This is a genomic window from Rossellomorea oryzaecorticis, from assembly GCF_038405515.1.
GTDB classification, from domain to species: domain Bacteria; phylum Bacillota; class Bacilli; order Bacillales; family Bacillaceae_B; genus Rossellomorea; species Rossellomorea oryzaecorticis_A.
The window spans coordinates 1-57,671 of the sequence record NZ_JBBYAF010000027.1 but is presented as its reverse complement, the minus strand read 5'-3'; the positions used below and the strand labels follow the sequence as shown (position 1 = coordinate 57,671).

Genomic DNA, 57,671 nt, shown 5'->3' with positions numbered 1-57,671 from the left:
CACTATTCATTTTTAATGAGTTATTCTAGAAATAAGGGGAGGGATTACATTGACAGTGTCAAACCATTACGAAACGGTCAAGTTACATAAAGAAGGAAGGGTCGCCAGGCTTCAATTGAACCGGCCAAAGTCTCTGAACGCTTTGGATGCAGGACTTATGAAGGATCTCCTTGGCGCCTTAAAGGAAGTCAAAGCAGATCCTGAGATTGCCCTTTTAGTATTGACTGGAGAAGGAAAGGGGTTTTCCTCAGGCGGCGATATTAAATCAATGCTAACGCTGAGCGGGGAAGAACAATTCTCTGGGATCATGGATACAATCAGTGAACTTGTCATGACGCTGTATACCATGCCAAAAGTGGTGATCACCGGTATTCATGGGGCTGCCGCCGGTCTTGGCTTCAGCCTTGCACTCGCATCAGATTATATTTTATGTGAAGAAGACAGTAAACTTGCCATGAACTTTATCGGAATCGGATTGATTCCGGACGGAGGCAGTCATTTTCTTCTGCAAGAAAGACTCGGTACTCATAAAGCGAAGAGGCTGATCTGGAATGGGAAAGTATTCGAAGGTCAGGAAGCGTTAATGAAAGGGCTTGTGGATGAAGCTCTTCCTTCAGGCAAGTTGAAGGATGGGATTCAACGATATATCGATCAATGTTTAGCAGCACCTGTCAAAGCCATGCTCAAGACAAAGGAAATCTATGTTTCCCTTAATAAAGAAAGATTGCAGCATGCCTTGGAGCTTGAGAAGGAAGGCCAGTGGCTGATGAGACAAACGGGTGATCATCAAGAGGGAATCCGGGCTTTCGCAGAGAAAAGAAAACCGGAATTTAAAGGAATTTAAATTGACTGTAATAGACGAAAGCCCGTCCCGCATTTAAAGTACTGCGGCACGGGCTTTTCAGATGGTTTAGGGATGAAATAGAATCATTTTCCCAAGCGGTGATGTACAGCGGTGTGTATGGTCCAGATACCCCTTTTCTTCCAGTAAGGCTTCACCGGTTTCCTTAGCTTCATTGTCTGAAGATGCTTCGAAAGTGTCATCGAGAATTTTCTTTCCGTCTTTTTCGAATACTGTTAACTTATACGTTTTCATCGTTTATACCCCTTTGTCTATTAAACTTTCATTCTTTATTATTTTTCCATAATTTTTAAAAAATTTAAAGTCTTAATAGAAATAAAAATTAAAGCAGGAAAATGAAACCTTTCTTCGTTAGAATCGTAGAGTACTTTATGAGTAGGAAAAGGATGAGAGGGGAAACTTCAAATGAGCTTATCAATTCACCAGGTGACCAAGAAGTTCGGCAGCTTCACCGCGGTTGACAGATTGTCTCTTACAATAAATCCTGGAGAGATGTTCGGTTTCCTTGGAGCAAATGGAGCGGGGAAGACCACCACATTCAGGATGGTGTTGGGATTGTTGGATCCAACAGCGGGAGAGATCAAGTGGAATGGCAGCAGCATCGACTATGCCGCAAGCGGGGAAATCGGATATCTTCCTGAAGAACGCGGACTTTATCCCAAGATGAAGGTCAAGGATCAGATCGTTTATCTGGCACGCCTCCGAGGGATGGATAAAAATGACGTATTAAAGGAACTTTCCTATTGGCTGGAAAGGTTTAATATACCGCAATATTTAGATAAAAAAGTAGAAGAGCTCTCAAAAGGGAATCAGCAAAAGATACAATTCATCTCTTCTGTCATTCATAAACCGAAGCTGCTGATCCTTGACGAGCCATTCAGCGGACTTGACCCTGTAAATGTTGAATTGCTAAAAGATGCTGTCAGGGAAATAAAAAAGAAAGGCACGACCATTGTGTTTTCAAGTCATCGGATGGAGCATGTGGAAGAATTATGTGAAAGTCTATGTATCATGCATCATGGGCATCCGGTCGTACATGGTTCACTAAAAGACATAAAGCGTTCCTTTGGCAAAAAGAATGTCGTTATTTATGCAGATTTTGATTTAACCTATTTACAGAATTTTAATGGTGTTGCCAAGTTCAGAGAAATAACGGAAGGCGTCCTGCTGCAAGTAGACTCGGAAGAAACGGCAGAAAAAGTTTTTCGGGATGCAGCTCAAAAAGGGTTCCTTCGTAAATTCGAGTTGGAAGATCCATCATTGAATGACATTTTCATAGAAAAGGTGGGGACTTCCTATGAATAAGTTTTTAATAATGCTCACCCATTCTTATTTCTCGAAACTAAAAGCCAAATCGTTTATCATTTCTACCATTATCATTGCAGGTGCGTTGGTATTATTGACGAATTTCGATCAAATCCTGTCCAATTTCGATGGTGGCGATGAAGAGAAGGTTGTGGTACAGGATGAAACCGGATATCTTTATTCAATGCTTAAAGCTCAGGTAACTGTTTTGAATAATGATATTAAGTTGACAGACTCAACTGATCCGCTTGCAGAAATCGAGAAGAAAATAGAAGAGGAAGAGATCAAAGGGCTGCTTGTATTAACGGAGGGGGAAGAAGGTCTTCCCGAAGCCCATTATAAATCAGCCTCGTTATCTGATTCGGCTTTGACGGCTGATTTACAGCTAGCCCTGCAGAATATTAAATCTTCACTGGCCGCAAATAAACTTGAACTTTCAAGTGAAGAGCTGGCAGCATTAAGCGGTCCCGTTACATTTGAAAAAGAAGCCTTGTCTGAGGGTGCTAAATCAGAAGAGGAGCTGAGTCAGGCGAGAGGTATTGTGTATGTTCTATTGTTCTTCATCTACTTCTCCGTAATCGCTTATGCCAATATGACGGCCATGGAAGTTGCGACCGAGAAGAGTTCAAGGGTAATGGAAATATTGATTTCGAGTGTCTCTCCAGTACAGCAAATGTTTGCTAAGATCATTGGGATCGGTCTCGTCGGGTTAACTCAATTAGCGATCATCCTGGCGGTAGGTTATTTTACATTAATCAACCGCAAAGATGAGCTTGCAGGAAGTTTTTTTGAATCGTTTGGATTTGAATCCCTGTCGGTAAGTGTCATTCTGTATGCAGTCGTATATTTCTTGCTGGGATACTTCCTGTATGCGACTCTTGCAGCTCTGCTTGGTTCTCTTGTCAGCAGGATTGAAGATGTACAGCAGATGATCATGCCGATGACGTTCGTCATCATGATTGGCTTCTTTATCTCCATGTTCGGTCTTGGCAATCCCGAATCAAGCTTTATCACGATCACATCCTATATTCCGTTTTTCACTCCAATGGTTATGTTCCTTAGAGTAGGGATGCTGAATCTGCCCGTTTATGAACCGATTATCGGAATCGTCGTATTGCTTGTCACCATTATTCTTCTTGGTGTGTTTGGAGCACGGGTCTACCGTGGAGGTGTCCTGCTTTACGGGAAGTCAAATTCCTATAAGGATATCAAGAAAGCGATGGATCTTACGAATAATAAATAGTTTCCAGGCTGTCTCCGTAATAAGGAGGCAGCTTTTTATATGGTTTCCTTATACTTTTCCTGATAATAGCTGAAATAATAGGCTATTTTAGGATATAATGAGAATACAGAACGTACATTCGTAACGGAGAGGGGATTACATGGAGAAGATACGATTTATTCATTGTGCCGATTTGCACCTGGACAGTCCGTTTGTCGGTTTGAAGCACGTTCCTCCCGAACTATTCGACCGCATCCAGAACAGCACGTTTGCAGCTTTTGAAAACCTTGTAAAGGAAGCGATACAGAAAAAGATAGACTTTATGATCATAAGCGGGGATCTGTTTGATGAGGAGGACAGGAGTATCAGGGCTCAGGCGCGGCTATTGAATCAGTTCAACCTTTTAAATGACTTTGGGATTCCTGTATATGTCATCCACGGAAATCATGACCATCTAGGAAGTTTCCGATTAGAGCTCGATATGCCAAGGAATGTCCATGTTTTTAATAAAGAAACCGAAGTGAAGGAGCTCGTGACGAAAAGCGGCTCAGTGGTTAAACTAGCTGGTTTCAGCTACGGCACCAGGCATATTCGCGAGCGAAGGATTTCAGACTATCCAAAGCAGCTTGAGGCAGATTATGTCATTGGATTGCTGCATGGAAGTGAAGGGAGCGTACATTCCTCCCACGAAAGTTATGCACCTTTTACCATCAATGAACTGAAAGAGAAAAACTATCATTATTGGGCACTCGGACACATCCATCAACGACAGGTCCTCCATCATGAGCCCCCGATTGTCTATCCGGGCAATATTCAAGGCCGCCACCGCAAAGAGACAGGGGAAAAGGGCTGTTATCTTGTAGAACTATTGGATCACGATGCGGTTCTTGAATTCATATCGACCCAGGATCTACTGTGGGAAAAAATAGAGGTGTCACTTGAAGGAGTCGAGCGGTTCGGCGAAATCTTTCAGCGAATCAGCAGGACTGCAGAGGAATATGAAGGAATAGATGATTGTTTGCTTCAGGTGGTGCTGGAGGATTATCAAAGTTTATCCCCGGAAATGATAGAGGCAATTGAAGGCGGGGATCTTCTTCAGGCTCTGCAAACAGATTTGCAGACAGGTGAACGAATTAAATGGATTCATTCTATTAAATTGAGCCGGATTGAAAATGTTGATATAGATGTAAAGGATCCTTTTATCAGTGATGTAATAGCTGCACTGACAGACATTGACGTTGAAGAAGGGGTAAAGGCATTAGCGGAAATATATGAACACCCTTCGCTCTACCGATATATTGACCCTTTAAGCGAAGAAGAATTATCTCATTTGGTAGAGGAAGCGGTAGATCTAATTCTCCATCCAGCACGTAATCAGTGAGAAAAGAGGTGAACACGATGAGAATCATTCAAATGCACATATATGGATATGGGAAATTGATTAATAAAGTATATGCCCTTGAAGACCTTCAATTATTCTATGGTGAGAATGAGGCGGGGAAATCCACCATCATGTCATTCATACATAGTATTTTATTCGGGTTTCCGACCAGACAGCAAAATCAGCTTCGCTATGAACCGAAAAGCTCCTCTGAGTATGGAGGGAAACTCATTTGTGAAGTGAATGAACTTGGCAGAGTCAGCATCGAACGTGTAAAAGGGAAAGCTGCAGGCGATGTGACAGTTCAGTTCCCTGATGGAAGAACAGGCGGGGAAGAAGCACTGCAGGAATTGATGGGGAAAATGGATAAGTCAACCTATCAGAACATCTTTTCTTTTAACCTGGAAGGCCTGCAAGACATACATAAATTGAAAAAAGACGAGTTAAATCGTTATTTATTCAGCGCAGGCTCTACGGGGACTGACCTCCTTTTGCAAATGGAGCAGCAGTGGCAGAAGGAAAGAGAACAGCTATTTAAGAAGTCTGGCAGAAAGCCGGTCATAAACACCAAACTGAATGAACTTAAGGCTCTGGAAAAGAAGGTTAATGAAGCGAAGGAACAAAACAAGCAATATGGGCCTCTGCTTGAGGAGAAGCAAACATTAGAAACTGCCATCGGTTCCCTGGAAGAAGAAAAAAAATCCCTCGCACAAGAAAGGGATGGCCTGCACGTAATCGAAGAGCATTGGGATATTCTTGCTGAATATGTATCCACTTCGGTAAAACTGTCAGAACTCGAGGAAATCTCTTATCCTGCTAAAGGGGCAGAGCGGCTCAATGAATTGAAAACGGAATGGAGACAAGCATCCTCCTATCTGGAAACACTGGATTCAAAAGAAAAAAATCTGGAAGAAAAGCTTGAAGCTATAGAGCTGCCGCCTCAATTTTTAGAGGAGATCCCCCAAGTTGAGTCCTTAGTATCCCAACAATCTATTTTTATGAAGTGGATGGATAATTTAGGTGAAATCAGCCGGGAAACAAAGATTGTAAAAACCAGAGTTAATGAAACGATGAGAGAACTTGATCTGGACGTAGCTGAAAACAATATACCTTCCATTAACACAAGCATGTTATTAAATGAACGAATAGAAGATGCTCTTCAGGAAACAAATAAGCTGCAAAATGAACAAGAAAATATAAAAAAACAATTAGAAGCTGAATCTGAAGCGATGAAAACAATTGAGGGGAAATGTGAAGAGCTTGAAGAACTTCTCTTGAAAGAAGAAGAGTATCAAGCATTGCAAAGAAAAGTTAAACAGCAATCTTCAAATCAGGCATCACTTCAACAGAAAATGTGGGTTAAAAACCAACTGGATGAAATGGAAAAAGAAGTCCAGGCAAGGCGTAAATCCTTTTCTAAACAAACTCTTTACAGTGGAATGGCATCTTTCATTTTTGCTGGCTTCAGCATATGGACATTGTTAAATGATAATATCATGGGAACTTTTCTCGGCTTCCTCATCATTGCCCTTCTGGTCTTTAATAGATGGAAGTCCAGACAAGATCTGAATGGGAAAATAAATCATCTTTATAATCTAAGAGAAAAAGCCCGGGAAATGTCTGAAGGAATCAATGATTTAATAGATGGATCCACTTCATCCGATACTTTAGAGCGGCAATTAAGGGAGCAGATGGAGTATAGGAGTGAATGGAAACAGCGGATCCTCCAGCTGGAGGAACAAGAAGCCAAATTAGAAAGGCTGAGAAAACAACAGGAAGTTGTCCTCTCCAAACTGAACGTGGAGCATCATAAGCTTGAAGCCATAAAAGAGGAGTTATATCTGCCGGCTGAATTCCCTTTAAAGTGGTTGAAGGATGCATTCGCAAAAATGAAGGAGCTAGTGCTGGCGTATGAAAAATTACAGCAGTTAATGGAAGATGAAAAATTCCTGCAAGAAAAGATCGATGCGTTCTCAAACGAGTGTAAAGAGTGGTTTATCCGCCATTCATTTGCGTATACAACCATGCAGGAAGCATTCATTAAAATAAAAAGCATCTTGCATGATGTAGAGAAAAAGAAACTCGCCTTCGAACAGATTCAATCAGATTTAGAGCCTTTGCGCTTAGAAAAAGAACAATCGGTTCTTCACTTGAAAAAAATAAACAATGAGATTCATTCCTTGATTGGAGAGGCAGGTTGCAAGGACGAAGAAGAATTCCGTGAGCTTGCCGTGAGGGTGGAAGAGCGAAATGAGCTTCTGGCAAGGTATGAGGGAATGAAAACTAGAGTAAACCAAACGACTTTGTCCTTATTCTCTTCATTCGATTTCAAAGAAGAGGTAACCAAAAGGCTGAAAGTGATTGTATTACGGATAAATGAACTGAATCAAGACATATCCGATCATCAAAAGAGGCTTGCTTCCGTTGAATATAAAATCAGGCTATTAGAGGAAGGCACGAGCTACTCACAGCTGCTTCAACAATTTCAGGAAAAAAAGGCCGAACTTCAGGAAATCATCAAGAAGTGGTCTAAATATACTCTTGCACAGGAAAGTCTCAATAAAACGATTCATCATTATCAGCAAACCAAAATGCCGAATGTAATAAAACTGGCAGCTGAGAATTTTACTGTTTTGACCAAAGGTATTTATCATTCCCTCTATGTGACAGAAAATGAAATGATGGAAGTTGAACGGAAAGACGGGGTGCGTTTCCAGGCAGTCGAGCTGAGCCAGGGTACGAAGGAACAGTTATATATTGCCATAAGATTCGCACTCGTCCAATCCTTTAAAGATATTTATAATCTTCCTCTATTAGTCGATGATGGAGCAGTGAACTTTGATTGGGAAAGAACAGGAGCTTTTGTAGAATTGCTGAGAAAGATGGGAAGAGACCATCAAATCATCTTATTTACGTGTCATCCTCATATAAAAAATTATTTTGATGAGAAAGAAACGATTCTATTAGAAAAAGCGGTGCTTGTATAACGATTTTGTAAAGAAAGGGATAGAAGGCATAGGGGTTGCGTTTCCTTGCAGATGAATCGAGACCGTCTGTTTGGCAGTCGGTTTCGAGTTCGTTAGTTCGGAGGCTGCAACCTATTAAGGGGCTTCTAAATCAAAGAATCTATTAAAATATGTTATACTGAGACTAATTAAAATGAGGACGGAGGATTATGATGACTGGAATCATGACATTTAACGTAGGGGAAACGGTTGATTTGCATCTTCTCATCAAACAGATGACAAAAGGAACGACGAATACCGGAAAACCCTTTCTAACTCTTATTCTGCAGGATAAAAGCGGAGAGATGGAAGCGAAGCTTTGGGATGCGTCTGAACAAGATGAAAAAGCATACCAGCCGGAAACCATTGTGAAAGTGACAGGGGATGTACATAGCTATCGAGGAAAAAACCAGCTGAAGATCAAGCAGATCCGTCCCGCATCACCTGCAGATGGGCACACGATTTCAGATTTTTTACAAACGGCACCACTGTCTATCGACGAAATGACAAGCAAGATCACTCAATATATCTTTGAAATGAGAAATCCGAATATCCAACGCATCACAAGGCACCTGATCAAGAAATATCAGAAGCCGTTTCTCGAGTATCCCGCTGCTACGAAAAATCATCATGAATTCGTATCCGGGCTGGCATATCATGTCGTATCGATGCTGGACCTTTCGAAAGCAATCGCGAGCCTGTATCCGTCTCTTGACACAGATCTTTTGTATGCAGGTGTGATACTCCACGACTTAGGGAAGGTAATTGAGTTATCAGGACCAACATCAACGACTTATACTATTGAAGGTAACCTTATCGGCCATATCTCCATCATGGTGAATGAGATTGGAAAAACAGCCGAGGAACTGGGAATCGAAGGGGAAGAGGTCATGATTCTCCAGCACCTGGTATTAAGCCATCACGGTAAAGCTGAATGGGGAAGTCCAAAACCACCTATGATCCGTGAAGCTGAAATCCTTCACTATATCGATAATGTCGATGCAAAAATGAATATGCTCGACCGTGCACTCGAACGCGTAAAACCGGGTGAATACACCGAAAGGATCTTTCCACTCGATAATCGCACATTCTACAAACCGACATTTCATAAATAATATGATTGAATAATACAATCAATCAGTTCAGTTGGGAGACGTCTGAATCCAAAGCTGAACTGCTTTTATTGGAATTGCCCCTAGTGTAATAGACTTAATTAGTTTTGAGAGGTTCTAGCTTTTGATTGGAGTGCAAGACGAAGACTCCTATCAGAAAAGCGGAAGGGCTTTGAAGAGAGGCTTATGACATGTGCCTCTAAGCCCTGCAGCTGGACAGATAACTCTCCTTACGAAGCCGAGGAGGCTCACGGGTCACCCGCGGAAAGCGAAGTCTTGCACGGAAATCAACAGCGGTGTTTAAGAGCATCTTCTATTAGATAGTAAAAGCTACCAGCATTTTATTATAAAACTCCATTAATAGGTTATGTTTCCTCTTAAGAACTCATATAGTGTCAATAAGAGAGGACAAACTATAAGGAGATGAAGTAAATGACTCTACCAATTTGGATGTACTTCGTTGTGGCAGGAATCTTTGCCAGCGCCTTTATGACCATTAAATCGGCTAAAGAAGAAAAACAAGTGGAAGATGAATGGATCGAGAAAGAAGGAGCGGTCTATATTTCTCGTATGGAAGAAGAAAAGGAACGGAGACGTCAATTCTCCTAGGTGAATAATATACGTATAATAAAAGGAAGCCTGAAGATGAACTCAATCTTCAGGCTTCCTTTTCCTTTTTTTACTATTACTCTTATTCTTCAGCAGCTGGTGTTTGTTCGCTCTCAGGAGCCGGTGTTTCTCCATTTTCCGGAGCAGCCGGCGGATTCAATACTTGGTCAAACGATTTTTTCAGATCTTTATCTTTAATATTCAAGTCAGCCTTTTCAATCTCACGCTTCATGGCTTCCTGTATTTTTTGCGGATCTACTTTTGTAAGCTTTAATTCTTTTTCAAGTTCCTTTTTCATTTCATCAAATGACTTCTTTTCTTTCTTGTCAGTGACTTCGATGATATGAAATCCGTATTCGGTTTTGATCGGTTCGCTGATCTTTCCTTTTTCTAATGTGTCAAGAGCTTTAGAGAATTCAGGTACAAAATTTTGGCGGCCGGCATAATCGACCCACCCAAGGCTTCCGCCATTTTCCGCAGAACCTGGATCTTTCGAGTATTCTTTAGCAAGCTCTTCGAATTTACCGCCATCAGCTAATTTTTGTTTAACCTCTTTAGCTGTTTTCTCGTCATCAACAAGGATGTGACGGACTTGAATGTCAGGCTTCCATTTTTCGTAATACTCTTTAAGTTCTTTATCAGTTACTTTTACATCTGAAATCGCTGCTTTTTCCTGAAGCAATTGCAGCTTCAGATATTCTTTAAATGATTTTTCATCAAGGTTGTACTGCTGTAAGAACATTTCGAATTGTGGTCCCAATTGGTCTTTCGCTTCATTTAATTTTTGATCCACTTCTTTATCGCTGACTTCATATTTATCAGAAAGAACTTTTGTGTAAACAAGTTCTTGAAGAGCTTGTTCCATTTGAGGAGTAAACTTCTGTTTCATTGACTTATAAAGTTCTTCTTTTGTAACATCCCCTGCTTTAGTGGTTGCTACGACTTCACTGTTTTCTTCCCCGTCTCCGCTGCAGCCGGCAAGTCCTAACATTCCGGTGGCAAGTGTCACTGATATAATCCATTTTTTCATGCTGAACATCTCCTAAAAATATATATTCGTTTAATGGCTTGTCAAATTTCTACAATCCATACTATATCACACTTTTTCCATGAAAAAAAATATTTTCCAAGTTTAACTTGAGAAAAATAGGCATTTTACACACCCATTTCCCAGGTTCCTTCATATGATAAAAGCGAATAGAAAAAAGGAGGTAATAAATATGAGCTGTGGATACAATTCTGGATTCGCGTTAATCGTAGTGCTGTTCATCTTATTAATCATCGTTGGTGCCGCGTATCTTTACTAAAAAAAATTAGAAATATGACAAATGCCTAAACAAAAGGCGACTTACTTGAATAAGATACATTAGCGCTTCAAAGGAGGTGGAAAGTTATGGGTAACGCATACGGCGGAGGTTTCGCGTTAATTGTTGTACTGTTCATCTTGTTAATCATTGTAGGTGCAGCTTGGCTATAATTTAGCCTCAGGATAGTGTAGTGTTTCACCGGATAAGGACTAAAAGAGGGGGCGATACCTTTAGAAAGGCAGCCCCTTTTGCCTATTCTTATTCCGGTGGCTTTTCATAAATGAAAGGAGGAGCACATTATGTCTGGTGCTTACGGCGGAGGATTTGCGTTAATCGTTGTGTTATTTATTTTGTTAATTATCATCGGTGCAGCGTACGTTTGCTAATTGATGTAGATTAAAAAACCAGTCCCGATTTGAATCGGGACTGGTTTTTTATTGGATTAGGTAAACAATATTTCTATGTACGAAGATACCAAAAGAATTGTGATTAGAATGTTGATGGTTCTAAATACCTTCGGTTGGCGTTCTTCAGGTATTTCTTTTTGTAAGCATAGTGCGTTAGTCATTTTGTTTATATAAAATAAAATAAATACTGCAAATACTAAAAACATGGAGATCATTCTAACCCCTCCCCGTTATCTCCTATAAGCTATACGATACCAAAATATGAAAGAGAATGGTAGAGCCAGTATTGCCGAAATATTGGTAATAAATCAGAAGGATGATAGTAAGCCACAGCTTTTATGGAGCCTATGGATTTTATCATCCTTACTGATAAATGAGGATTTCATATCCTTCTTCATTCTCTTCGATTAATGCATTCTTAGGTGAATTCATCAACTGTTTTGCATAAATGAAATCAATTGCACAAATTCCTGAGTGGAACGCTAATAATATAGCGAAATAATGAGAGTAATGCGGGAACAGTATGCATCCGTAAAGTAAAATGCTGTTGATGACCAGGAAAGGTGCCAATAGGGCAATCATATACAGATACTTTGAAATCGGACGATCGACCCTCAGTGAAACGATAGGAAGGATCAAGAGCTTCCTGTCCCATCTCCATCTCATCTTCTTCACATAAGGAAAGATCGGTAACAAATGAATAAGCTTATGCAAAGGATAGATACTTAGCAGTCCAAAAACGAACCCGAGTGAGTGATTGTCGTAGAACGAATTGGAATACACTAAATTTATTGGTACGTATATAAAAGAGAATACCATCATCATGATAATAGATGAAAGTAAAAAGACTCGATAAAAACCAAATTGTCTTTCAAGATTGATTGTTTTCCAACAGTGCATAAAAAAATCGCCTCCATAGACGATAGTGTGTTAAATGAGCGCTTTACATACTTTATTACGATTGAAGGAAAAAATCAATACATAATTTAAGATTTTTTTCAGGTAAATTAGAACAACCGAAGTGAGGGGAGAGGATAATCCTTTGTGATATGATGCACAAGGAAGGAGGAAAGCAAAAAAAGCGGAAAAGTTTCTATATGTACTCCGCTTTTTAAAGATGGATTATTCTCTGTGATGAATGCTGCTTAGGCAGTGATTGATAGCTGCATGGTCCAAAACGTCTTTTGGTGACTGATTATCGTAGGTGACTTGCAGGCTCAACTGATCCCGATACGGTAAACGGAATCAGGCGAGTTCTTCTTCGTTTTCAAATAATTCATTGAGCTTTGAATTGTCTTCAGCAAATTCACTATCGATGTTATGGAAGGATTTCTCGAAGATCTCCATGAAGTCATTACCATAAATATTCCGAACGACTGACATCATTTCAATCATTTCAGGGAATTTTCCATATAGCTCTTTTAATGGGGCAACACCTTGAAAGATTGAATGTGTTTCCGGTTTATAATTTTTCATCAGCTCAAGCAGAATCTTCTCACCTTTATCAGTAAGCTGGATATACGTATTCCTTTTGTCATTATCGCGTTTTGAGAACTCCAGTAATTCCCGCTCTTCAAGCTTTTTTGAAAAGTTGAATGCTGTTGAAACGTGCATGACCCCGAACTTTGCGACATCAGAGATTGATGCTCCTTTAAGATGATAAGCAATCCAAAGGATATGATGTTCGTTGATATTTAAATCATAAGGCTTGATCCATTGCTGCCAGTCTTTTTCGATGGCCTTCCACAACGCTTTACTCAGCTGAGCCATACGTTGACTGAAGATGATCGCCTCTTTCAATGAATATTCTCTTTCTTCCATCCCTTACACCCACTTTGTTAGAAAATCTTTTCTTGCTATGCGCCTGTCCAGTATTCTCACTTAAACAGCTATCGATAAAAAGAAAGCGCTTTTATATTATTATGCCAATAAAATAAAAATTAATAAAGGATAAATTGACAAAATTTTTTGAAGTATGTGTTTTTATTTGTTTTCGTTTCTCTATGCCGCTTTTGATTTCCGTGCAAGACTTCGCTTTCCGCGGGTAGCCCGTGAGCCTCCTCGGCTTCGCCTGCGGGGTCTCACATAAGCTACTTTTCCCGCAGGAGTCTTCGTCTTGCACTCCAATCAAATGCTTGATCCGATAAAACGTAAGCACTTTTAAGAGTTAATGTTTCAGTTGCCAATTTAAACTTTAAATTTTTTTGTAATGAGAAAGAAGACCCGGTCTGCATTGTTTTAATAATGCAATGTAGGTCCTCTTTTCTCTGATTGGCAGATTGTGATTAATTTGCTTGATTATTGTGGTTCAATGAGCTTTCGAGTTCTTCGATTTTGGATTGGATCAATTGGATTTCCTGTTGAAGTTTCTGGTTGTTTGGTTCGGTTGATGCCTGCCATTGTTTTACGGATGCCTGGAGATCCTTTGAAATTTGCTGGACGGTTTCTTTTCCTTCTTGTGAAAGGGTGCTGATTGAATCCTTCAGTTCTCCCAGGTGCACTTTCATTTCTTCAAAGGTCTGGCTCCAATCTTCTTTCTTACTCTTGATTTGGTTTCTGAGTTCTTTTCCGGATGATGGGGTTGAAAGAAGTGAACTGATACTTCCGATCACACCGCCAATAATTAATCCGTAAGTAAGAGATTTTGCTTTCATATAAATCACCTCGTTATTCTATAATACTTACTTCTACAAAAAACATGTATATTCCTTTTTCCCTATTGAGAGGGAATGGAAACAAGTAAGTTCATATCAGCATTACTTTCCGCATAAAAATAAACGTAAGAGGCGGGGCAGAGGAGGGAAAAGAAGATGGACGGGATTATTTTCGGTTTTTTTGCTCTGAGCGGTGTGCTGTTTTTGTGTATGGTTTATAATTTCATCAGTATTAGAAGGCCCGGTATGTATCCTCCTAAAAATTTATTGAAAAGAAGAGCGTCGATTCTGGGATCAGGCGGGGTGATCACTTTCTTGATAGGGTTTTTATTCTGGATTGCTGCCTGAAGAAAAGAGCTTACAAAAAGGACTGTATTGCACCTGCAATACAGTCCTTAAATGATTAAGAAAGTTGTTCAGTTGTTACTATCTCTTTCATGCTTGAACGTTTTAAAATGGAGTGAACGATTGGATAAACGACGAACATTGCTCCGGCATTAACAATTGTTGCAGGCAGTACGACTGCCGCAAATAGTGCAAAGAATGCTCCTGGCAGTCCGACGATTAAGTATGCGGAAAGCAGGAATATGCTTCCTGATACAAGAGTACCTGCCGCTGTAAGTACGGAAGCCCCTATGACCGTACGCGTCACCTTTTGTGCAGTCAGGAATAATCCGTAAAACACAAAGGCTGTAATTGGTTTGTCAATTAAGTTGGGTAAAAAACCGCCTGGGAATTGTGTCGTTAAACCAGAAATGACTCCAGTCAGTACGCCAAGTAGCAAAACGTTCTTCTTGGCTGGAAACAGGATAATGCCCAAGAACATCATCGTAAGCATCATATCAGGTTTCATTCCTAAAAAGAATCCCGGAATCACCGTATGCAGAACGGCTCCGATCCCTACTAATAATGATAGGGATACAAGTGTTTTTGTATTCATTTCTCATCTCTCCTCAACTATTCTAACTTTTGTCCCCTCCTGATGTGCACTCGTTGCCATCAGCGAAAAGATAGGTACATTATAACACAGGGAAAAACAGTGTCAAAGATTTAATTTTCAAAAAAATACATCCGCCAACTGAATGTGACGGATGTGGTCTGCTTTATGAAATATGCTTAGAGATGGCGTTTGCGATTTCTTTCAGATCATCTCCGCTGTAGTCGTCGTTGTGTGTCTTCCAGACTGCTCCAAAGCCGTCTCCAGAGCCGTAGCGGGGGATGAAGTGCATGTGGAAGTGGAAGACAGACTGCCCGGCTTCTTCACCAGTATTGTTCAATAAATTGAATCCGATCGGCTCGAATTCAGATTTAAGTGCATTCGCGATTTTTGGGGCGACAGAGAATAGGTGACTTGCTGTTTCAGGCGTGAGTTCGTAGATGTTTTCTTTATGTACTTTCGGGATCAGCAAGGTATGTCCCTTTGTTACTTGGCTGATATCCAAAAATGCTAATACATGCTCGTCTTCGTATACCTTCATAGACGGAATATCGCCATTGATGATTTTACAAAAAATACAATCGCTCACATTGTTTCCACCTTTCAGTAATGGGGTTATGCCGTATATTTTACCACGAATAGAAATAGAAAGAAAAGGAAAGAAGAGACAGGAACGGTTTTCCTGCCTCTCTTTGAAGGGGTATTCATAAAGGTTTATCCGCCAAGTTTTCTTTCTTTGATAAACACCTCATTTGCTTTGTAGCTTAATCAGAGATCCCATTCTTGAATAGAATGAATACTTTGCAATGCGACCATCCCCTTATCTTTTAGCTGTATGCTTTAAGACAATAGAAACTATATGTGGTCTGCGACAAACACCTCATTTGGCTATAAGCATGATTTGTGTAATCTTGGAAAATGAATGACTTTGTTCAAAGTGACCATCCCCTTATCTTTTAAAGCTGTGAAGCTGTATAAGATAACTGATTCAGTCAAAATGTTCTTTAACAAACACCTCATTTATCAAATTTGTGATGAATGAATCGGTGAGTGTGTCATTCACTATGAAAGACGACTATCCTTTAAGCCGTAAACAATAGTGAAATCGGTTAACTGGTCTTTAACAACCACCCCGTTTTCTTATTGCTGGCCCCTTCAACAATAGAATGTGCAGATTTACGAGGGTTATGAATACTAATAATTGGAATGTGATTTGATTGTACGATGCCTTTAGTGAGAAATTTTGCTAGAATAGAGTAAACCGTAGAAGAGAAAGGACGTTGCTGCCCATGGCATTATTAGAGATCAATCACCTTGTAGGAGGCTATACACGTAAGCCTGTTTTAAAGGATATCAGCTTTTCAATCAATTCGAAGGAAATCGTCGGTTTGATTGGTTTGAATGGAGCAGGGAAAAGCACGACGATTAAACATATCATCGGCTTGATGGAACCGAAACAGGGCGAGGTTTCAATCAACGGGCATACATTGAAGAACCGCCCAGATCACTATCGCAAGCAATTCTCTTACATACCTGAAACACCTATTCTTTATGATGAATTGACTCTTGAAGAGCACTTGAAGCTCACAGCTATGGCTTATGGGTTGACTGAAGCTGAGTACAAAGGAAGAGTTGGGAAGCTTTTGAAGGCATTTCGGATGGAAAAGAAGCTTGGGTGGTTTCCGGCTCACTTTTCCAAAGGAATGAAGCAGAAGGTGATGATTATGTGCGCCTTTTTAATTCAACCAAGCCTGTATATTATCGATGAACCATTTGTCGGCTTGGACCCTCTTGGCATCCAGTCATTATTGGACTGGATGGAAGAAATGAAGGAGAGTGGGGCCGGTATCCTGATGTCCACCCATATCCTTGCGACAGCAGAGAGATATTGTGATTCCTTCATCATTCTTCATGAGGGGAAAATCAGGGCGAAAGGAACCTTGAAGGAGCTGCGATCGGAGTTTGCCATGCCCGATGCAACCCTTGACGACATCTATATTCAACTTACAAAGGAAGAGTCCGATAATGAATAATGTTGATAACATTTGGAAGAAACGGATTATAGACTACAATCAGGAACTGCAGAAGTATCTTAAATATATGTTCAATGATCATCTTCTTTTTGTTCTGATTTTTGCAGTGGGTGGTGCTGCTTTTACATACAATCAATGGGTTAAGACGCTTGAACCATCTTTTCCGGCAGCGTATATAATGGCATTCATATTGGGGCTGATTCTAGCATGGAGTCCAGTATATACGTTTCTTAAAGAAGCCGACGCTGTCTTTCTGCTTCCTCTTGAAAATAGGCTATCCGGGTATTTCAGGAAAAGTATCTGGATCAGCTTCATGTTCCAGTCTTATATCCAGCTTATTGTGTTGGCGGCACTGATGCCAATGTATGTGGCTGTGTCAGGTGATGGATTTAACAGCTTCTTTCCATTGCTTGCGCTTGTGCTTACTTTAAAAGTGTGGAATCTGTATGTCAGGTGGTTCATGCTCCGTTATCAGGAAAAAGAAGCCCACTGGATCGACAGTATCATCCGATTCTTATTATCCGGGTCCTTCCTGCTGCTGGTATTATCAGATGCTCCCACCCTAACGACTATTGCTGTCGGAGTCATCATGGCAGGATACTTATTTTATTTTTATCAGTCAACGAAAAAAAAGAATCTGAAATGGGATTTGCTGATACATCTCGAACAGCAAAGAATGCTGATGTTTTACCGTATTGCCAATATGTTTACGGATGTTCCTAAACTAAAGGGGAAGGTACATAGAAGAAGGTGGCTTGATTTCATTGTAAAAACCGATTTCTCCCAAGGGGATTCATATCGTCACTTATATCTTCGCTCCTTAGTCAGAACAAGTGAATACTCAGGATTGTATATTCGCCTGACCCTGATCGGCGCCGTATTGATTTATACGAATCAGTCGATTATCGTCAACATCCTTACTGCTCTATTATTCCTTTATTTAACGGGTTTTCAGCTTGTTCCTTTGTATAAGCGATTTGATTACAAAATCTGGGTGCTCATTTATCCGCTTTCCAAAGAATTGAAAACAACATCTTTTAAGAAGGTTTTGACTCAGTCCATGATGATACAATCAATTATCTTCACACTTCCTCTTGTTATGAAAGGTTTATGGTTGGAAGGAGTAATCATCCTGCTGGCAGGATTCTTTTTTTCATTACTGTTCAGTTCATACTATTTAGCTCAGCGATTGAAAAAAATGGATAGCAGCTTTTATTTGTGAAAAAATGGTCAGTCCATTTGCCTATAAGGTTTGATAAGACCAAAAGGTGGGGTTGATAATGAATGAAAGAGAAGAACTTGAAGCATGGAAACGGAAATTCAATAAGAAATCGTCGGTATTTCAACGTGTTTCTAAGCAGGCACAAAAGAAAGTGAATCAATATATTCCAGAAAAAGCCCACCGTTTGATTACAGATAGCATAAAGAAAATGGTGGAAGTCACTTTAAAGGGGAATGAATGGGTCAAGCTTTCAAAGGTGGCAGCCCTTCCTTCATTACAACAAAGAGAAGAGAGGATGAAAGAAAGACTCGATTTCCATCGGAAAGCAGCGGTCATCGAGGGGGCAGGTACGGGTGCAGGGGGCATTTTTCTCGGTCTGGCGGATTTCCCTTTACTGCTTTCCATCAAGATGAAATTTTTAAGCGAGTGCTCCGCCTTACATGGATATGATGTAAAAGAATATGAAGAGAGATTATTTCTACTCTACGTATTTCAACTGGCTTTCTCCAGTGATGATCATAAAAAAGAAACATTGAAAGTCATAGAGAACTGGAATGAGGAGAAAGAACAATTGAAGGAACTGGACTGGCGTGTCTTTCAACAGGAATATCGGGATTATATTGATTTTGTAAAAATGCTGCAGCTTGTCCCGGGAGTCGGGGCAGTTGTGGGGGCATATGCCAATTATCAGCTTCTTGATCAGCTTGGTGAAGTAGCAAAATTTGCTTATCGGATCCGCTTTTTTAGCGAAAATGATTAATCCCAATAGTAAAAGATCGGCCTCGGCCGATCTTTTACTATTTCTTTTGAACAGACCTGCCTGAATCTGCATGTTTTCTTTGGTAGTGAAAAGCAGCGGATGCCAATGTCTTGGCAGCGATCAACAGTGCTTTTTCATTGATGTCGAATTTAGGGTGATGATGTGGATAAAGCGTTTCTGCGTTTTCAGGGGCAGCCCCGGTAAAGAAGAAGGTTCCTTTTACTTTTTCCAAGTAGTAGGCAAAATCTTCTCCACCCATTTGCAGTTCGATTTCATCGACGTTATGAACTTCATCTATATCAGCTGCACATTGAATAAGAAGCTGGGTCTCCTCAGAGTGGTTTACAACTGCTGGATATCCACGTTCAAAACGATACTCATACTCACAGTTGAAGGACAAAGAGACTCCTTTGACGATTTGTTCGATTTCGGATTCGATGAAATCCCTGACTTCTGGATTGAAGGTGCGGACAGTACCGATGAGCTTAGCTTGATCTGCAATAACATTGAAGGCATTATCTGCAACAAAGGAGCCTACAGTGACGACGGCTGGATCTATCGGGTTCACCCGTCTGCTCACGATTTGCTGCAGGTCAGTTATAAGCTGAGCACCAGCAACAATTGCATCCTTTGTTTTGTGAGGCTGGGCACCGTGTCCGCCCGAACCTTTGATCACGATTTCAAAACGGTCTGCAGCTGCCATTATCGGTCCAGTTTTGAACAGGATTTTCCCAAGCTTCTCTGTTGCCCATAAATGAGTACCGAAGATTACATTCACACCATCCAGACAGCCATCCTCTATCATCGGCTTCGCACCGCCAGGAGCATATTCTTCGGCATGCTGATGGATGAGTTTGACTGTACCGGGAAGCTGGTCTTTAAGCTCATGCAGGGTCTTTCCCAAGACCAGCAGGGTGGCAGTATGGCCGTCGTGTCCGCAGGCGTGCATCACTCCAGGTACCGTGGAGCGGTATTCCACATCTTTCTCATCCTGGATGGGAAGAGCGTCAAAGTCCGCTCGCAAACCGACCGTCTTCCCGGGGAGCCTTCCATTAATTGTTGCCACTACACCATTACCACCTACGTTTTCACGGACATCGATTCCCAATCTGCGGTAATAATCAGCAATATATTTTGCTGTGTTTTTTTCCTGGAAAGATAATTCTGGATGTTGGTGGAGATGCCGTCTGATTTCTACCATTTCTGACCATCGTTCCTCTAATTTCTGATATAATTCTTTCAGCAAGATGAAACCTCCTTATAAATGGTGAAGATTTAGAATATTATAACATTAAACTAGAGGAACAAATAGCATAGTGAATGATAATAATAGTTGAAAGGAGGGTTGAAATGAAAAAAACATTTTACATTTCCGGCATTCTTTCATTTGTTCTTTTTATGACAATCGCCCACTTTGTGTATCATGAACTTTCTATGCCGTGGGACCCCTATTTAGTAGAAAGGTTGGACCATCTGCACTTTTTTGAAATCTTTTCTGTTGTCGGGACTGAACTCGTCATCGGCGGAGGTTCTATAGTACTGATTCTATATCTGTGGTGGATGAAAAAAGATTTCGCCGGTATCCTTACTGTCGTAGTCGCAGTTGCAGGAAGCAATGTGCTGAATAAAGTGATCAAGAATCTGATGGAAAGGGACAGACCGCCATTTCCGCACGGGGAAGATGGCTTCAGTTTTCCAAGCGGTCATGCAATGGTCGGCATTGTATTTTTGCTGACATCTGCCTATTTCATCAGCAAGGAAGTCTCTTCCATTCAATTGAAATGGGGCATATATATATCGACACTGCTGATTGGTTTTCTTACAGGACTGAGCAGAGTGGTGGAACAAGCCCATTACCCGTCAGATGTACTGGCTGGCTTCCTTGCAGGATTCTCCATCTTCACCCTGACCACTTTCCTATATGAAAAAAGGCCAACTTAAAAGGTCCGTCCCCATGCGTAACTGCAACGGGGACGGACCTTTGTTTTCTCAATTTGGGTATACGCCCGAATCTGTCCTATAGATTATGAAATTCGAAGAAAGGTGTGAAACGACAAATTTCGGTCTGGAGACGGAGTTTGAATCAGGCGGATGCTGCTCATCAAGGTGCTTAATTCCATTTATAATGAAAACAGAAACAGGAAACCAGAAGCTTTTCCCGAATCTATATAGAATGAAGGTGGTGTGGCAGTGAAGTACAGAGGAAAGAAGCAGTGGTTCTTCTCATTACTATTATTGATGGCTGGGGTCATGCTATTGCTGTTGAATATCGGTGTAATTTCCTTGGAAATAAAGAGGATATTTGTCAATATAATCCCTATTTTGTTGATACTAATCGGATTGAAATGGGTGGTTGACAGTTTTCTGAGGGAAAGATTTGGAAAATTATTCTTCGGTCTGTTCAGTCTTGTGTACGGTTCACTTATCCTTCTGGATGAATGGAATAAAGTCGATTTTAATTATGGAAGCTGGTGGAAACTGTGGCCATTATTTATTATTGCCATTGCGATTTACAGAGTAGCAATGAACAAATCGATTAAAGTGACCTATACCCATGAAGATATAAATAAGGAAAGAACAAAAGTTGAAGTCGATATTGGAGAGGAGCATGAGCCAAAGCCTAAAAAGCACAATATAAACAGAGGCTTCATTGTAGGCGAAATCAAATTAGCTGAGCCCAATTGGCCGTTGGAACCGATGAAGTTCCATAATGTGGTTGGAGACTATTATTTTGATTTAAGTAAAGCGTTTATCCCTGAAGGTGAGACACCGGTTGAAATAAAGGGGTGGGTAGGGGATGTGAAAGTGATCATCCCGGAAAATGTACCGGTAGAAATTACGATCAAGGTCAAGGTCGGTGAAGTGAAGTTATTTGAACAAAAATCTTCCGAAATCAGGTCTGACTTTTACTATCAATCACCGGGTTATGAGCAATCCAGCAAAAAAATTAAACTCTTGGTAAACGTAAAAGTAGCCTCGATCAGGATCAGTGAAGTATAAACTTGTTTGTCATTCACTTTAGAAGGGAGGGAAAGTAGTGGAACGTTCGCCTACAATCAGGAACTGGATTTTTAAAAGCTTTTTTATGATGGCAGTCATGGCGACCCTGATCTCTTTTGTAGTCCTTCAAATCTATTTGTTTATTTCTGATAATGAGGGTCTTTCACTCAGTCTTTCCATTTACCTGACAATTGCACTCTTTCTTATCTTACTATTATTAAGTGTATATTTTGGATTCCGGACCAGCTACACTTTCAAAGGGCGTATTGATGATATATCCACGTTTGTGACCTTATTAAGAAGCGGCAAGTTCTCGGCAAGGGTAGAAGGGGATGAGCAGGACGAGCTTGGGATTCTGGCTGATGAATTGAATCAGCTTGCAATCTACATTCAAGAACAGGTGAAATCATTGCAGCGTTTGGCTGATGAGAAATCAGAACTTGCCGAGCAGGCTCACGGTGCTGCCGTCATGGAGGAACGCCAGAGACTTGCAAGGGATCTGCATGACTCAGTCAGTCAGCAGCTGTTTGCACTGAATATGCTTTCATCAGCAGCCCATAAAAGCATTGGGAAAAATCCTGATAAAGTCGAAGAGATGATTAAACAGGTTGCCGAAATAGCTGCTAAGGCTCAAGGAGAAATGAGGGCGCTGCTTCTGCATTTAAGACCCATTGACCTAAAGGGTGAGAGCCTGTGTGAAGCTTTGACGATTCTTATTGAAGAAATAAAAGAGAAGACAAAACTTGAAATAGAAGCCACCCTTTATGGAATGGAGAATCTTTCAAAAGGGACGGAAACCCATATGTTCAGAATCATACAGGAGAGTCTTTCGAATATCCTCCGTCATTCCGGAGCAACGAAAGTAAAGATAATGACTGAGAAAAAAGAAGGGTTCGTGACCTTGTATATTAGTGACAACGGGAAAGGATTTAATTTAAAAGAAAGCAAGATGACGTCTTATGGACTGCAAACGATGAGAGAACGTGCCGAAGAAATCGGCGGATACTTTCAAATACGTTCGAAAGAAAAAGAAGGGACGTACATCGATTTGAGAATTCCGGTTTGAATGGAGTGGAGGGTACTATGCAGAAAGTCAAAGTGATGATTGTTGACGATCATGAGATGGTCAGGTTAGGGATTAAATCCTATCTGCTGACTGAAGATGGAATTGAGTTTCTTGGGGAAGCAAAGAGTGGAAATGAAGCCGTTCAGCTTGCAAAGATCTATAAACCGGACGTAATATTGATGGATCTTTTGATGGATGACGGCAACGGATTTGACGCTACTGAAAAGATACTATCCTTTCATGGCAGCTGTAAAATCATCATTCTCACAAGCTACTACGATGATGAAAAAGTATTTCCTGCCATTGAAGCAGGTGCTCATAGTTATCTTTTGAAAACTGCAAGTGCCGAAGAAGTCACTTCAGCGATTTATAAAGCGGCAAAAGGGGAGGCAGTGATTGCCTCCAAGGTCGCCGATAAAATGATGACACGGTTCAGACCACAAGAGAGAAAACCGCATGAAGATCTAACAACGCGGGAATTTGAAGTGTTAACATGTCTGGGGGAGGGAATGACCAATCAGGAAATTTCCGAAGTATTATATATAGGAATAAAGACGGTGAAAACACATGTGAGCAATATCTTAAGTAAACTGGGAGTAGCCGACCGGACGCAGGCGGCGATCTATGCCAATAGGAACGGGATCTTATATAAAAAAGAATAACGACTTCAAAAGGCTGACAGGAATCCCTGACAGCCTTTTGAAGTCGCGTTTCATACTTGGTTGCAGCCTGAGTGCTCAGGGAGCTCACTCTTCGCTGACCTGGTATTCCGTTACATAAGACGCACGGGGGAAAATATCTTTCTTGGCGTCGATTCCTTCCTCGGTTCCCCGTTTTTCATGTGCTTTCTGATATTGCTTTGAATCCTGCCACCCAAGGAAGCTTTGGCGGTCTTCCCAAAGAGTCATGATCACATATGTATCACTTTCCAATGGGCGAAGTACACGAATGGCGATAAAGCCTGGAACTTCTTCAATCAGACCTGCACGGTTCTTAAATCGGTATTCAAACAAGGGACGCCCTTCATCCGTAACAGGAATATTATTGAAGACAGCATATCCCTTTTTCTCCAATGAGCCGGATTGATCGACAATTTCATATCTCCTTGGTGACTCAAATACAGTTTCACCGTTTGTCTCATGAATCAGAAGAGCATCGGATTCCTGCATGAGGATCATATTTTCATCAGGGTGCTTTTTTGAGATCTTGCTTAGAAACTCGTGAGTTCCTGTCGTCATATACATCTTCATCGTCATTCACCTCTTTACTATACTTTCTTTGTTAATCTTCCCTTTTCCTTCCCATCTTTAACCTGATATCATCATTTTTTATGGTCTCAAAAATAAAATCGGCAAATTTATGACATTTTCTGTTGATAACTATACATTTTCCTTGTAAAAGTCTATAGTTTATAAGGGTTACAGTTTGTACGGTTAAACAATTTTAGAATTTTATTCATTTATAATACAATAGAACTAATGGATGATGGAAAGGTGGCCGACAGGTATGAAACAGATAAATGACACATTTTTAAGAGCTGCAAAAGGTGAAAAAACAGACTATACACCAGTATGGTATATGAGACAAGCGGGCCGTTCTCAGCCTGAGTATAGAAAAATAAAGGAAAAATATTCTCTTTTTGAGATTACGCATCAGCCTGAACTTTGTGCGTATGTGACGAGACTTCCGGTCGAACAATATGACGTGGATGCTGCTATTTTATATAAGGATATCATGTCGCCGCTTCCGGCAATCGGAGTGGATGTAGAGATCAAGTCTGGAATCGGCCCTGTTATCGACAATCCGATCCGTTCTGTGGCAGATGTTGAAAAACTGGGGGAAATCAATCCTGAAAGTGATGTTCCTTATGTACTGGATACAATTAAGCTTCTGACCCGCGAACAATTATCTGTTCCGTTGATCGGGTTTGCCGGAGCACCATTTACAATGGCAAGCTACATGATTGAAGGCGGGCCTTCGAAGAACTACAATAAGACGAAATCATTCATGTACTCTGAACCGAAAGCCTGGTTTGCCTTGATGGACAAGCTCGCTGATATGACGATTACGTACGGAAAAGCCCAAATTAAAGCAGGAGCATCGGCCTTCCAGATCTTTGATTCATGGGTAGGGGCTTTAAATGTACAGGACTACAGAACATTCATTAAGCCGATCATGGAAAAGATCTTTACTGCATTAAAAGAAGAAAATGTTCCGTTGATCATGTTTGGTGTGGGTGCCAGTCACTTGGCAAAAGAATGGCACGACCTTCCCATCGATGTAGTGGGGCTTGACTGGCGTCTGCCGATAACGGAAGCAAGGGAAATGGGTATTTCTAAAACCGTTCAAGGAAATCTTGACCCGGCTATCCTTCTCGCTCCTTGGGAAGTAATCGAGGAAAGAGCGAAGGCCATACTGGATCAAGGAATGGAACTGCCGGGCTACATCTTTAATTTGGGACATGGTGTATTCCCGTCCGTCAATCCTGACACGTTGAAACGTCTAACAGCATTTGTACATGAATACAGTGCGAAATGATGAAACCCTGTTACATCGATTCAATCAGACACTAAACATGAGGTGAAAATGAATGGCTAAAAAGAAGATGGGTCTCTTGGTTATGGCCTATGGAACCCCATATAAAGAAGAAGATATAGAACGCTATTACACTCATATCCGTCATGGCAGAACACCTTCTGAAGAAATGCTTGAAGACTTGCGAGGAAGATATGAAGCAATCGGCGGTATCTCGCCGCTCGCCAAGATCACGATGGATCAGGCTAAGGGTCTTGAGGAGTATTTGAATGCAATGCAGGATAAAATTGAATTTAAAATGTACCTTGGTTTGAAGCATATTGAACCATTTGTTGAAGATGCAGTAGAACAGATGCATAAAGACGGCATCGAGGAAGCTGTTTCCATTGTTCTTGCTCCACATTTTTCTACCTTCAGTGTTAAATCTTACAATGGAAGAGCGAAAGAAACAGCAGAGAAATTGGGCGGCCCTTCTATCACATCAGTAGAAAGCTGGTATGATGAGCCGAAATTCATAAGCTATTGGGTGGAGAAGGTCAAAGGAACGTTCAAGAGCATGAGTGAAGACGAGCGCCATAATGCCGTTCTTATTGTTTCTGCACACAGCCTTCCAGAGCGCATCCTTCAGTCTGGAGATCCTTATCCCCAGCAGCTGGAGGAAACGGCAAAAATGATAGCTGAAGGTGCGGGAGTAGAGAATTATGCCGTTGGATGGCAGAGTGAAGGGAATACCCCGGACCCATGGCTGGGCCCTGACGTTCAGGACTTAACACGCGAGCTTCACAAGGAAAAAGGATATAAAACCTTTGTCTATACTCCAGTAGGCTTTGTTGCCGATCATTTAGAAGTATTATATGATAATGACTATGAATGTAAAGTAGTTACGGATGAGATAGGTGCAAGCTACTATCGACCTGAGATGCCGAACGCTAAACCTGAGTTCGTTGACGCTATGGCAGATGTTGTATTAAAGCACTTGAATAAGTAAGTCATCTCTCATACCGGAATGATGAGGATGTGAAGGACTGTAGCTGATGAGTTCACTCTCAGGAGCTCAGTCCTTCTCTTTATTGAAAAGGAAGCTCCGCATGCTTCACATTTCATTTTCAGAATAATGAGCCAACTATGACCGTGAATCAGAAGAGGATAATAAATAGATAAAGAAGGCGATGTTTATGAGGGGACAACAAGTAAAAAAGGTTGTGGTCATTGGCGGAGGTATAACTGGTCTCGCAACCGCTTATTATTTGCAGAAGGAAATCAAAGAAGAGAACCTTCCCATCCAACTGAAATTAGTTGAGGCCTCACACCGGTTAGGGGGCAAAATCCAAACACTCATTAAAGACGGCTATGTCATTGAAAAAGGACCGGATTCCTTTGTACCTCAAAATTCAAGCCCGATCACTCTGGCTAAAGAAATCGGGATCCATGATACGCTTGTCAGCAGCGCGTGGGGAAAATCATTCGTTATTGCGGGCGGTGAACTATATCCTATGCCTGGCGGATCCATTATTGGAATTCCTACTCAAATAGCCCCGTTTATCACCACGAATTTATTCTCACTCACGGGTAAAATGAGAGCGGCGGCTGACTTTATCCTTCCGCGTTCACCCGTCACCGATGATCAATCACTGGGCAAATTCTTCAGAAGACGAATGGGGGATGAAGTAGTTGATAATCTGATCGAGCCATTACTGACAGGTATCTATGCAGGAGACATCGATCAACTAAGTCTTATGTCAACTTTTCCTGAGCTTCATCATATCGAACAAAAGCATCGCAGTCTGATCGCAGGTATTAAAAAAGCTGCTTCTCAGACTGAGAATGAGCAGAAGGATGGCAGATTCCTGACTTTCTCAAATGGACTTCAATCACTCGTAGACGGAGTGGAAGTCGCATTGGGACCTCAGACGATTAATAAAGGAATGAAGGTTTCTCACATCTACAAAGAAGCAGAGCAAGGCTACACGATCGAGTTTACAAACGGTCACACTCTGGATGCAGACAGTGTAGTGATCACGACCCCTCATCATTCCCTGCAGTCCATGTTTCCTTCCTGTCCATTCATGAATTATCTGAAAGAAATGCCGGCAACTTCAGTAGCCACTGTTGCAATGGGCTTCGATCAGTCTGCGATCAGAAAGAATATGGATGGGAACGAATTCATTGTATCAAGGAATAGTGACTATTCAATAACGGCATGCACATGGACTCATAAAAAATGGCCGCATAGCGCTCCTGATGGGAAGGTATTGCTGCGTTGCTATCTGGGGAAATCTGGGGATGAAACCATTGTGGACTTATCAGATGATCAGATTGAGCAAATCGTGCTCGAAGATTTAGGGAAAATCGTGGATTTGGAAGGAAAACCTGATTTTACAGTCGTCACCCGCTACAAGGATTCAATGCCGCAGTACACGGTAGGTCATAAAGAGCGGACGAAAGCCCTGTATCAGAACTTGGAGGAGAAGCTGCCGGGTGTTTTTATTGCCGGCAGTTCATTTGAAGGTCTGGGTATTCCTGAGTGCATCGAGCAGGGAGAAAAAGTGGTTCGGAAAGTAATGCAATATATGCAATAACAAGAGGACCTCCAGAACGGGGGTCCTCTTCCTGTAGCATCAGTCATTTTACTTTACGACTCTATATCCCGCATGCTGCATCACCCAGTTTTGGGGAAAAGCACTTCCAAGCACCCAATAGCTCAATCCCCTCAGTTTATACTCATCCAATGTACTATGCTTGGCTAATATGCTTCGGGCGTCTTCAAACCAGACTTCATGCTGCTGACCGGTTTCATCCCAATATTTAAAATAGGGTGCCTCATATTCATTGTCATATTCGATCCGAACCCCGTATTTACCGGCTAAATCAACAGCAGCAAGCGGCGATACGGTTTTGGCGAAGGTTCCGTCTACCCAAGGGACCTTCCAATCCCGCCCATATAGAGGCACGCCCATCATGATTTTATTACGTGGAATGACAGTTACCGCGTAATCCAATACTTTTCTTACTTCGTTGATGGGAGCAATCGCCCAGGGCCTTCCACCTGCCCATCCCCACTCGTAAGTCATGATCACGACAAAGTCGACGATTTCTCCATGTGCTTTATAATCATGAGCCTCATATAACAGCCCTTTTTGATCTTCCTTGATTTTAGGAGCCAGGGCAGTGGATACTGAGTATCCTTTCGGCTTAAGTGCCGCTGTAACCTTTCGAAGGAACCGGTTATAATTTTCACGGTCTTCGGGATAGACGTATTCGAAGTCAAAATTCACACCCTTATACCCCTTGGTTTCCATGGTTTTTATCAGACTTGAAATAAGAGTAGTTTGAAGTGTTTCGCTTCGAATAAGGGCAGCTGCTAGATCCGAGTCAAACATGGTACCGGAATAATTAGTCAATACAAGCAGCGGATTAACATTCGTGTCATAAGCTGCGGAAATTAACCCCTCATCATTTAAAGCAGTGAGGGTCCCATCTTCTTCAAATGAATAAGTGAAAGGAGATAAATACGTAAAGTAATTTCCTAATCCCCTTACCTCACCCACCCCTTCAGTGCCGGTACGTGTGATATATGCATTTACTTCAGTTGTTTTTCTTTTATTGGGAATTCTGATTTTCTGGTCGGGGTAGATGAGTGAAGGGTTAGAAATTTGATTTGCATTTAGAATGTCCTGCAAACTAACTTTATAGTTGTAAGAGATGGTATAAAGAGTGTCCCCTGATTTGACGGTATGGATGAAGTATGGAAGCACGATCAGCTGTCCGATATAAAGCTGAGAAGGATTTGCAATTTGGTTGAAATCGATCAGTTCCTGCAGGCCGATGTTGACTTTTTGGCTGATTCTATTTAGAGTATCGCTCGGCTGTACGATATATTCTTTATAGGGTTCGGGGATGATGAGACTTTGTCCAATAATAAGTACGTTTATATTTCTTAATTGATTTCCATGGGAAATCTGGGACATGTCAACGTTGAATTTCCGGGCAATGGACCAAAGCGTATCACCGCTTTTTACAACATAGATATTCATATGGCACCTCCTAGCCTGAGTGTTCTATATAGCTTATTCATGAAGGCTTATGTAATATGTACAATAATAAGAGTTGTATATTTGTTTAAGATATGATAAATTATTGATTGTGAAAAATGACTGAATTTCATTTTCGGTCATGAAGTCATAAAGAGGTGAGGGAATGGCAGTTAATAGGAAACAACAAATTTTAGAGGCAGCTTCCAAGTCCTTTTCTTTATTTGGTTATAAAGCAACGACCATGGATCAGGTCGCTAAGCTTGCGAACGTTGGTAAAGGCACCATTTATACGTTTTTTAAAAATAAGGAAGAATTGTTTGATGAGATAGTCACATCATTAATCAATGAAATGAAAAAGGAAGCAGAGGAAGTGATTGACCCTCAAGAATCTTTTTCAGTGAATGTTCATCGTGGACTGTTTCGCCTGCTGGAATTCCGTAAAGAGCACAAGCTGACGATTAAGCTGTATCAGGAAGCAAGAGAAATCGGCACCCCTGCGGTATCAGAAGTGATTGATCGGATGGAGAAAGTGGTCATTGAGTTTTTGAGTCATCGAATTGAAAAAGCAATTGCCTCAGGAGCGATTAAGCCATGTAATCCAGAAATGACCGCATTTATTATGTTGAAGCTATATGTCTCATTGATCTTTGATTGGGAACGTGCCCATGGTCCGCTCGATAAGGACGAAATTTCCAATCTGTTTGAACTGTATCTTATTAAAGGGTTATCTGCCGGATAGTCCTTCATTTTTGACCGGAAATGACTAATCGAACAAAATAGTCAATTATTTTTTTCGCGGAATGACTATTTGAATTAATTGGTCAATTGTTCTAATTTATAAATATAGGAGGAAATATGAAGAATTCATTTACAATTTCAGAATTTAAAGCGATTTTTCGCAACAAAAAACTGCTTATTCCGATTCTCGCTGTATTATTCATCCCTGTTTTATACAGCGGTATGTTTCTTTGGGCGTTTTGGGACCCTTATGAGCAGTTGAATGATTTACCCGTAGCTGTTGTAAACAGTGACCGCGGGGCGGAATTCGATGGGGAGGCTCTTCACATCGGGTCGGATCTCGTGGAGAAACTGAAGGATAGCGATCAATTTGATTTTCATTTTGTCGATAAAGAAGAAGGTTATAGGAAACTTGAGAAACAGGACTATTATATGCTTGTAGAAATCCCAGAAGACTTCTCTGAAAATGGCACTACACTTCTGGATGATGATCCTAAAAAGCTTTCCCTGAAGTATGTACCGAATGAAAGCTTCAACTTCTTGTCTGCTCAAATCGGTGATACAGCGATGAAAGAAATCAAGGCGAGCCTTTCTAAGTCTGTTTCCGAAACGTATGCGGAAACGATGTTTGTTAAGATCCAGGAAATGGGTGACGGTTTCCAGACAGCGAGTGATAAAGCAGGCGAGATTAACAACGGAGCCATTGATTTATCACAAGGGGCCAAAAAGTTGAAGGATAACTTAGCCGTGCTGGCTGAGAAAAATATTGAAATGACAGACGGCGTTGCGAAAACGAGGGCGGGTGCTGCTGCACTGGCATCCGGTTCTAAGGAACTTTCTGACGGGGTCGGAGTCATGGCGGATAAAACAAATCAATTGTATAAAGGCACACAGGATGTTCAATCAGGCGTGGACGCCCTTGCCGGCGGGATCGACAAGAGCAGGGCTGGCCTTGAAAAAGTCGATGCAGGCCTTGACAGTGCTGTAGACAATACAGCTAAACTATACGCCGGTTCTCAAACTCTTGCAGAGAAAATCGGAGAGCTTCAGGCTGGGGCCGATCGTACCCAGGCCGGAGCTAAAGCGATTGGAACAGGGGCCGCAGAACTCGAAGAACAACTGACGCCATTCATTGGCAGTCTTCCTGAAGAAAAGCAAGCACAGTTACAGGCTGCCATCAATCAGATTAAACAAGGTGCATCAGGCCTTGAGACCGGCACAGGTTCTCTAAGCGCCGGTGCAGGAGAACTGCAGAAAGGCGCGGGCACCCTGGCCGGAGGTCTTGGACAATTGAATGAAGGCCAAAAAAAACTGCAGGGCGGTGTCGACCAGCTCGTTGACGGCTCAATCCAGCTTGACGAGGGTTCTAATCAGCTTCAGGCAGGCCAGGCTGAAGTTGTCAAAAACTTCGGGCTGTTAACTGACAAGTTGGGGAATGTCCATCAAGGAACTATCCGCCTTGCATCCGGGGCCGGTGAATTAAATTCAGGCCTCAACAAAGTGTATGACGGTTCGACTCAACTTGCGGACGGATCCAAGAAGCTTGCAGACGGTTCAGTCAAATTAGCAGACGGTTCCACAAAACTGTCTGATGGAACAACAGAATACGATAAGAAATTAAAAGATGCTGCCAATGAAGCAAACAATGTTGAAGCTAATGGGGATACGTATGAAATGGTGGCAGCACCAGTCGATGTGAAAAACGAGAAAATCAATCATGTACCGAACTATGGAACAGGATTTGCACCATATTTCTTATCCCTCGGATTGTTTGTGGGGGCACTATTGATTTCGATTGTTTATCCACTGAAAGAACCTGCAAATCGCCCTGCAAGCGGAATGGGTTGGTTCTTAGGTAAATTCACAGTCCTTACGACAGTGGGTATCATTCAATCTCTGATTGCTGCTGGAATATTATTGTTCGGGTTAGGTCTTGAAGTAGAAAGTGTACCTTTGTTCCTGCTTTCAACGATCATCACAAGTCTTACGTTCCTTGCATTGATTCAAATGCTAGTGACGATCCTTGGTGATCCCGGCCGGTTCGTAGCGATCATCATACTGATCCTGCAGTTAACAACAAGTGCCGGAACATTCCCCTTAGAGTTGATTCCAAGTACACTGCAGCCAATCAGTGCATTGCTGCCGATGACATACTCAGTAGCAGCTTTCAAAGCTGTCATCTCAAGCGGGGATTTTGGTTTCATGTGGCAGAACCTTTTCATCCAGCTGGGGTATTTACTTGTGTTCATCGTCCTTACTTCTATTTTCTTTATGGGATTATTCAAGAAACAGTATGGAAAAACCGCCGAAGCTTAATATTCTAAAAAGGAGATGTCCCGGGCATCTTCTTTTTACATTGTCCAGCTCCGGCGGCTAACCCCTCGAGGTCATAAGCTAAATGAACCAAGAAGGCAAAGAACGCCTTTTCATCTTATGCTTGTCGGGGCTGAACAAGCCGCCTCCGCTTTTCATTCATAAAATGGACAAACCTATATTGAGTGTGAAGGTGTATACTATGTTGTGAGAAGTTCATAATGGTGATGAGCCATAAGATTGATTTTAAGGAGAGTTTCGGATGAAGAAGTCATTGCTATTTTTACTAGTAGGATTACTCGCATTATTTGTCTCGGCATGCGGGAACTCGAATGAAGATAACTCAGCATCAGAGGAAAAAAAGCTGGAACCGATTTCTGCGAATCTGGATGTTCCCGAAAAAGGTGACAAAGGAGAAGCAGTTTCCCTATCTACCAAGGTCACTCAAGGTGATGAGAATGTTGAAGATGCACATGAAGTAAAATATGAGGTATGGAAAAATGGACATAAACAAGAAAGTGAAATGATCGAGGCGAAGCACGACGAGGGCGGTGTATATAAAGCTGAAACAACATTTGAGGAAGATGGCATATATACGGTGCAGGTCCATGTAACAGCCCGTGATATGCACACCATGCCTAAAGCTGAAATAATGATCGGTGAAGTGGAGAAAAATGAACAAGCAGAAGAAAGCGAAGAAGAACATCAGGAACACTCAGCTGAATAATAATAAAAAGGATGCTCTCGAAAATAAGGGAGCATCCTTTTTATTGTCCATTTCCGGCCGTCATATTTCTTAAGAAGCCAAAGAACGTCATTTCAATAAGATAAACTTCATACCGTGATTTAATGCATTCGATTCACATAGATTCTTAGTATTCGTGATCAGTCGTACATTTTTCACAGTAGATACCGTAGCATTCATGCTGTTCTTCAATTACTTCCCCACACTGTGCACAAGACTTAGGCGGCAAATTTCGAAAGAATTCCATAATGTTTTTTACCATGTTAATCACCCTCCGTAATTTTAATTTCACCCGTCATTTTGTTCGTGTTATATAACTGGTGTGTTAATTTATTATATTGTATTATAACAGAGTGAAACTCGTCAATGATTTATTCAAAAATAGGTGAAAAAAATGATAAAATAGGTAAAATGAAGTATAGTAGGGGTGTGTGATAAATTCCGTCCGGGGAGGTTCAACATGAAACTGACCATCATTGGTCATTGGGGTGGATATCCAAAGGCAGGCGAAGCCAGCACAGGGTATTTGCTTGAACACAATGGCTTTACATTACTAGTCGATTGCGGGAGCGGAGTGCTCTCTCACTTGCAAAAACATATAGATCCAACAGAGCTCGACGCCGTACTAATTTCCCATTATCATCCCGATCATATTGCGGACATCGGTGTACTGCAGCACGCTTTATTAATACAGTATTTCTTAGGGAAATCGAAAGGTACATTGCCGGTTTATGCACATAATGAAGATACACAAGGTTTCCGGTCACTTACATATAAGGATTTCATGAAAGCCCATGCTTACAGTGAACAGTCCAGGTTAACAATCGGTCCATTCTTGGTTACATTTGTGAAGACCAAACATCCGGTTCCATGTTACGGAATGAGAATCGAAGCCGATGGGAAATCCATTTTTTACACAGCGGATTCAGCCTTCAAAGAATCTTTTGTGCCGTTTGGAAAGGATGCTGACCTGCTGCTTTGTGAGTGTAATTTCTATGGGAATATGGATGCTTCGGGTGCCGGCCATATGACAAGCTTGGACGCAGGAAAGCTTGCCCATGAAACAGGAGTGAAGAAACTGGTTCTCACTCACCTTCCTCACTTCGGTGATCTGGAACAATTAGTCGCTGAAGCGAAAACGATCTATAAGGGTGACGTCAAGTTAGCCGGACAGGATATGGAAATCATCATTTAGGAGGATGACAATGTTATTTATTGATAATAAAGGGATCACAGACCCAAGAATCAACTTGGCAATTGAAGAGTATGCATTGAAGAACCTGGATGTAAACGAAAGTTACTTACTGTTCTATATCAATGAACCTTCAATCATCATCGGAAAAAACCAAAATACAATAGAGGAAATTAATACAGACTATGTGGAAAAGGAAGGTCTGTACGTAGTGAGACGCCTTTCAGGTGGCGGAGCGGTTTACCATGACCTCGGCAACTTGAATTTCAGTTTCATCACGAAAGACGACGGAGAAAGCTTTCATAACTTCCAAAAATTCACTGAGCCGGTTGTAAAAGCTTTAAACAAACTTGGAGTCAATGCTGAGCTGAGTGGACGAAATGATCTGCTCGCAGAAGGAAGAAAAATATCAGGGAATGCCCAGTTCTCCACAAAAGGACGCATGTTCAGCCATGGAACGTTATTATTCGATTCGGAGATGGAAAACGTTGTGTCTGCCCTGAAAGTGAAGAAGGATAAAATAGAATCAAAAGGAATCAAATCGATTCGAAGCCGGGTGGCAAACATCTCTGAATTCCTTCCAGAAAAAATGACGATAGAAGAGTTTCGTTCCACGCTCCTTGACTATATTTTTGATGGCAGCCATGTAGAAGAATACGTTCTGACAGAAGAAGATTGGGCGAACATACATGAACTTTCCAAAGAACGCTATCAAAACTGGGAATGGAATTATGGGAAATCCCCGAAATTCAACCTTCAGCACTCACACCGTTTCCCGGTAGGGCAGATCGATGTCCGTCTGGAAGTGAACAAAGGCTCCATTGAAAATTGTAAAATATACGGAGACTTTTTCGGAGTGGGCAACGTAGAAGACGTTGAAAATAAGTTGACTGGCACACGCTATGAGTGCAAGGAAATTGCACAAGCATTGGAAAGTGTAGATATACAACACTATTTTGGCAATATAACAAAAGAAGAATTTGTTGATTTGGTGTATTGATATAGAATGATCAAAAGTGCTCTTGGATTTTGGGAGCACTTTTTTCGTGTTTGGTTATCTTAATTTGATTTCGGGCAGTTCCAGCTGTTGCACGGAAATCAACAGCGGCGTTTAACAAAGTCTTATGTTTTGGACGCCTATCCATTCTTAAATTAAAAATCAACACTGTTATCAAAGAAATATGGTAGGATTCTACCACTAAAAATATAGAACTAAATATTTATGTACCATATTGAATTATTATTCTATCATTATAGTATTACATAATTTGGAGGTACATACATGAAAAACAAGATTATTGCAGGAATTGCTAGTTTTACACTGCTGGCTTCCACCCCCTTTAACGTCCTGGCCGAATCTCCCCAAACGGTCATCCAAAACACTCAATTAGAAGAAAAAGAGAAAAGTTTATTCAACAGCGAACACTATGACTTTGTGAAGTACTCACAAATAGAAGGGAAATTGAATGCCCTTGGCGAGGAGAGTAATCGGATCACAATTGAAAAAAGTGAAACAAAATCCGCTCTTGGACAAGACATGTACGTGGTAACCGTTTCTGATCCCAGTGCAAAAGGAAAGTTTGGTTATTATAAAGGTCTTCGTAAAAAGATGATCCAATCCCCAGAAAAAGCGCAGGACTTTATCGATAAGCATCCTGATTTAAAAGTACCGGTCATGATAAATGGTTCGATTCACGGTACCGAATTTGTAGGTACGGACGCAGTTCTGCAATTAATAGAACGATTTGCAACCGACAATGACGAACAGACAAAAACGATACTAGAAGACCATATTTTAATTTTTAACGTTACAGCGAACCCGGATGGGCGCATTGGTGCAACCCGATTCAATGGGAACGGGATCGATCTGAATCGTGACTTCATCACTCAATCACAGCCTGAAACAGAACATATGGTAGATTTGATCACTGAATGGAATCCGATGGTGTTCCTTGATCTTCATGGATATGTGAAGGGATACGGCGGTCCTTCCAAACCTGGACTCATTGAACCATGCACACCTCCTCATAATCCAAACTATGAATATGATTTGTATTCCAAGTGGGCGATGAGTCAAGCAGAGGCAATGGAAGCAAGCATTGTTGGCAATAAGGCTGATTATGAAAATACGAATACGGAAACTTCCAAAGTGGATTATCAGAACATGGAGGGGACATATATCCCGCAGCGTGATGATTCTGCAGGATGGGACGATTATCCGCCGATCTTCACCCCGATGTATGCCATGTATCATGGGGCATACGGTTATACGCTTGAAGCACCGACAAATGATTGGGATGGCGTCCAGTGGACATATGATGCTGTAATGGGGGCGTTGAATTTTGCCAGTGAAAACAAAACTGAAATGGTAAAGGATCAAATTGAAGTGTTTAAGCGCGGCGTTCAATTCGATCATCCCTTCCATAAAGAAGGGCATTTCCCATCTGCGTATATTTTACCTAATGACGCACAAGATCAAACAGCCACCCAAAAAGCTGTCGCACACCTTCAAGATAATGATATAACCGTGGAAGAAGCTAAAAAAGACTTTACGCATAATGGGGTGACGTATCCGAAAGGCACCTATATTGTACCCATGGACCAAGCAAAAGCCGGGCTTGCCAATACGATGCTTTGGGATGGTGAAGACATAACGGAAGATACCCCGGGCATGTATGACATTTCCGCTTGGAATCTACCGGAATTATGGGGCTTTCAAGCAGTTGAGGTAACCAGTGAGGATCAGCTGGAAGTGAAGTCCAATGAAGTACGCGTACTGGATTCAAAAGGTGAGGTTATTGGAGCCGGACCTTATGCCATTCCAAATACTTCAGTAGAATCTGTATCCTTGGCAAATCAGTTATTAAATAATGGTCACACACTATACAGAGGCAGCGATGGCACCTTATATGCAGACAGTTCAGCTAAATCTGAACTTCAGACCCTTGTAAAAGATTCAGCTGTAACCATCTCCACTGAGGCCATCCCAGACGGAGCAAAAGAAGTATCCGCCAAGAAAGTGACAATCCTCAAAGATGGTGGAATCAATAAAGCTCAGTCTCATTCCGGAACAAAACTCGCATTGGAGCGTCTGGGATTCCAGGTTGTTGAAAAAAACCCGGTGCAGGTAGCAGAAGAAGGTGTGGGAGATAGTGATGTTTTCATCTATAACGGAAAATCAAATTTGATTTCATATGACAACAGTACGGCAAACCGGGAGTTTGGACTACAGGATGCTGCTCAATATGAGGCGTTTAAAGCAAACGTGGAAACGTTCATTGCTGAAGGAGGAAGTTATCTGGCAATAGGGGCAGGTGCTTCACATGCATCAATAAAACTCGGCCTGAGTGATGTGGAAGTGGAAACCGGCGGCTCGAACAGCAACGGCATCGTTCAGCTGACACACGGAGAATCAACCTATACAGCTGGGTATAATGCCGCGGATATCGGGTTTGTCTACCAGCCGACCTGGTACTCAAATACCGATGACATGGAAGTGTTATCAAGCTATAAAGATAGCGAAGATTTCTTTATGGCCGGCCACTGGAAAGACAGAGGGCAGGCTCAGGGGAAACCGGTCATGGTGAAAGACGGGAAGGTCTTATTCATTGGATTGGAACCAACTTTCCGCGATCATACGGATTATCTGTTCCGTTTGGTGTCAAACGCCATTTTTGCCGAATCAAACTAATCACCATACAAAGAAAGACTGTCCTAGTCAGGACAGTCTTTTCTCTTATTCTATCAAAGGTTTTATGATACGGGGGACTTGTATTAATAGTATTCTTTATATAAAATATATTTTGAATACTTTTATAATTAGATGAATGATCATTCATTCATTTTACAAAGGGGAGGGATTACAATGAATATTTCATCACGATTAGAACAAATTGCTCTAGAAAAATCCGATAAGACAGCCTATCATTTCTTGACTCACTCGAGTACATATGGAGAGTTGAATGGTGCAGTGTCTAAATTTGCAAGCGGCCTGGAGCAGCTGGGGTTGAAAAAAGGGGATCATATCGCACTTGTGCTTGGAAATTCACCACATTTCGTCATAGGATTGTATGGTGCACTGCGCCTAGGATTAAAAGTCATTCCGATCAATCCGATTTACACACCTGACGAAATCGGCTATATCCTTAAAAACGGGGATGTCAAAGCCATCGTCACACTAGATTTGCTTCTACCGCTAATTGAGAAGATGCAGCATCTGCTGCCTGGTGTACAGAACTTTATCCTTTGTGAATCCGGTGATGAACGGGCAAAAGGGATTGATGTAGAAAAAATCTCTGCAGTAAACCCAAAATTGAAATCGTTTACAGAGATCCTGTCAAATGGGGACATTGGCTTTAAAGGTCCTCGAATCGATGAAGAGGAAGTCGCCATCATCCTGTACACATCCGGCACAACCGGAAAACCTAAAGGAGCCATGCTGACACATAAGAATATTTACTCAAATGCAATGGATGTCGGCAGTTACCTGAAGATGAATGAAGAAGACCGGGTCATCACCGCACTTCCAATGTTTCACGTATTCTGTCTGACGGTCGTATTGAACGCACCACTAATGACAGGTGCGACATTATTGATTGTCCCACGCTTCAGTCCAAAAGATATTTTTGCTCTTTCGAAAGAATATCAACCGACTGTGTTTGCAGGGGTTCCGACGATGTACAACTTCCTTTATCAGTATCCTGAAGGAAATCCGGAAGATTTATCTTCACTGCGTCTATGCATTTCAGGGGGTGCCTCTTTACCGGTGGCATTACTAAAAAACTTCGAAAAGAAATTCAATGTCATGATCTCCGAAGGGTACGGATTATCTGAAGCATCACCCGTAACATGCTTCAATCCACTCGACCGTCCTCGAAAACCAGGTTCAATCGGTACCTCGATCATGAATATCGAAAATAAAATAGTCGATGAGCTCGGGGATGAAGTCCCTGTCGGACAGGTGGGGGAACTGATCGTCAGAGGCCCGAATGTCATGAAAGGCTATTATAAAATGGAAGAAGAAACAGCTGCTGCCATCCGCGACGGCTGGTTATATACCGGGGACCTGGCACGGATGGATGAAGAAGGATACTTCTATATTGTAGACCGCAAAAAAGAATTGATCATCGTCGGCGGCTACAACGTCTATCCGCGTGAAGTGGAAGAGGTTCTCTATGATCACCCTCAAATTGTGGAAGCCGCAGTCATCGGTGTACCCGACCCTGAAATGGGAGAAGCGGTAAGCTGCTACGTGGTTAAAAATGACCCATCTCTGACCGAGGATGCAGTGATGGAGTATTGTAAAGAACATCTGGCAAAGTACAAGCTTCCTTCTCAAATTGAATTCCTTGAAGAACTGCCTAAAAATACAACAGGTAAGATATTAAGGAGAGCATTGAAGGAGCAAGTATTGCAATCATGATTGTAGAGGCGCCCAGTGACTTATCACTGGGTCTCTTTTTTTATGTTTCCCACATAAGAAAAATTCGCGTGCCAATTGTGATCATGCGCGCAACCATCAGAAAACGGATTTTTGATTAATTCAGCACATTTGAAAGGGTTTACACTTTTTTTGTCGAATGATAGTTACTGAGAAACTATACAAACAAAGGGGAGAACCATCTTGGAATCGATCTTATTAGAACAAAAGGGACATACAGCACTTATAACGATCAACCGACCAGAGGCAATGAACGCCTTTAATTATGATACGTTAAATGAATTACAGCAGGTAGTCGATTCACTGCGCATTAATCCAGATGTGCGTGTTGTGATCTTCACCGGAAGCGGGGAGAAAGCATTCAGTGTAGGAGCTGATTTGAAAGAGCGTAAAACGTTAACAGAAGCGCAGGTGCTTCGGAACGTATATAAAATAGGGGAAGTCTTTCAATCTGTAGCGACCCTTCCTCAGCCAACGGTTGCTGCCATGAACGGCTATGCGTTCGGCGGCGGAATGGAATTGGCGCTTGCCTGTGATTTCCGGATTGCCGCTGCAGGCACATCAATGGGTCTTACTGAAACAAGTCTAGCCATCATCCCCGGAGCAGGCGGAACGCAGCGGCTTCCTCGGCTGATCGGAGAATCGAAGGCGCTCGAACTGATCCTAACCGCCAAGCGGCTGACTTCAGAGGAAGCACATGAGATCGGATTGGTGACAAGGGTCGTCAGTAAAGATAACTTCTTCGAGGAAGTCCATTCATTCATCGAGCCTATGCTTTCTAATGGTCCTGTTGCTCTTCAACAGGCAAAATATGCAGTGAAAAACGGAATGAACGTCGATCTTCAAACCGGCTTGCAGATTGAAAGAAAAGCGTATGAAATCACGATTCCGACTGAGGATCGCGTTGAAGCGTTATTGGCGTTCAGTGAGAAGAGGAAGCCGGAGTTTAAGGGGAAATAAATACTGCTGGATAATTCCAAAGTCAATCTTCATGGTAAGTCCTCTTTGGATAATGGGGTGAGGAGAGGTTGTATGGAGATAGTAGATCATAAAAAGATTCACGATCATTTGTATAGAATGAAACCAGGTGTAACACAACTAGTGGATATTCCACACTTGTCATTCATTTCTGCAAACGGAAGCGGTCCGAAAAATATTTATGCCATGCACGAAGGTGATGCTCTTTGGTCCATCACCCGTACAGTGAACCGGTTAAAGGATATGACAAAACTCGACCTGGACTATAAGTTCAAGCTGATGCCCCTGGAAATTGAATGGGCTGCGGAATCTGCTTTAATGCAGAAAGAAACAAAATGGAAAGCATTGATGCAGGTTCCTGATCTCATCACTCAATACATGTTCCGAACGGCTCTTCATGAGCTTGAAAAAAGGAAGAGAAGTATAAGAATTCCTTTAACTCTTGAGGAGCACCGGGAAGGAATTGCAGTACAAACCCTCCATTCAGGACCTTATGATGAAATAGATGAGGCTAAAGAAAGACTCAACCTTTTTTGCAATCAGGAAGGGTATCGGATTGAAACTGAATTTAGGGAAATCTACATCAATCAGCCATTTTGCAATCCACCTGAGAAGCTGAAAACCATTGTAAGGGCAAGAGTAGAAAAGGTAAATTAGAACTCGCTTTTAGGGCGGGTTCTTTTTATTTATTGAGTGAGGGGTTTTATAGAGAGCTATACAAATTAGGTATTGGTATGAGTATGAAGGGCATCGAGGTGTTGAGTAGTGTGGGAATGGGAAGCCCGTTTAAGATTTGTCTGTTTTGGCTGGCGTGTAGGGATTAGTGAGTGCGAGAGTGATGGGGGAGTGCGGTGGTTAGGGGTTTATTGAAAAAGGTTTTGACAAATTAGGGTTTTGGTTTGTTGGGTTGGGTGTGTGATGAAATAAGGAAAATTCGACATGTTGCGCGATTATCAGGATTGTTGCGCAATTATTTTTAAAGTGGCTCAATAAATGATAAAGTGGCGCAATTACCCAAAAACCTGCGCAATTATCTGGAAAGTGGCGCAATTGATATTAATATATTTATATTCCAAGCGTGAAGCAGGATTTTCCATATTTAAAGAGAAGTATTTATAGATAAACCATGAAGGAGTGATCAATTGTTTGCAAAAGACAGAGTCAAACCAGTAAAAATTGACCAAAATGAAGCATTATTAAGGGGGTTGGTTGACAACCATCCAAAGATTCCCCTAATTGAACAGGATTTCAAGAAAAGAAAGGCAGGTTTTAATGGAGAAAAAGCGGTTGACTACCAATTAAGTTTTTTAACTGATAAAAAATATATGATTTTCAATGATTTAAAACTTCCACTAACCCCTCACCACTTTCAAATCGATTCTTTACTATTTACCCCTTACTATACGTTAATCCTTGAAATAAAAAACATATCCGGTACCCTCACAATTGATTCTGAATTTAATCAACTGACTAAGAATTACAATGGAATAGAAACAGGTTTTCTAGACCCTATAATGCAAGCACAGCGTCAGAAGCTGTTCCTCCAAAGGTTTTTTTATGATTATAATCTGGTTATCCCTCCTATTGAATACCTAGTGGTGATAAGTAATCCTAATACAATTCTTAAAATGGCCAATCGCCAGACCCTCCAGCCCCCTTACGATAAAATCATTCACGCCCAAAACCTAATAAGGGAAATCAGTAAATTGAATAGTATTTACCCTGAGGAGAAAGTTAATAAAAGAGAGCTTAGAAAGATTAAGAAAGTACTTCTTAATAAGCATGACACCAATTTTACGAGCATATTGAATACGTATGGGATCAATGAGGAAGAGCTACAAAGAGGTGTATACTGTGAGATTTGTTCTGAAAAAATGGAACGTGTCTACGGAACCTGGTCCTGTAGTAGCTGCAAATTTTCTTCAAAAAGAGCACATGAACAAAAAATTGAAGATTATTTCTTATTGATAAAACCTTTCATCACAAACAAAGAACTGAGGAAATTTCTTGATTTAGAATCCCGAAAAACTGCAGAAAAAATATTAAACTCCCTAAACCTCAAAACCACAGGCTCCACAAAAGCAACCATCTACCACAAAGAATTCCACTAACTTATTTTCACCAATCAATACAAAAAATGGATCCGCCACCACACCCACATGGAAAACCCAGCCTGCTTCCTTTGACATCCCCTTCCAAATCTATTACTATATAAAAATGAATTCCAACTAAATCAATCAGATTAAGGAGGGTTATTCATGGGGAGCTATGTTCAACCTATAGATGAAACAAAAGGACCCAAGAAAGGAAGTACCGAACTGAATCCTCCGCAGACTTCTTTAGTGGCCGGGGGGTTGGTGGTGGCAGCTATTCTTGGTATCTATTTATTATTTACCCAAGAGATAGCTCAAACGGTACTGCTCGTTCTTGGTTTGCTTTTAGGATATACATTATTTCACGCGCGATTTGGCTTCACTTCGGCATTCCGCAGGGTGATGTCAGTGGGGAACGGGCAGGCACTCAGGTCCCATATGCTGATGCTTGCTGTTGCCGTTACGCTTTTTGCCCCGATTTTGGCCACGGGCTATACATTCTTTGGCGGTGAAGCTGCCGGTTATGTGTCACCGGTGGGTGTGAGCCTGGTTGTTGGTGCATTTATGTTCGGTATCGGTATGCAGCTTGGCGGCGGTTGTGCTTCGGGTACACTTTATGCCATTGGCGGAGGACGTTCCGTTATGTTCATCACCCTGCTGTTCTTTATTATAGGTGCAACTGTGGGGGCGGCTCATTTACCTTTCTGGACAGAGGAGCTGCCTTCATTTGAACCTATTTCCCTTGCAACTTCCACTGGACTGGGGTATTTCGGGGGCTGGGCTGTGTCTATCGCTTTATTTGGTTTCATTACCTGGATCACTTTAAAAATAGAGAAGAAGAAAAATCCGCCGAGAATGGCGGCACTTCCAACCACGCAAGGTTGGAAAAGAATTTTTCGCGGATCTTGGCCGCTGATTGCAGCCGCTGTTGTTCTTGCGGTATTGAATGCACTGACACTCATGACGCGAGGAAATCCTTGGGGCATCACTTCCGCTTTTGCGCTTTGGGGTTCAAAAACGGCAGCGGTGTTCGGAGTGGATGCAGCGAGCTGGGGATACTGGAGTGGAGCGAATGCTGAAGCACTTCAGGCATCCATTTTTGCGGATTCTACAACTGTTCTGAACTTTGGTGTCATTCTTGGGGCATTCCTTGCGTCAGCAGCGGGAGGGCTATTCCGCTTCAATAAAATCACTGGTAAAAATGCAGCCGCATCAGTCATTGGCGGTCTGCTGATGGGATATGGTGCACGCCTTGCATTCGGCTGTAATATCGGTGCATACTTTGGCGGGATTTCTTCTTTCAGTCTTCATGGCTATATTTGGGGCATTCTCGCTTTAGGAGGCACGTTTACAGCTTTATATTTGAGACCGATGTTTGGATTATCGGTTCCGAAGCCAAAAGATACCTTCTGTTGATTCTATCCTCAATAAAAAACTCCTGCCGGTCTGGCAGGAGTTTTTTTATTCACTTCCATAATAGATCATCATATGACAAACAGCAGGTTCTTCCGAAGTATTCATATACTGGTGTCCTGAGTCGGCAGCAAATCGAATGGAACTCCCTTCTTCCAGGTCATACGTTTCTTCCGCGATTCCTAAGGAAACCCGGCCTTTAATAACAGAAATGTATTCTTCCACACCAGGTGGATGACCTTCATTCCTGTAACAACAGCCAGGGTGCATTTCCACTCTATAGCTTTCCCACTTCTTAAAGGGATCAAAGGGGAAAATGGGATACACGATATACTTCCCGGCGTCTTCAGATACTGGCTGTACATCTTTATAGTGAGTAATCGAGACCTGACATTGCGGTTTTTCGATCAGCGAAGAAAAAGATACCTTCAGTCCATTGGCAATCTTCCATAGGATGGCGACGGTTGGATTGGAATCACCGCGCTCGATCTGTCCGATCATCGCTTTACTCACACCGGTCGATTCAGCCATTTGTTCAAGGCTCAGTCCCCGCTCCCTGCGGATCTTTCTTATATTCTCGCCAATTTGCATCGGGAAATTTTCCATTTTAAAAACCTCTCTTGTATACTATAACGTCTGTATGTATAATATAGTAAATTATCAAATTGTTAAAATAGTTTATTACCTTCTATTATAAAGGATGTGAAGAGATGGAGGCACTGCTTTCAACAAAAAAAGTAAGTGATTTTCGTCATGGACTCCAGGGCGGGATCAGTATTGCCATTGGTTACATGCCAGTTGCCCTTACCTTTGGATTATTGGCTAGAACCACCGGGCTGACTGTCACGGAAACCGTGTTAATGAGCATGTTTGTATTTGCAGGGGCGGCTCAATACATATCTCTGAGCTTGATTGCAGTGGGCACCGGGATTCTTGAAATTATTCTTACAACGTTTATCGTAAATATCCGGCACTTTTTAATGTCTGCTTCACTGAGTGAAAAGCTGGAGGAGGACGTGCTGCATAAAAAATTGACTTATGCATTTGGAATAACGGATGAGACATTTACCGTCATCAGTGTGAAGGATGGGAAAGTGAAGACCGGCTTTGCTTTTGGGGTCATCCTGATTTCGTATGGCAGCTGGGTGATTAACTCCGGAATCGGGTATTTTATTGGAGAGATTCTCCCTGAATTCCTGCAGGCAAGCATGACAATTGCTCTTTACGCCATGTTCGTCGGTCTTCTTGTCCCGTCAATGAAAAAAAGTATGAAGGTATTCTTTCTTGCGGTGACGGCCGGGGCTTTAAACAGTGTTCTTCTGTTTACGACAAACCTTTCGAATGGCTGGTCAATTGTCATTGGTACTCTTGTTTCTGCCATACTTGTCGAAGCTGTCGTCATGATCAAACAAAAAGGGGGAGGAGTGTATGAATAGTATGGTAATATGGATGATCATCGGGATGGCAGTGGTCACATATATTCCAAGAATGCTTCCTTTTATCGTTTTTAAAGGAAAGGAACTTCCTCCTTTTCTTCAAGGTGTACTGAAAAACGTTCCTTTTGCCGTATTGGGAGCATTGATATTTCCAAGTATATTATTGATTCAGGAGGGGAATCTTTTATTTGGGGTGGTGGGGACCGCTGCGGCATTCCTTATTGCCTTTCTGGGAGCGAATGTGATTGTGGTTGTCATCGGCGCCATTTCATTTTTATCTCTATATTCGGTATTCTTAATGTAAAGGATAAAGTCACGTGTTACCGTGGCTTTTTTATTTGGGACTGGCTTGGCCTTATGCTTGTCGCCTCTAAACGCGAGTCCCCTCAGCTTTTCTGGTGTCCAGCTGCAGGGCTTAGAGGCACATGTCATAAGCCAAACCGGCCAAGAAGGCAAGGAACGCCTTCCAGTCCTGTTCGTCTTATGCCACCCGCCTCTGAACGAAGCCCTTTCGCTTTTCTTGTTCTATTTAAAAGGACAAGGTATTACATATAGTAAGAGAGAAGGAAGGGAGGAAGTATATTGGTTAGAAAGTGGGCATTCCGGGCGGTGTTGGGTTATTTGCTGCTGGGATTATTTTTATATGTGTATTTGTTTTTTCTGGCGGATTCTTCATTACCCGAAGCATATAAAGGAAGCAGTGCAGATCCTGCCACATTCATGAATGCTAGGGAAATTATGCTGAGTGAGGATTTTTCGAAGATCAAGAATCTGTTGTTTTTTCTATCGACGCCTTATGAATGGTTATTTTACTTTCTGATTCTTATTTTGGGAATATCAAGAGGGTTTGAAAAGTGGGCAAGGGGTACGACGAAAAATCGGTTTCTTCAAACAGCTGTGTACCTGTTCTGGTTATCGCTTGCTTCATTCGCTGCCATTTTTCCTTTGCAGTTCATCTCTTATAAAATTTCAAAGACGTATAATATTTCCACGCAGACTTTTTCCATGTGGATGAAGGATGAATTGACGGATTTCTGGGTGAACTATTTGATCATGTTCATCATTGTTTCTGTCCTGTATGGCCTCATGAAGCGGTTTAAGAATAGATGGTGGCTGGCAGCATGGGTATTGTCTGTGCCATTTACGATTTTCATGATGTTTATCCAGCCTGTGGTGATCGATCCATTGTATAATGATTTCTATCCTTTGAAGGATAAAGCACTTGAACAAAAGATCCTGACCCTTGCGGAAAAAGCACAGATTCCGGCTGATCATGTGTTCGAGGTCAATATGTCTGAAAAGACCAATTCCCTCAACGCGTATGTGAATGGAGTGGGTTCGAATTCCCGTATCGTCCTTTGGGATACCACCCTTGAGAAACTCACGGATAAAGAAATACTCTTTGTCATGGCACATGAAATGGCCCATTATGTGGAAAAGCATATCTATATCGGAATTACGATTTATTTAGTTCTTTCATTCTTTGGGTTATTTTTGGCATCAAAGCTGATGAGGGGGATCGTCGCGAACTATAAGGATGAAATCAAGGTGTCGAATGTGTCCAATCTTAGTTCTTTGCCTTTATTCCTCCTGATTACTTCAATGCTGATGTTTACGGTCAGTCCATTTTCAAATTGGATTTCCCGTTATCAGGAAACCCGCGCAGACCGATACGCAATTGAAATGACCGAAGATAAGCAGGCAGCCATCACTTCTTTTCAAAAGTTGTCAAAGGTTGGTCTTTCACAGGTGAATCCCCCTGTATTGGTAAAGATTTTCCGTTATGGGCATCCGACGATGATGGAACGTTTGAGTATGCTTGAGCAGTATGAAAGAGAGAAGAAGGAATAAGGAAAGGAGCCTGGTCATCTCCTGACTAGGCTTTTTCTCTTTTACTGATGATAAGGTTTTTCTTTTTTTCTGTCATGTAGGCAAAGATGACTTCTTTAGGGTGGATTCCTTCACTTGATAATCGGTCGAGCAGCCAGTCCTGATTTTTCCCGAGAAGGTGCAAATTACGTTTCTGGACCTTTCCGTCGACAATAACGGAAATCGGCAGCCCTTCGTCATCAATCTTTAGATTTAAATGTTGAACCGTCACAGGTGTATTTTCCACTTTGGGGATGACACTCACTTCTCCGATTGGCTCAAGCATGGCATAATCCACATCCGAGATTTTTGGATAGCCGTTAGCTCTTAGAATCGATGTCAGCTGGATAAGCGAAATCTTGGATTTTTCCAAATTGTCTTCGAGGATTTCTCCGTTTTTGATCAACAGGGTCGGCTCCCCCAGGAAAAATTTGTTTCCCCATTGGCTTAATGTCAGGTATGAGAATAAGACATGAAGTCCTACCAGAATGACCAGCGCAGTGAGGGTCGGCCAGAACTTAGTACTGATAAGTGGTTCTGATGCGATTGTACCGACAATGATTATGGCTACAAGATCGTAAGGTGTCATCTGGACGATGGTCGATTTCCCCATCAGGCGCATCGCTGCAATAGTCATTAAATAGAGGACAAGTACTTTGATGAATATCATGTAGTTCGCTCCATAAATCGTTTTGTCGTTAGCTTTCACCATTACAAACAAACCCATTCCCGGAGCGGGGAAAAAAGGGAAGGCTGGCTCATTTATCAGAGCCAGCCTGTTGTTATAAGCCGTAACGAATATTGACTTCCTTCAATTCTTCTGTAAGTTTCATAAACAACGATTCATTCTTAAGATCCAGGGCTGCATCGATATCTTCTAACAGCTTAGTCTTTTGGCTGGCCAGTATGCTTTCGTATAGAAGCATATCAATATAAATTTCCAGCACGTTTCTTTCAGCGTTTCGTTTCCGGGTCATCGCAGAAGCTTTCATCATTTCGGTATAGGACTTTTTATTTTCCAATACGATCACCTCTGAATTCTTTTTATTAGTATATGGAAGTAAAGTCAAAAATTCAACCAAAAATTTAAATATTCAGATAATTTTTATTGCCGGACGTTGTGTCAGGAAAATAATTTCAGAATTTTTTAAAAATATTGGAGACACCCTGTGGTATTTGTGGTATTATTTTGGAGAAATATGTAAAAGGAGGAGAAAATATGAAGGGTAAATCTCGAATTTTGGAAGAATATGAAGTGAATCCTCATACATTGATGTTAAAGCCCATTGAATATGGCGCCAAGACATTTACTGAAATCATTGAAATGGAGGACATCATACTTTCTCCGTTTAAACCGATGGATATTCTTAAGAAAAGCTGTGAATTTTTTGGTTCTTCATATCAAGGAAGGAAGGATGGGACTAAAGAGCTGACGGGTATCTCCTATAAGGCCCCAATCATGTTAAACCCCCAAATGTCGATGTTTTTATTTCCGACTACTTCTCCTGTGAAAAGTGAGTGTATATGGATCTCCCATTCCCATGTAACCAGTTATTCTGCTGCCGAGAACGGTCAAACCTCAGTGACTTTTCAGAATCGGGAATCCCATCTGATACCCATTTCATACAGTTCTTTTGAAAATCAGATGCTTCGTACTTCCAACCTTCGAATCGCCTATTCTCAACGGGTTTCAGAAATGGAAAGCAAGTACACCATGAAATCATTTTACCTGAAAAATAAAACAAACGCGTGAGGAGCCTTTGATCACGCTTTTTTTATTTGTGTGAAAAGCTGTAAAACACCATCAGGCCTGGCGGGGATGATCCGGATTTTCCGCAGGGGATTTCGTTTCAAGAAACCGGCGAAATAGGTAATGGCGCATTAAGTCTTCCACCCTGTTTCTGAGACGGGGGTTAAAATAATTGTGATGTTCCTCGTACCCCTTATATAAAAACATATACATCGTAAATGCATCGTCTGATTGAATCCTTTCCACCTTCATTTTATTCGTCCTCATATATTTTTTCACGTATGCAAGCTCTCCCTGGATGACTTTCATTGTTTCTTCTATCACCTCTAAATAAGGGCGCTTGAGTTTGAATGGGCTTTGGTCTACAATTTGCAAATCCCGGTTTAAGATGGTCAAAACCATCGGTAAATAAATCGCCTGTTCCAGAATATTACGGTCATTCTCTGGTATTCGTGTCATATGAAAAGACCTCTTTTCATTCAGTTATCGAACTTATGTTCGTATTTCTATTTTAAGGTGAAATGACTGGACTTTCAATAGCGAAAAATGGAGAAACGGGGATTTGTTGTTATTATGAAGGAGAAGGCCCTTTCTTATCCATAATGTTCTGTAAAGCTTAATGGTGTTTATTTTTGAATTTAGCTGTTGATTGGAGTGCAAGACGAAGGCTCCTGCGGGAAAAGCGAGACAGGTGAGACCCCGCAGGAGCTTTAGCGACGAGGAGGCTCACCGGCCGCCCGCGGAAAGCGAAGTCTTGCACGGAAATCAACAGCGGTGTTTAAAAGAGTTATCCATTAAAGGAATTCAATTTCTCCTGTCGAAATCATACATAGGACTAATGAAAGGGAGTTATATAATTATGGAAGTCAATGGAATCGAAATAAAGGATCTTTATCAGATAAAGGCTCTTTCTGATCCGCGGATTTCGCCTGATGGGGAAGAAGCGGTCTTTGTGCAGACGGTCATGGATAAGGAGAAGAATGATTATTTGTCTCATTTGTTCTGTCTTGATTTTGAAAGCGGCTGTAATACACAGTGGACATTCGGTGAGGAAAAAGTTTCTTCACCAAGGTGGTCGCCGGATGGGAGCCAGATTGCATTTTTATCGAATCGAACTGGAAGCACACAGCTTTATGTGATGAACCGAAATGGCGGTGAAGCAGAACAACTGACAGAAACCCAAAGAGGAATATCAAATCCTGTCTGGTCGCCGTGTGGAAAGAAGATCGTGTGTGTGGTCCGTTTGAAAAAGGGGGAAGCACTTCAAGTAAATGAGGGGAAGGAAGAAGGGAAAATTAAACCGTTAGCTGTTTCATCTATGAAATACAAATCTGATGACAGGGGCTTTCATGATGATCGTTACGCTCAGTTAGTGATAGTGGACGTTTCAGGCAAAGAGGTGGAGAGACTCACGGATGACGAGCATGATTACACTCTGCATGCCTGGCACGAATCATACATAGCTTATTCTGCGGATTTTGAAGAGAATAAAGATTTTTCTTTTGCATCCGGTCTATATTTATTGGATATGGAAAACATGGAATCCAATAAAGTGACAGACGAGCAGGGTTACTACGGCGGAGCAAGTTTTTCGCCTGACGGGAAATACCTTGCCTATATAGGACATAACCGTGAATTTGAAAATGCCACCCAGAACAAAATTTACTTATACAACATGGAAACACGCTTGACCTTGCCTCTTACTGAAGGTATGGATATTCCGGTTGGAGACTATCTTAACAGTGATAGCATACAAGGGACTTCAGGGGCGGGGATCGTCTGGTCAAAAGATAACGAAAGCCTTTATTTCATCGCATCTGATCGCGGCAATACAATCCTTTATTATGCACACATAGAAGGAGCGGTTTGTCCGGCGCTGTTTGAAGAAGAACAGCATATTTACGGTTTCGACTTCTTTTCTGAAGACCAAAGGATGGTGCTCGCTATGAGTAAGCCTGAAGAGCCGGGTGAATTATATACGCTGCACGTTCCATCAGGACAAATAGAAAAAATGACGGAAGTGAACAAGGGATGGCTGAGCAGCCGGCAGCTTTCTTCTCCTGAGATGTTTATGTTGAGTGGAGGGGATGGCATACCCGTCCAGGGATGGATCATGAAGCCCGTGAACTTTGAGAAGGGTAAGACATACCCTCTGATTGTTGAAATTCATGGAGGGCCTCACACCATGTATGGCAATACCTTTTTCCATGAACTGCAGCTGCTTGCGGGTAAAGGATATGGCGTCTTATACATAAACCCGCGTGGGAGCCATGGGTATGGACAGGAGTTTGTCGATGCTGTACGCGGTGATTATGGAGGAGGGGACTACCAGGATATCATGGCAGCAGTCGATCATGTCCTGGAGGAGTATGATTGGATTGACGAATCCAGGCTTGGTGTAACCGGCGGCAGCTATGGAGGCTTTATGACCAATTGGATCATCGCCCACTGTGACAGATTCAAAGCGGCTGTCACCCAGAGATCGATCAGCAATTGGATCAGTTTCTATGGAGTGAGTGACATCGGTTATTATTTCTCTGAATGGCAGATGAAATGTGAACTTGACGATATAGAAACTCTGTGGAAGCATTCTCCTTTAGCATATGTGAAGAACATCAACACACCGCTCTTGATCCTTCATAGCGAAAAGGATTACCGTTGTCCGATCGAACAGGCTGAACAGTTGTATATCGCATTAAAGCGAGACGGTAAACAGGCAAGATTCGTCAGGTTCCCGGACTCCAATCACAATCTATCCCGCAGCGGGACACCCTCCTTGCGCGAAGCGAGACTGCAGGAAATCATCGATTGGTTTGATGAATACTTTTAAAGCACGGACCGCCATTTCGAAATGTAAATGGCGGTTTTAGCTATTTATTATGATGGGCCGGGGTGGATGAAGAATTAAATCCCGATAAATGAATCGAGATCATCCGTTGCCTGTTTAAATTTCCTTTCTTTAGGAAAAGGTTTAAATACGGAGTATGGAATTCTGAAAGTGATATGATATGATAAAGTGAGCAATAACGCGATAACGAATGAGAATTTTTCATCGTCGTATAAGGGGAAACATATACTATGGATATTAATGAAATTAAAGAGTGGCTTACCCTCGAAAATATAATGGGATTGATTCAGCAGTATAAAGCACTGGGGCCGTTCGCTGGAATTTTGCTCCCTATGCTGGAAGCCTTTCTTCCCTTCCTGCCGCTAGTTGTGTTTGTGATGGCAAATGCCAACGCTTTCGGTTTATGGTTTGGGTTTCTTTTTTCCTGGATAGGTGCTGCCGCCGGGGCGCTGCTCGTATTTGTACTGGTCAGAAGGTACGGAGATACAAGGGTGTTTCGCTTTTTACGCAACAATCGTCAAGTGAAAAGACTGACTCGCTGGGTAGACAAGCATGGATTTGGACCATTGTTCTTGCTGTTATGTTTCCCATTCACGCCGTCCGCCCTTGTAAACGTCGTGGCAGGCTTATCCAGCATCAGCATCGCTCAATACATGCTTGCTGTTTTAACTGGGAAAATGGTGATGATTTTTACCATAAGTTTCATTGGATATGATATCATATCATTAGTGAAACAGCCTATACGCACTGTTATAGTAGGAGTAATCATCTTTGTTTTGTGGTTAGTTGGAAAACAAATCGAAATACGTTTAAATAAAAAACTTGAACTCGATCAAAGGATTGAACGGAAAAAGCAGGAGGAATCGAATTGAGAGAAGAAGTAAAAAGAGAAGGTCTTGAATGGATTAAAGCCCTGGGTATTGGATTGATCATCTTTGTTGTCATTCGAACTTTTCTTTTCTCAAATTATGTAGTAGAAGGCGAATCGATGATGCCTACGCTGGAAGATGGCAACAAGCTTGTTGTAAACAAAATAGGCTACCAATTAGGTGAATTGAATCGGTTTGATGTAGTAGTCTTTCATGCAAATGAAAACGAGGATTATGTTAAAAGGATCATTGGACTGCCAGGAGATAAAGTAGAGTATAAAGACGATAAACTATATGTCAACGGAGAATATTATCCGGAGCCATACTTGGAAAAGTTCAAGCAGGAATTCATCGGCAATAAGCTCACTGGTGACTTTACGATTGAAGAAATTACCGGAAAACAGACCGTACCTGAAGGAAAGGTATTTGTACTTGGCGACAACCGCAGAGGCAGCATGGACAGCAGATACTTCGGGTTCATCGACCAGGAGCAGGTTGTCGGGAAAGTAGATCTCAGGTATTGGCCTCTCAGTGAATGGGATATGCAATTTAAGAACTGATATACAGAAAGAATTTTGTTCAGTGAATGTGAACGGAATTCTTTTTTTTGTTTAGTACTACCCGGCCCCCATTGGCTAATATAAATATGGTAAAATAGTAAGAAAATTCGTTCATTTTGAGGGTGGTAGCGTGGCAACAGAAATTCCTATAATTGAAACGAAATTCGTTCCGCCTGTTGTCAAAGAGACATATATACGGCGGCCTGCGTTAATGAAAAAAATGAGAACGATTACAAATTATAAACTGCTGATCGTACATTCCGGGGCCGGGTACGGAAAAAGTACAGCAATCAGCCAATTTTTACAGGATGAAAGCCTTACATATTGCTGGTATTCCATTACTGCCAATGATGACGGTTTAGTCCCTTTTGTTACAAACATTTTATACAGCATTCAAAAGCAGGTACCTCAATTTGGACAAGAATTGAAGGAAACCTTGTCATCAATCGGTCAATACATTAAAGAAGAAGAGTTATATAAATTAAGTGCTGTCTTTATCAATGAATGTGTGAAAATTCCCCACTCTTTGACCATCATACTTGATGACTACCACCTGGTTGATCATTCTTTCCTTATTAATCAGTGGATGGAAAAGGTAGTAGAACATCTTCCTGATCATATACACTTCTTTCTCTCAACCAGAACGAAACCTTCATGGACTACTTTCATACAACTGAAAATTTCCCGTCAGTTGCTTGAAATAACAGAATCCGATTTGTGCCTGACGGATGAAGAAGTAGAGATGCTTCTTACTGATTTCTATGACACAGAAATTCCTAATGTACAAATCCGCGCTATATGTAAACTGACAGAAGGATGGGTGATTGCAGTAAGCATGATTCACTCACAGCTTCAGGAAAATCCCGATATTTTAATGGTGGATAAGCAATATGCTTCATTAACAGAGCTTTTTCAATATTTGGCCCATGAAGTCTTTTCAAAACAAACTCCCATTGTTCAGCAATTCTTGAAGCAAATCGCCATTCTTCAGGAAATCAATGGGGAAACGTGTGAAGCGATTTTTGAAATGCCTGGCTCTCACCAATTGCTAAAACAGCTTTCTGAGAAAAATGCTCTGCTGCAAGAGATGAAAGGAGCCTCTTGTTATCGTCTTCATACTTTGTTCCAGACGTTCCTGGAAAGGAAACTGGCAGAAGAAAATGCGCATCTGTACAACGAATTGCAGCAGAAGTGTGCATTTTATTTTGAAAGAAAAGGGCAGTGGGAGAAAGCTGTGCAGCACTATTTCAAGATGGGGAATATGGATGCGGTGGCTTCCATTTTAACGAGGGAAGCAGAGGGGATGATTAAGAGGGGGCACCTTGAAATACTTGGGGATTATCTTCGCCAGCTGCCTCATGGCATAAAGAATCGCTATTATTCTCTCTGGGTTTATCAAGGGGAGTTCTTCCGCTATCGTTCTTTCTATGAAAAAGCGGAGAAAGCATACACAAAAGGAATTCAACAGGCATTTGAAAAAAAGGATGCGTTAATCCTCAGCAGAGCGTATGAAGGAATAGGGAGGATATATCTTGATACCATACAGCCTGGTAAAGCCCAGCGATACTTATTGAAAGCAATTGAGTGGCTGGAAGACAAATATGATGGTTTTCGGCATGAAAAGAATCAGCTATACTATTTGATTTCTGAAAACCTGGTCAATTCGGGAAAAGCGGTTCAGGCGAAAATCTGGTATGAAAAAGGAAAAGAGAATGGGGTCATGATGGAAGAAGGGAATCTTGGAGCGAGAATGCTTCTCCGCACAGGGAAGCTTCAGGAAGCGAAGGCGCTTCTTCTTGATAAAGAAAATGATGATCAGCTTCCTCAGTCTCACAGGGAAAAAGAATTACTGCTCTCTTTGATTGAATCCTTCATGGGAAATGGCAGTGAAGCAAAATTACTTGCCCAGCAGGGAATCAGCCAAGGCATAAAATCGAAATCACCCTTTGTAGAAGCCTGCGGATGGATCCGGATGGGCCATGCTGTACAATTGATAAATGAATATGACAGCGACCTGGCGAAAAACTGTTATGAAACCTCATTGGAATTAATGAGTCAGATCAATATTTCAAGGGGAAAAGCCGAACCGTTTATGGGCTTATCAATTATGTACAGCAGAATGGGCGATTATCAAAAGGGAAAGGAATTTGCGGAGGAAGCACTCTATGAAACTGAAATGGTTGAAGATTCATGGCTTTCTTCTTTAATCTTGCTGAGCGCCGGAATTAATGATTATTACCGGGGAGAAGATGACGAAGCATTCAAACAGATTACCAGGGCAGGAAGACAATTTGATGCATGCGGGGATAGCTATGGCAAAATGCTTATAAATCTGTGGAAAAGTGCAATTGCCTACAAGCGGGAGAAACAGGACGAATTTCATGAATATATGACCGCGTGTCTGAATGAAGTGCAGATAGGAAATTACGAGTTTGTTTTCTTTAAACAGACGACTTTCGGACCGAAAGACCTGCAAAGCATCATCCCTTTATTAGTGAAGGCCCATCAGGAAGCTATTCATTCTTCATATTGTCTTGAGTTATTAAAGAAATTAGGACACGAATCCCTTTCTTCCCATCCTGGTTATACCTTGAAAGTCCATACGCTGGGCAGCTTTGAAATATGGCTTGGCGACGAGAGGGTATCCGAGAAACAATGGCAGAGAGAAAAAGCGAAGGAATTATTTCAATACTTTCTTATCCAAAGAAACCAGCTTAAGCGAAAAGAAGAAATCATTGAAGAACTGTGGCCGGAAGGGAGCGGCTCTGACCGGGATTTCAAGGTGGCGCTGAACACATTGAATAATGTGTTGGAACCGAACCGTCCGGCAAGAGGGAAGGCTTTCTTTATCAGCAGGGTGCAAGATGGCTACAAGCTGAATGGAGTGGCCGGCATCGAGTATGACAGTGATCAATTTTCAAACTGGATATCTCAGGGCTTAAAGGAGAAAGATGCTGATAAATCAATCCAATACCTGGATAGAGGCATACTTCACTATAAAGGGAGCTTCCTGCCTGATAGAAAAGGCACATCGTGGACAGAGAAGGAAAGAGAAAGACTGCAGCATTTGTACCTGAGAGCACTGGAAAAAAGAGCCCAGCTCGCGGTTCGAAAAGAAACCTATGAGGATGCCATCGACTGCTGTCTGAAGATTATCGAACAAGATTCACTTTGGGAGGAAGCGTACAGGATTCTCATGTATTGTTACTATCAAAAAAATAACCGTCCCCAGGCAGTGAAATGGTTTCAGAGGTGTAAAGGATTATTGGACAGGGAATTCGGTGTAGCCCCTATGGAAGCTACGCAGAGAATGTATGAGATGGTAATCGGGGTGAGCGGATAGTAAAACAGGTCTAAAGTATCGGACCTGTTTTTTATTTGGGGCGGACCCGGTGAGCAGTCATCTGCCGCTGGTGTCCCGGCCATTTTCTTTTTTCATTGAGTACGGAAATGTGTTCTTGCACATTTATGATAGGGGCAATGGAGGTAGGAGAGGTAAGTTTTTTGTTGGTTGTAAGTAAATGGATAAACGAGAGATTATTTGGTGAAACTCATAGATTATGTTGATAAACTCATAGAATATTGCTGGAAACTCATAGATTTTATGCTTGAACTCATAGAATAAATCCTTATCCCCTCGCTAAGTCCCGATTCCAAGAGGAATTTGCTGCTATTCCCAGCCAATACCCGCCTCTGAGCAAAGCCCCTCCGCTTTTCCACATGTCCAGCTCCAGTGGTCTGCTCCCGTTTGAAAATTAACCTTAGGCTTTTGAGGCAAAAAGCGCCTCTAAAGCCTAAGAACATTTTTCAAAGGGAGCAAAACGCCCACTTCCGCTTTTCGGTCTTGTCCAGCTCCGGCGGCTAGAGGCTCGAGACATAAGCCATGCCATCCAAAAAGGCAAAGAGCGCCTTTGTGGCTGCCCTGTCTTATGCTTGTCGCCTCTGAGCAAGCCGCCTCCGCTTTTCGGTCTTGTCC

At 41.8% G+C, this 57,671-nt stretch carries 56 protein-coding genes; 40 read left to right on the top strand and 16 right to left on the bottom strand.

Annotated elements, in window-relative coordinates:
• Nucleotides 1–49: 49 nt before the first annotated feature.
• Nucleotides 50–844, top strand: coding sequence for an enoyl-CoA hydratase (locus AAEO50_RS13990; RefSeq protein WP_341984698.1), 795 nt, complete (start codon nt 50–52; stop codon nt 842–844).
• A 66-nt stretch (nt 845–910) separates the two neighbouring features.
• Here AAEO50_RS13990 and AAEO50_RS13985 read toward each other — a convergent pair whose 3' ends face one another.
• Nucleotides 911–1,096, bottom strand: a complete 186-nt coding sequence (locus AAEO50_RS13985; protein WP_341984696.1) for a YhzD family protein — start codon at nt 1,094–1,096, stop codon at nt 911–913.
• A 171-nt stretch (nt 1,097–1,267) separates the two neighbouring features.
• Here AAEO50_RS13985 and AAEO50_RS13980 point away from each other — a divergent pair, with 171 nt between their 5' ends.
• The 6 genes from AAEO50_RS13980 to AAEO50_RS13955 all read left to right on the top strand — a co-directional run bounded on the left by AAEO50_RS13980 (nt 1,268) and on the right by AAEO50_RS13955 (nt 9,496).
• Nucleotides 1,268–2,167 carry an ABC transporter ATP-binding protein gene (locus AAEO50_RS13980; RefSeq protein WP_341984694.1) on the top strand — a complete coding sequence of 300 codons (900 nt, stop codon included), beginning with the start codon at nt 1,268–1,270 and terminating at the stop codon, nt 2,165–2,167.
• A complete protein-coding gene (locus tag AAEO50_RS13975; RefSeq protein ID WP_341984693.1) occupies nt 2,160–3,410 on the top strand; it encodes an ABC transporter permease in 1,251 nt (416 codons plus the stop codon). Before AAEO50_RS13980 ends, AAEO50_RS13975 begins: the two co-directional genes overlap by 8 nt.
• 139 nt (nt 3,411–3,549) lie before the next feature.
• Nucleotides 3,550–4,770 (top strand): DNA repair exonuclease, encoded by a 1,221-nt coding sequence (locus AAEO50_RS13970; protein WP_341984692.1) that lies wholly within the window; start codon nt 3,550–3,552, stop codon nt 4,768–4,770.
• A gap of 17 nt (nt 4,771–4,787) precedes the next feature.
• Nucleotides 4,788–7,757 (top strand): ATP-binding protein, encoded by a 2,970-nt coding sequence (locus AAEO50_RS13965; protein WP_341984691.1) that lies wholly within the window; start codon nt 4,788–4,790, stop codon nt 7,755–7,757.
• A 188-nt stretch (nt 7,758–7,945) separates the two neighbouring features.
• Entirely contained in the window at nt 7,946–8,890 is a 945-nt protein-coding gene (gene yhaM, locus AAEO50_RS13960; RefSeq protein WP_341984690.1) for a 3'-5' exoribonuclease YhaM, read from the top strand.
• Nucleotides 8,891–9,319: 429 nt separating this feature from the next.
• The gene (locus AAEO50_RS13955; RefSeq protein ID WP_341984687.1) at nt 9,320–9,496 is read left to right on the top strand and encodes a sporulation YhaL family protein; all 177 of its coding nucleotides are present in this window, start codon (nt 9,320–9,322) and stop codon (nt 9,494–9,496) included.
• 82 nt (nt 9,497–9,578) lie between these two features.
• On the opposite strand, the gene AAEO50_RS13950 is transcribed toward AAEO50_RS13955, so the two are convergent.
• On the bottom strand, nt 9,579–10,526 hold the full coding sequence (locus AAEO50_RS13950; RefSeq protein WP_341984685.1) for a peptidylprolyl isomerase: 948 nt from the start codon (nt 10,524–10,526) through the stop codon (nt 9,579–9,581).
• Nucleotides 10,527–10,716: 190 nt separating this feature from the next.
• On the opposite strand from AAEO50_RS13950, the gene AAEO50_RS13945 reads away from it, so the two are divergent.
• From AAEO50_RS13945 to AAEO50_RS13935, 3 genes are all read left to right on the top strand, one after another.
• Nucleotides 10,717–10,803 carry a YjcZ family sporulation protein gene (locus AAEO50_RS13945; RefSeq protein WP_032089275.1) on the top strand — a complete coding sequence of 29 codons (87 nt, stop codon included), beginning with the start codon at nt 10,717–10,719 and terminating at the stop codon, nt 10,801–10,803.
• 86 nt (nt 10,804–10,889) lie between these two features.
• Nucleotides 10,890–10,973 (top strand): YjcZ family sporulation protein, encoded by an 84-nt coding sequence (locus tag AAEO50_RS13940; RefSeq protein ID WP_032089274.1) that lies wholly within the window; start codon nt 10,890–10,892, stop codon nt 10,971–10,973.
• 129 nt (nt 10,974–11,102) lie between these two features.
• Nucleotides 11,103–11,189: a YjcZ family sporulation protein gene (locus tag AAEO50_RS13935; RefSeq protein ID WP_082051156.1), complete on the top strand. Its 87-nt coding sequence runs from the start codon at nt 11,103–11,105 to the stop codon at nt 11,187–11,189.
• Nucleotides 11,190–11,245: 56 nt separating this feature from the next.
• Here the strand turns inward: AAEO50_RS13935 and AAEO50_RS13930 are convergent, their stop codons facing one another.
• The 4 genes from AAEO50_RS13930 to AAEO50_RS13915 all read right to left on the bottom strand — a co-directional run bounded on the left by AAEO50_RS13930 (nt 11,246) and on the right by AAEO50_RS13915 (nt 13,864).
• Entirely contained in the window at nt 11,246–11,425 is a 180-nt protein-coding gene (locus AAEO50_RS13930; protein ID WP_034763303.1) for a hypothetical protein, read from the bottom strand.
• A gap of 148 nt (nt 11,426–11,573) precedes the next feature.
• Nucleotides 11,574–12,110 (bottom strand): DUF3267 domain-containing protein, encoded by a 537-nt coding sequence (locus tag AAEO50_RS13925; protein WP_341984672.1) that lies wholly within the window; start codon nt 12,108–12,110, stop codon nt 11,574–11,576.
• Between the two features lie 345 nt (nt 12,111–12,455).
• The gene (locus AAEO50_RS13920; RefSeq protein WP_341984670.1) at nt 12,456–13,031 is read right to left on the bottom strand and encodes an HTH-type transcriptional regulator Hpr; all 576 of its coding nucleotides are present in this window, start codon (nt 13,029–13,031) and stop codon (nt 12,456–12,458) included.
• 464 nt (nt 13,032–13,495) lie between these two features.
• Entirely contained in the window at nt 13,496–13,864 is a 369-nt protein-coding gene (locus AAEO50_RS13915; protein ID WP_341984668.1) for a YtxH domain-containing protein, read from the bottom strand.
• A 156-nt stretch (nt 13,865–14,020) separates the two neighbouring features.
• Here AAEO50_RS13915 and AAEO50_RS13910 point away from each other — a divergent pair, with 156 nt between their 5' ends.
• Complete coding sequence (locus AAEO50_RS13910) at nt 14,021–14,212, top strand: hypothetical protein (protein WP_341984666.1); 192 nt, start codon at nt 14,021–14,023, stop codon at nt 14,210–14,212.
• Between the two features lie 55 nt (nt 14,213–14,267).
• Here AAEO50_RS13910 and AAEO50_RS13905 read toward each other — a convergent pair whose 3' ends face one another.
• Both AAEO50_RS13905 and AAEO50_RS13900 read right to left on the bottom strand, forming a co-directional pair.
• The gene (locus AAEO50_RS13905; RefSeq protein ID WP_341984664.1) at nt 14,268–14,804 is read right to left on the bottom strand and encodes a tryptophan transporter; all 537 of its coding nucleotides are present in this window, start codon (nt 14,802–14,804) and stop codon (nt 14,268–14,270) included.
• Nucleotides 14,805–14,967: 163 nt separating this feature from the next.
• Nucleotides 14,968–15,390, bottom strand: a complete 423-nt coding sequence (locus AAEO50_RS13900) for an HIT family protein (protein WP_341984662.1) — start codon at nt 15,388–15,390, stop codon at nt 14,968–14,970.
• Between the two features lie 700 nt (nt 15,391–16,090).
• Between AAEO50_RS13900 and AAEO50_RS13895 the strand changes: the two genes are divergently transcribed.
• From AAEO50_RS13895 to AAEO50_RS13885, 3 genes are read left to right on the top strand one after another with little or no spacing between them, the layout of a single operon-like run.
• Nucleotides 16,091–16,834, top strand: coding sequence for an ABC transporter ATP-binding protein (locus AAEO50_RS13895; protein ID WP_341984660.1), 744 nt, complete (start codon nt 16,091–16,093; stop codon nt 16,832–16,834).
• The gene (locus tag AAEO50_RS13890; RefSeq protein ID WP_341984659.1) at nt 16,827–18,056 is read left to right on the top strand and encodes an ABC transporter permease; all 1,230 of its coding nucleotides are present in this window, start codon (nt 16,827–16,829) and stop codon (nt 18,054–18,056) included. Before AAEO50_RS13895 ends, AAEO50_RS13890 begins: the two co-directional genes overlap by 8 nt.
• Before the next feature lie 58 nt (nt 18,057–18,114).
• Nucleotides 18,115–18,816 carry an EcsC family protein gene (locus AAEO50_RS13885; RefSeq protein WP_341984657.1) on the top strand — a complete coding sequence of 234 codons (702 nt, stop codon included), beginning with the start codon at nt 18,115–18,117 and terminating at the stop codon, nt 18,814–18,816.
• Between the two features lie 37 nt (nt 18,817–18,853).
• Here AAEO50_RS13885 and AAEO50_RS13880 read toward each other — a convergent pair whose 3' ends face one another.
• Nucleotides 18,854–20,062: a M20 family metallopeptidase gene (locus AAEO50_RS13880; RefSeq protein ID WP_341984655.1), complete on the bottom strand. Its 1,209-nt coding sequence runs from the start codon at nt 20,060–20,062 to the stop codon at nt 18,854–18,856.
• 104 nt (nt 20,063–20,166) lie between these two features.
• On the opposite strand from AAEO50_RS13880, the gene AAEO50_RS13875 reads away from it, so the two are divergent.
• From AAEO50_RS13875 to AAEO50_RS13860, 4 genes are all read left to right on the top strand, one after another.
• Nucleotides 20,167–20,757, top strand: a complete 591-nt coding sequence (locus tag AAEO50_RS13875) for a phosphatase PAP2 family protein (protein WP_341984652.1) — start codon at nt 20,167–20,169, stop codon at nt 20,755–20,757.
• A 249-nt stretch (nt 20,758–21,006) separates the two neighbouring features.
• On the top strand, nt 21,007–21,816 hold the full coding sequence (liaF, locus tag AAEO50_RS13870; protein ID WP_341984650.1) for a cell wall-active antibiotics response protein LiaF: 810 nt from the start codon (nt 21,007–21,009) through the stop codon (nt 21,814–21,816).
• Nucleotides 21,817–21,853: 37 nt separating this feature from the next.
• Nucleotides 21,854–22,882 (top strand): sensor histidine kinase, encoded by a 1,029-nt coding sequence (locus AAEO50_RS13865; RefSeq protein ID WP_341984648.1) that lies wholly within the window; start codon nt 21,854–21,856, stop codon nt 22,880–22,882.
• A 17-nt stretch (nt 22,883–22,899) separates the two neighbouring features.
• On the top strand, nt 22,900–23,544 hold the full coding sequence (locus AAEO50_RS13860; RefSeq protein WP_341984646.1) for a response regulator transcription factor: 645 nt from the start codon (nt 22,900–22,902) through the stop codon (nt 23,542–23,544).
• Nucleotides 23,545–23,628: 84 nt separating this feature from the next.
• Here the strand turns inward: AAEO50_RS13860 and AAEO50_RS13855 are convergent, their stop codons facing one another.
• Nucleotides 23,629–24,132, bottom strand: coding sequence for an antibiotic biosynthesis monooxygenase (locus AAEO50_RS13855; RefSeq protein ID WP_341984699.1), 504 nt, complete (start codon nt 24,130–24,132; stop codon nt 23,629–23,631).
• Nucleotides 24,133–24,388: 256 nt separating this feature from the next.
• Here AAEO50_RS13855 and hemE point away from each other — a divergent pair, with 256 nt between their 5' ends.
• From hemE to hemY, 3 genes are all read left to right on the top strand, one after another.
• Complete coding sequence (gene hemE / locus AAEO50_RS13850; RefSeq protein WP_341984644.1) at nt 24,389–25,420, top strand: uroporphyrinogen decarboxylase; 1,032 nt, start codon at nt 24,389–24,391, stop codon at nt 25,418–25,420.
• A gap of 52 nt (nt 25,421–25,472) precedes the next feature.
• Nucleotides 25,473–26,405, top strand: a complete 933-nt coding sequence (gene hemH, locus AAEO50_RS13845) for a ferrochelatase (protein WP_341984642.1) — start codon at nt 25,473–25,475, stop codon at nt 26,403–26,405.
• A 187-nt stretch (nt 26,406–26,592) separates the two neighbouring features.
• A complete protein-coding gene (gene hemY / locus AAEO50_RS13840) occupies nt 26,593–27,996 on the top strand; it encodes a protoporphyrinogen oxidase (protein WP_341984640.1) in 1,404 nt (467 codons plus the stop codon).
• A gap of 48 nt (nt 27,997–28,044) precedes the next feature.
• On the opposite strand, the gene AAEO50_RS13835 is transcribed toward hemY, so the two are convergent.
• A complete protein-coding gene (locus AAEO50_RS13835) occupies nt 28,045–29,451 on the bottom strand; it encodes a glycoside hydrolase family 18 protein (RefSeq protein ID WP_341984637.1) in 1,407 nt (468 codons plus the stop codon).
• Between the two features lie 163 nt (nt 29,452–29,614).
• Between AAEO50_RS13835 and AAEO50_RS13830 the strand changes: the two genes are divergently transcribed.
• The 3 genes from AAEO50_RS13830 to AAEO50_RS13820 all read left to right on the top strand — a co-directional run bounded on the left by AAEO50_RS13830 (nt 29,615) and on the right by AAEO50_RS13820 (nt 33,229).
• Nucleotides 29,615–30,190 (top strand): TetR/AcrR family transcriptional regulator, encoded by a 576-nt coding sequence (locus tag AAEO50_RS13830; RefSeq protein WP_341984635.1) that lies wholly within the window; start codon nt 29,615–29,617, stop codon nt 30,188–30,190.
• A 116-nt stretch (nt 30,191–30,306) separates the two neighbouring features.
• Nucleotides 30,307–32,505 (top strand): YhgE/Pip domain-containing protein, encoded by a 2,199-nt coding sequence (locus AAEO50_RS13825; protein WP_341984633.1) that lies wholly within the window; start codon nt 30,307–30,309, stop codon nt 32,503–32,505.
• Nucleotides 32,506–32,764: 259 nt separating this feature from the next.
• A complete protein-coding gene (locus AAEO50_RS13820; protein WP_341984631.1) occupies nt 32,765–33,229 on the top strand; it encodes a FixH family protein in 465 nt (154 codons plus the stop codon).
• 145 nt (nt 33,230–33,374) lie between these two features.
• Here AAEO50_RS13820 and yhfH read toward each other — a convergent pair whose 3' ends face one another.
• Nucleotides 33,375–33,509 carry a protein YhfH gene (gene yhfH / locus AAEO50_RS13815; protein ID WP_071616743.1) on the bottom strand — a complete coding sequence of 45 codons (135 nt, stop codon included), beginning with the start codon at nt 33,507–33,509 and terminating at the stop codon, nt 33,375–33,377.
• Nucleotides 33,510–33,707: 198 nt separating this feature from the next.
• Between yhfH and AAEO50_RS13810 the strand changes: the two genes are divergently transcribed.
• From AAEO50_RS13810 to AAEO50_RS13775, 8 genes are all read left to right on the top strand, one after another.
• Entirely contained in the window at nt 33,708–34,442 is a 735-nt protein-coding gene (locus AAEO50_RS13810) for an MBL fold metallo-hydrolase (protein ID WP_341984626.1), read from the top strand.
• A gap of 10 nt (nt 34,443–34,452) precedes the next feature.
• Nucleotides 34,453–35,439, top strand: a complete 987-nt coding sequence (locus AAEO50_RS13805; protein WP_341984624.1) for a lipoate--protein ligase — start codon at nt 34,453–34,455, stop codon at nt 35,437–35,439.
• 282 nt (nt 35,440–35,721) lie between these two features.
• Entirely contained in the window at nt 35,722–38,130 is a 2,409-nt protein-coding gene (locus AAEO50_RS13800) for a M14 family zinc carboxypeptidase (protein ID WP_341984622.1), read from the top strand.
• Nucleotides 38,131–38,304: 174 nt separating this feature from the next.
• Nucleotides 38,305–39,861 (top strand): fatty acid--CoA ligase family protein, encoded by a 1,557-nt coding sequence (locus AAEO50_RS13795; protein ID WP_341984620.1) that lies wholly within the window; start codon nt 38,305–38,307, stop codon nt 39,859–39,861.
• Nucleotides 39,862–40,062: 201 nt separating this feature from the next.
• Nucleotides 40,063–40,839, top strand: coding sequence for an enoyl-CoA hydratase-related protein (locus AAEO50_RS13790; protein WP_341984619.1), 777 nt, complete (start codon nt 40,063–40,065; stop codon nt 40,837–40,839).
• Between the two features lie 72 nt (nt 40,840–40,911).
• Nucleotides 40,912–41,514: a hypothetical protein gene (locus AAEO50_RS13785; RefSeq protein WP_341984617.1), complete on the top strand. Its 603-nt coding sequence runs from the start codon at nt 40,912–40,914 to the stop codon at nt 41,512–41,514.
• A gap of 485 nt (nt 41,515–41,999) precedes the next feature.
• Nucleotides 42,000–42,968 (top strand): nuclease-related domain-containing protein, encoded by a 969-nt coding sequence (locus AAEO50_RS13780; protein WP_341984615.1) that lies wholly within the window; start codon nt 42,000–42,002, stop codon nt 42,966–42,968.
• Between the two features lie 147 nt (nt 42,969–43,115).
• The gene (locus AAEO50_RS13775) at nt 43,116–44,366 is read left to right on the top strand and encodes a YeeE/YedE family protein (RefSeq protein ID WP_341984613.1); all 1,251 of its coding nucleotides are present in this window, start codon (nt 43,116–43,118) and stop codon (nt 44,364–44,366) included.
• 45 nt (nt 44,367–44,411) lie between these two features.
• Here the strand turns inward: AAEO50_RS13775 and AAEO50_RS13770 are convergent, their stop codons facing one another.
• Nucleotides 44,412–44,969, bottom strand: coding sequence for an XRE family transcriptional regulator (locus AAEO50_RS13770; protein ID WP_341984610.1), 558 nt, complete (start codon nt 44,967–44,969; stop codon nt 44,412–44,414).
• 104 nt (nt 44,970–45,073) lie between these two features.
• Here AAEO50_RS13770 and AAEO50_RS13765 point away from each other — a divergent pair, with 104 nt between their 5' ends.
• From AAEO50_RS13765 to AAEO50_RS13755, 3 genes are all read left to right on the top strand, one after another.
• Complete coding sequence (locus tag AAEO50_RS13765; RefSeq protein WP_341984608.1) at nt 45,074–45,799, top strand: AzlC family ABC transporter permease; 726 nt, start codon at nt 45,074–45,076, stop codon at nt 45,797–45,799.
• On the top strand, nt 45,792–46,103 hold the full coding sequence (locus tag AAEO50_RS13760; RefSeq protein ID WP_341984606.1) for an AzlD domain-containing protein: 312 nt from the start codon (nt 45,792–45,794) through the stop codon (nt 46,101–46,103). The genes AAEO50_RS13765 and AAEO50_RS13760 overlap by 8 nt, the downstream gene beginning before the upstream one ends.
• 278 nt (nt 46,104–46,381) lie before the next feature.
• Nucleotides 46,382–47,650 carry a M48 family metallopeptidase gene (locus AAEO50_RS13755; protein WP_341984604.1) on the top strand — a complete coding sequence of 423 codons (1,269 nt, stop codon included), beginning with the start codon at nt 46,382–46,384 and terminating at the stop codon, nt 47,648–47,650.
• 25 nt (nt 47,651–47,675) lie between these two features.
• On the opposite strand, the gene AAEO50_RS13750 is transcribed toward AAEO50_RS13755, so the two are convergent.
• Nucleotides 47,676–48,395: a DUF421 domain-containing protein gene (locus AAEO50_RS13750; RefSeq protein WP_341984602.1), complete on the bottom strand. Its 720-nt coding sequence runs from the start codon at nt 48,393–48,395 to the stop codon at nt 47,676–47,678.
• A gap of 55 nt (nt 48,396–48,450) precedes the next feature.
• Entirely contained in the window at nt 48,451–48,663 is a 213-nt protein-coding gene (locus AAEO50_RS13745; RefSeq protein ID WP_341984599.1) for an IDEAL domain-containing protein, read from the bottom strand.
• Nucleotides 48,664–48,887: 224 nt separating this feature from the next.
• Here AAEO50_RS13745 and AAEO50_RS13740 point away from each other — a divergent pair, with 224 nt between their 5' ends.
• A complete protein-coding gene (locus AAEO50_RS13740) occupies nt 48,888–49,421 on the top strand; it encodes a competence protein ComK (RefSeq protein ID WP_341984597.1) in 534 nt (177 codons plus the stop codon).
• Between the two features lie 51 nt (nt 49,422–49,472).
• Here the strand turns inward: AAEO50_RS13740 and AAEO50_RS13735 are convergent, their stop codons facing one another.
• Nucleotides 49,473–49,877, bottom strand: a complete 405-nt coding sequence (locus AAEO50_RS13735; RefSeq protein ID WP_341984595.1) for a hypothetical protein — start codon at nt 49,875–49,877, stop codon at nt 49,473–49,475.
• A 400-nt stretch (nt 49,878–50,277) separates the two neighbouring features.
• On the opposite strand from AAEO50_RS13735, the gene AAEO50_RS13730 reads away from it, so the two are divergent.
• The 4 genes from AAEO50_RS13730 to AAEO50_RS13715 all read left to right on the top strand — a co-directional run bounded on the left by AAEO50_RS13730 (nt 50,278) and on the right by AAEO50_RS13715 (nt 57,038).
• A complete protein-coding gene (locus AAEO50_RS13730; RefSeq protein WP_341984593.1) occupies nt 50,278–52,248 on the top strand; it encodes a S9 family peptidase in 1,971 nt (656 codons plus the stop codon).
• A 248-nt stretch (nt 52,249–52,496) separates the two neighbouring features.
• Nucleotides 52,497–53,138, top strand: coding sequence for a TVP38/TMEM64 family protein (locus tag AAEO50_RS13725; RefSeq protein ID WP_341984592.1), 642 nt, complete (start codon nt 52,497–52,499; stop codon nt 53,136–53,138).
• Nucleotides 53,135–53,695: a signal peptidase I gene (lepB, locus tag AAEO50_RS13720; RefSeq protein ID WP_341984590.1), complete on the top strand. Its 561-nt coding sequence runs from the start codon at nt 53,135–53,137 to the stop codon at nt 53,693–53,695. The genes AAEO50_RS13725 and lepB overlap by 4 nt, the downstream gene beginning before the upstream one ends.
• 130 nt (nt 53,696–53,825) lie before the next feature.
• Nucleotides 53,826–57,038 carry a BTAD domain-containing putative transcriptional regulator gene (locus AAEO50_RS13715; RefSeq protein ID WP_341984588.1) on the top strand — a complete coding sequence of 1,071 codons (3,213 nt, stop codon included), beginning with the start codon at nt 53,826–53,828 and terminating at the stop codon, nt 57,036–57,038.
• Nucleotides 57,039–57,671: the final 633 nt, after the last annotated feature.

What these genes read in the sequence shown, in the direction of transcription:
- AAEO50_RS13985 (WP_341984696.1), bottom strand. Translation starts at nt 1,096, where the DNA reads ATGAAAACGTATAAGTTAACAGTATTCGAAAAAGACGGAAAGAAAATT.
- AAEO50_RS13980 (WP_341984694.1), top strand. Translation starts at nt 1,268, where the DNA reads ATGAGCTTATCAATTCACCAGGTGACCAAGAAGTTCGGCAGCTTCACC.
- AAEO50_RS13975 (WP_341984693.1), top strand. Translation starts at nt 2,160, where the DNA reads ATGAATAAGTTTTTAATAATGCTCACCCATTCTTATTTCTCGAAACTA.
- AAEO50_RS13970 (WP_341984692.1), top strand. Translation starts at nt 3,550, where the DNA reads ATGGAGAAGATACGATTTATTCATTGTGCCGATTTGCACCTGGACAGT.
- AAEO50_RS13965 (WP_341984691.1), top strand. Translation starts at nt 4,788, where the DNA reads ATGAGAATCATTCAAATGCACATATATGGATATGGGAAATTGATTAAT.
- yhaM (WP_341984690.1), top strand. Translation starts at nt 7,946, where the DNA reads ATGATGACTGGAATCATGACATTTAACGTAGGGGAAACGGTTGATTTG.
- AAEO50_RS13955 (WP_341984687.1), top strand. Translation starts at nt 9,320, where the DNA reads ATGACTCTACCAATTTGGATGTACTTCGTTGTGGCAGGAATCTTTGCC.
- AAEO50_RS13950 (WP_341984685.1), bottom strand. Translation starts at nt 10,526, where the DNA reads ATGAAAAAATGGATTATATCAGTGACACTTGCCACCGGAATGTTAGGA.
- AAEO50_RS13945 (WP_032089275.1), top strand. Translation starts at nt 10,717, where the DNA reads ATGAGCTGTGGATACAATTCTGGATTCGCGTTAATCGTAGTGCTGTTC.
- AAEO50_RS13940 (WP_032089274.1), top strand. Translation starts at nt 10,890, where the DNA reads ATGGGTAACGCATACGGCGGAGGTTTCGCGTTAATTGTTGTACTGTTC.
- AAEO50_RS13935 (WP_082051156.1), top strand. Translation starts at nt 11,103, where the DNA reads ATGTCTGGTGCTTACGGCGGAGGATTTGCGTTAATCGTTGTGTTATTT.
- AAEO50_RS13930 (WP_034763303.1), bottom strand. Translation starts at nt 11,425, where the DNA reads ATGATCTCCATGTTTTTAGTATTTGCAGTATTTATTTTATTTTATATA.
- AAEO50_RS13925 (WP_341984672.1), bottom strand. Translation starts at nt 12,110, where the DNA reads ATGCACTGTTGGAAAACAATCAATCTTGAAAGACAATTTGGTTTTTAT.
- AAEO50_RS13920 (WP_341984670.1), bottom strand. Translation starts at nt 13,031, where the DNA reads ATGGAAGAAAGAGAATATTCATTGAAAGAGGCGATCATCTTCAGTCAA.
- AAEO50_RS13915 (WP_341984668.1), bottom strand. Translation starts at nt 13,864, where the DNA reads ATGAAAGCAAAATCTCTTACTTACGGATTAATTATTGGCGGTGTGATC.
- AAEO50_RS13910 (WP_341984666.1), top strand. Translation starts at nt 14,021, where the DNA reads ATGGACGGGATTATTTTCGGTTTTTTTGCTCTGAGCGGTGTGCTGTTT.
- AAEO50_RS13905 (WP_341984664.1), bottom strand. Translation starts at nt 14,804, where the DNA reads ATGAATACAAAAACACTTGTATCCCTATCATTATTAGTAGGGATCGGA.
- AAEO50_RS13895 (WP_341984660.1), top strand. Translation starts at nt 16,091, where the DNA reads ATGGCATTATTAGAGATCAATCACCTTGTAGGAGGCTATACACGTAAG.
- AAEO50_RS13890 (WP_341984659.1), top strand. Translation starts at nt 16,827, where the DNA reads ATGAATAATGTTGATAACATTTGGAAGAAACGGATTATAGACTACAAT.
- AAEO50_RS13885 (WP_341984657.1), top strand. Translation starts at nt 18,115, where the DNA reads ATGAATGAAAGAGAAGAACTTGAAGCATGGAAACGGAAATTCAATAAG.
- AAEO50_RS13875 (WP_341984652.1), top strand. Translation starts at nt 20,167, where the DNA reads ATGAAAAAAACATTTTACATTTCCGGCATTCTTTCATTTGTTCTTTTT.
- AAEO50_RS13860 (WP_341984646.1), top strand. Translation starts at nt 22,900, where the DNA reads ATGCAGAAAGTCAAAGTGATGATTGTTGACGATCATGAGATGGTCAGG.
- AAEO50_RS13855 (WP_341984699.1), bottom strand. Translation starts at nt 24,132, where the DNA reads ATGAAGATGTATATGACGACAGGAACTCACGAGTTTCTAAGCAAGATC.
- hemE (WP_341984644.1), top strand. Translation starts at nt 24,389, where the DNA reads ATGAAACAGATAAATGACACATTTTTAAGAGCTGCAAAAGGTGAAAAA.
- hemH (WP_341984642.1), top strand. Translation starts at nt 25,473, where the DNA reads ATGGCTAAAAAGAAGATGGGTCTCTTGGTTATGGCCTATGGAACCCCA.
- hemY (WP_341984640.1), top strand. Translation starts at nt 26,593, where the DNA reads ATGAGGGGACAACAAGTAAAAAAGGTTGTGGTCATTGGCGGAGGTATA.
- AAEO50_RS13835 (WP_341984637.1), bottom strand. Translation starts at nt 29,451, where the DNA reads ATGAATATCTATGTTGTAAAAAGCGGTGATACGCTTTGGTCCATTGCC.
- AAEO50_RS13830 (WP_341984635.1), top strand. Translation starts at nt 29,615, where the DNA reads ATGGCAGTTAATAGGAAACAACAAATTTTAGAGGCAGCTTCCAAGTCC.
- AAEO50_RS13825 (WP_341984633.1), top strand. Translation starts at nt 30,307, where the DNA reads ATGAAGAATTCATTTACAATTTCAGAATTTAAAGCGATTTTTCGCAAC.
- AAEO50_RS13820 (WP_341984631.1), top strand. Translation starts at nt 32,765, where the DNA reads ATGAAGAAGTCATTGCTATTTTTACTAGTAGGATTACTCGCATTATTT.
- yhfH (WP_071616743.1), bottom strand. Translation starts at nt 33,509, where the DNA reads ATGGTAAAAAACATTATGGAATTCTTTCGAAATTTGCCGCCTAAGTCT.
- AAEO50_RS13810 (WP_341984626.1), top strand. Translation starts at nt 33,708, where the DNA reads ATGAAACTGACCATCATTGGTCATTGGGGTGGATATCCAAAGGCAGGC.
- AAEO50_RS13805 (WP_341984624.1), top strand. Translation starts at nt 34,453, where the DNA reads ATGTTATTTATTGATAATAAAGGGATCACAGACCCAAGAATCAACTTG.
- AAEO50_RS13800 (WP_341984622.1), top strand. Translation starts at nt 35,722, where the DNA reads ATGAAAAACAAGATTATTGCAGGAATTGCTAGTTTTACACTGCTGGCT.
- AAEO50_RS13795 (WP_341984620.1), top strand. Translation starts at nt 38,305, where the DNA reads ATGAATATTTCATCACGATTAGAACAAATTGCTCTAGAAAAATCCGAT.
- AAEO50_RS13785 (WP_341984617.1), top strand. Translation starts at nt 40,912, where the DNA reads ATGGAGATAGTAGATCATAAAAAGATTCACGATCATTTGTATAGAATG.
- AAEO50_RS13775 (WP_341984613.1), top strand. Translation starts at nt 43,116, where the DNA reads ATGGGGAGCTATGTTCAACCTATAGATGAAACAAAAGGACCCAAGAAA.
- AAEO50_RS13770 (WP_341984610.1), bottom strand. Translation starts at nt 44,969, where the DNA reads ATGGAAAATTTCCCGATGCAAATTGGCGAGAATATAAGAAAGATCCGC.
- AAEO50_RS13765 (WP_341984608.1), top strand. Translation starts at nt 45,074, where the DNA reads ATGGAGGCACTGCTTTCAACAAAAAAAGTAAGTGATTTTCGTCATGGA.
- AAEO50_RS13760 (WP_341984606.1), top strand. Translation starts at nt 45,792, where the DNA reads ATGAATAGTATGGTAATATGGATGATCATCGGGATGGCAGTGGTCACA.
- AAEO50_RS13750 (WP_341984602.1), bottom strand. Translation starts at nt 48,395, where the DNA reads ATGGGTTTGTTTGTAATGGTGAAAGCTAACGACAAAACGATTTATGGA.
- AAEO50_RS13745 (WP_341984599.1), bottom strand. Translation starts at nt 48,663, where the DNA reads ATGATGAAAGCTTCTGCGATGACCCGGAAACGAAACGCTGAAAGAAAC.
- AAEO50_RS13740 (WP_341984597.1), top strand. Translation starts at nt 48,888, where the DNA reads ATGAAGGGTAAATCTCGAATTTTGGAAGAATATGAAGTGAATCCTCAT.
- AAEO50_RS13735 (WP_341984595.1), bottom strand. Translation starts at nt 49,877, where the DNA reads ATGACACGAATACCAGAGAATGACCGTAATATTCTGGAACAGGCGATT.
- AAEO50_RS13730 (WP_341984593.1), top strand. Translation starts at nt 50,278, where the DNA reads ATGGAAGTCAATGGAATCGAAATAAAGGATCTTTATCAGATAAAGGCT.
- AAEO50_RS13725 (WP_341984592.1), top strand. Translation starts at nt 52,497, where the DNA reads ATGGATATTAATGAAATTAAAGAGTGGCTTACCCTCGAAAATATAATG.